The sequence below is a fragment of the Desulforhopalus singaporensis genome (genome assembly GCF_900104445.1).
Lineage (GTDB): Bacteria > Desulfobacterota > Desulfobulbia > Desulfobulbales > Desulfocapsaceae > Desulforhopalus_A > Desulforhopalus_A singaporensis.
In genome coordinates this window covers 1-57,671 of sequence record NZ_FNJI01000009.1, presented here as the reverse complement: position 1 = coordinate 57,671, position 57,671 = coordinate 1, and the positions used below count along the sequence as shown (strand labels likewise).

Annotated in this window: 57 protein-coding genes, 1 tRNA gene and 1 pseudogene (1 of these 59 running past the window's edge); 34 read left to right on the top strand and 25 right to left on the bottom strand. The window is 50.3% G+C overall.

Annotated features, from left to right (window positions below):
• Both glgB and BLQ17_RS22165 read left to right on the top strand, forming a co-directional pair.
• Positions 1-2,010, top strand: the 3' portion of a protein-coding gene (gene glgB, locus BLQ17_RS08040; protein WP_092221648.1) for a 1,4-alpha-glucan branching protein GlgB. Its footprint begins 222 nt before the window's first position; only the last 2,010 of its 2,232 coding nucleotides appear in the window; its start codon lies beyond the left edge, outside the window; its stop codon occupies positions 2,008-2,010.
• A gap of 6 nt (positions 2,011-2,016) precedes the next feature.
• Positions 2,017-2,211 carry a hypothetical protein gene (locus BLQ17_RS22165; protein WP_143005463.1) on the top strand — a complete coding sequence of 65 codons (195 nt, stop codon included), beginning with the start codon at positions 2,017-2,019 and terminating at the stop codon, positions 2,209-2,211.
• Between the two features lie 105 nt (positions 2,212-2,316).
• Here the strand turns inward: BLQ17_RS22165 and BLQ17_RS23155 are convergent, their stop codons facing one another.
• The 8 genes from BLQ17_RS23155 to BLQ17_RS08000 all read right to left on the bottom strand — a co-directional run bounded on the left by BLQ17_RS23155 (position 2,317) and on the right by BLQ17_RS08000 (position 13,231).
• On the bottom strand, positions 2,317-4,626 hold the full coding sequence (locus tag BLQ17_RS23155; RefSeq protein WP_092221646.1) for a glycosyltransferase family 4 protein: 2,310 nt from the start codon (positions 4,624-4,626) through the stop codon (positions 2,317-2,319).
• Positions 4,602-5,546, bottom strand: a complete 945-nt coding sequence (locus BLQ17_RS08030) for an ELM1/GtrOC1 family putative glycosyltransferase (RefSeq protein ID WP_143005462.1) — start codon at positions 5,544-5,546, stop codon at positions 4,602-4,604. Before BLQ17_RS08030 ends, BLQ17_RS23155 begins: the two co-directional genes overlap by 25 nt.
• Positions 5,547-5,605: 59 nt before the next feature.
• Positions 5,606-7,831 (bottom strand): type IV-A pilus assembly ATPase PilB, encoded by a 2,226-nt coding sequence (pilB, locus tag BLQ17_RS08025; protein ID WP_092221642.1) that lies wholly within the window; start codon positions 7,829-7,831, stop codon positions 5,606-5,608.
• A 330-nt stretch (positions 7,832-8,161) separates the two neighbouring features.
• Positions 8,162-9,094 (bottom strand): FAD-dependent thymidylate synthase, encoded by a 933-nt coding sequence (locus tag BLQ17_RS08020; RefSeq protein ID WP_092221640.1) that lies wholly within the window; start codon positions 9,092-9,094, stop codon positions 8,162-8,164.
• Positions 9,091-10,278, bottom strand: coding sequence for a cysteine desulfurase NifS (gene nifS, locus BLQ17_RS08015; RefSeq protein ID WP_092221638.1), 1,188 nt, complete (start codon positions 10,276-10,278; stop codon positions 9,091-9,093). The genes BLQ17_RS08020 and nifS overlap by 4 nt, the downstream gene beginning before the upstream one ends.
• 1 nt (position 10,279) lies before the next feature.
• Positions 10,280-11,116, bottom strand: a complete 837-nt coding sequence (gene nifU, locus BLQ17_RS08010; protein ID WP_092221636.1) for a Fe-S cluster assembly protein NifU — start codon at positions 11,114-11,116, stop codon at positions 10,280-10,282.
• A gap of 147 nt (positions 11,117-11,263) precedes the next feature.
• Positions 11,264-13,003: a phosphohexomutase domain-containing protein gene (locus BLQ17_RS08005; protein ID WP_092221634.1), complete on the bottom strand. Its 1,740-nt coding sequence runs from the start codon at positions 13,001-13,003 to the stop codon at positions 11,264-11,266.
• Positions 13,004-13,060: 57 nt separating this feature from the next.
• Entirely contained in the window at positions 13,061-13,231 is a 171-nt protein-coding gene (locus BLQ17_RS08000; protein ID WP_092221632.1) for a Trm112 family protein, read from the bottom strand.
• 142 nt (positions 13,232-13,373) lie between these two features.
• On the opposite strand from BLQ17_RS08000, the gene proC reads away from it, so the two are divergent.
• Together proC and BLQ17_RS07990 are read left to right on the top strand one after the other, a co-directional pair.
• The gene (gene proC, locus BLQ17_RS07995) at positions 13,374-14,189 is read left to right on the top strand and encodes a pyrroline-5-carboxylate reductase (RefSeq protein WP_092221630.1); all 816 of its coding nucleotides are present in this window, start codon (positions 13,374-13,376) and stop codon (positions 14,187-14,189) included.
• Positions 14,186-15,055 (top strand): NAD(+)/NADH kinase, encoded by an 870-nt coding sequence (locus BLQ17_RS07990; protein ID WP_092221628.1) that lies wholly within the window; start codon positions 14,186-14,188, stop codon positions 15,053-15,055. The genes proC and BLQ17_RS07990 overlap by 4 nt, the downstream gene beginning before the upstream one ends.
• A 53-nt stretch (positions 15,056-15,108) precedes the next feature.
• Here the strand turns inward: BLQ17_RS07990 and BLQ17_RS07985 are convergent, their stop codons facing one another.
• Together BLQ17_RS07985 and BLQ17_RS07980 are read right to left on the bottom strand one after the other, a co-directional pair.
• Positions 15,109-16,500 carry a sigma-54-dependent transcriptional regulator gene (locus BLQ17_RS07985; RefSeq protein WP_092221626.1) on the bottom strand — a complete coding sequence of 464 codons (1,392 nt, stop codon included), beginning with the start codon at positions 16,498-16,500 and terminating at the stop codon, positions 15,109-15,111.
• Positions 16,501-16,527: 27 nt separating this feature from the next.
• A complete protein-coding gene (locus BLQ17_RS07980; RefSeq protein ID WP_092221624.1) occupies positions 16,528-17,376 on the bottom strand; it encodes a PHP domain-containing protein in 849 nt (282 codons plus the stop codon).
• A gap of 313 nt (positions 17,377-17,689) precedes the next feature.
• Here BLQ17_RS07980 and BLQ17_RS07975 point away from each other — a divergent pair, with 313 nt between their 5' ends.
• On the top strand, positions 17,690-18,517 hold the full coding sequence (locus tag BLQ17_RS07975; protein WP_092221622.1) for an SDR family NAD(P)-dependent oxidoreductase: 828 nt from the start codon (positions 17,690-17,692) through the stop codon (positions 18,515-18,517).
• Between the two features lie 50 nt (positions 18,518-18,567).
• On the opposite strand, the gene BLQ17_RS07970 is transcribed toward BLQ17_RS07975, so the two are convergent.
• From BLQ17_RS07970 to BLQ17_RS07960, 3 genes are all read right to left on the bottom strand, one after another.
• Positions 18,568-19,275: a DVU0298 family protein gene (locus BLQ17_RS07970; RefSeq protein ID WP_092221620.1), complete on the bottom strand. Its 708-nt coding sequence runs from the start codon at positions 19,273-19,275 to the stop codon at positions 18,568-18,570.
• A gap of 137 nt (positions 19,276-19,412) precedes the next feature.
• A complete protein-coding gene (locus tag BLQ17_RS07965) occupies positions 19,413-20,489 on the bottom strand; it encodes a cyclic nucleotide-binding domain-containing protein (protein ID WP_092221618.1) in 1,077 nt (358 codons plus the stop codon).
• A 10-nt stretch (positions 20,490-20,499) separates the two neighbouring features.
• The gene (locus BLQ17_RS07960; protein ID WP_092221616.1) at positions 20,500-20,829 is read right to left on the bottom strand and encodes a hypothetical protein; all 330 of its coding nucleotides are present in this window, start codon (positions 20,827-20,829) and stop codon (positions 20,500-20,502) included.
• Positions 20,830-21,052: 223 nt separating this feature from the next.
• Between BLQ17_RS07960 and BLQ17_RS07955 the strand changes: the two genes are divergently transcribed.
• The 4 genes from BLQ17_RS07955 to BLQ17_RS07940 all read left to right on the top strand — a co-directional run bounded on the left by BLQ17_RS07955 (position 21,053) and on the right by BLQ17_RS07940 (position 24,130).
• Positions 21,053-22,222 (top strand): MFS transporter, encoded by a 1,170-nt coding sequence (locus BLQ17_RS07955; RefSeq protein WP_092221614.1) that lies wholly within the window; start codon positions 21,053-21,055, stop codon positions 22,220-22,222.
• Positions 22,223-22,307: 85 nt separating this feature from the next.
• Positions 22,308-22,814, top strand: a complete 507-nt coding sequence (locus tag BLQ17_RS07950; RefSeq protein WP_092221612.1) for a shikimate kinase — start codon at positions 22,308-22,310, stop codon at positions 22,812-22,814.
• 42 nt (positions 22,815-22,856) lie between these two features.
• Positions 22,857-23,237, top strand: coding sequence for a nitrous oxide-stimulated promoter family protein (locus tag BLQ17_RS07945; RefSeq protein ID WP_092221610.1), 381 nt, complete (start codon positions 22,857-22,859; stop codon positions 23,235-23,237).
• A 2-nt stretch (positions 23,238-23,239) separates the two neighbouring features.
• The gene (locus tag BLQ17_RS07940; RefSeq protein ID WP_218121737.1) at positions 23,240-24,130 is read left to right on the top strand and encodes a TIGR01777 family oxidoreductase; all 891 of its coding nucleotides are present in this window, start codon (positions 23,240-23,242) and stop codon (positions 24,128-24,130) included.
• Here the strand turns inward: BLQ17_RS07940 and BLQ17_RS07935 are convergent.
• From BLQ17_RS07935 to BLQ17_RS07890, 10 genes are all read right to left on the bottom strand, one after another.
• On the bottom strand, positions 24,109-25,902 hold the full coding sequence (locus BLQ17_RS07935) for a Na/Pi cotransporter family protein (RefSeq protein WP_092221608.1): 1,794 nt from the start codon (positions 25,900-25,902) through the stop codon (positions 24,109-24,111). The two genes, BLQ17_RS07940 and BLQ17_RS07935, sit on opposite strands and share 22 nt — an antisense overlap.
• A gap of 152 nt (positions 25,903-26,054) precedes the next feature.
• Positions 26,055-26,945 carry a phosphoribosylaminoimidazolesuccinocarboxamide synthase gene (locus tag BLQ17_RS07930; RefSeq protein ID WP_092221605.1) on the bottom strand — a complete coding sequence of 297 codons (891 nt, stop codon included), beginning with the start codon at positions 26,943-26,945 and terminating at the stop codon, positions 26,055-26,057.
• 1 nt (position 26,946) lies between these two features.
• Positions 26,947-27,798, bottom strand: a complete 852-nt coding sequence (locus BLQ17_RS07925) for a DUF3108 domain-containing protein (protein ID WP_176761139.1) — start codon at positions 27,796-27,798, stop codon at positions 26,947-26,949.
• 43 nt (positions 27,799-27,841) lie between these two features.
• Positions 27,842-28,732: a UbiA-like polyprenyltransferase gene (locus BLQ17_RS07920; RefSeq protein ID WP_245695044.1), complete on the bottom strand. Its 891-nt coding sequence runs from the start codon at positions 28,730-28,732 to the stop codon at positions 27,842-27,844.
• Positions 28,717-29,289, bottom strand: coding sequence for a UbiX family flavin prenyltransferase (locus tag BLQ17_RS07915; protein ID WP_092221601.1), 573 nt, complete (start codon positions 29,287-29,289; stop codon positions 28,717-28,719). Before BLQ17_RS07915 ends, BLQ17_RS07920 begins: the two co-directional genes overlap by 16 nt.
• Positions 29,290-29,302: 13 nt before the next feature.
• Positions 29,303-30,160, bottom strand: coding sequence for a menaquinone biosynthetic enzyme MqnA/MqnD family protein (locus BLQ17_RS07910; protein WP_092221599.1), 858 nt, complete (start codon positions 30,158-30,160; stop codon positions 29,303-29,305).
• Between the two features lie 65 nt (positions 30,161-30,225).
• Positions 30,226-31,503, bottom strand: a complete 1,278-nt coding sequence (locus BLQ17_RS07905) for an amidohydrolase family protein (protein ID WP_092221598.1) — start codon at positions 31,501-31,503, stop codon at positions 30,226-30,228.
• A gap of 17 nt (positions 31,504-31,520) precedes the next feature.
• A complete protein-coding gene (mqnC, locus tag BLQ17_RS07900; protein WP_092221596.1) occupies positions 31,521-32,582 on the bottom strand; it encodes a cyclic dehypoxanthinyl futalosine synthase in 1,062 nt (353 codons plus the stop codon).
• A 17-nt stretch (positions 32,583-32,599) separates the two neighbouring features.
• Positions 32,600-33,697 carry an aminofutalosine synthase MqnE gene (gene mqnE / locus BLQ17_RS07895; protein ID WP_092221594.1) on the bottom strand — a complete coding sequence of 366 codons (1,098 nt, stop codon included), beginning with the start codon at positions 33,695-33,697 and terminating at the stop codon, positions 32,600-32,602.
• A 54-nt stretch (positions 33,698-33,751) separates the two neighbouring features.
• Positions 33,752-35,080: a sigma-70 family RNA polymerase sigma factor gene (locus BLQ17_RS07890; protein ID WP_092221593.1), complete on the bottom strand. Its 1,329-nt coding sequence runs from the start codon at positions 35,078-35,080 to the stop codon at positions 33,752-33,754.
• Positions 35,081-35,420: 340 nt separating this feature from the next.
• On the opposite strand from BLQ17_RS07890, the gene malQ reads away from it, so the two are divergent.
• From malQ to BLQ17_RS07835, 11 genes are all read left to right on the top strand, one after another.
• Positions 35,421-36,947, top strand: a complete 1,527-nt coding sequence (malQ, locus tag BLQ17_RS07885) for a 4-alpha-glucanotransferase (protein ID WP_092221592.1) — start codon at positions 35,421-35,423, stop codon at positions 36,945-36,947.
• 92 nt (positions 36,948-37,039) lie between these two features.
• Positions 37,040-37,114 (top strand) — tRNA-Glu (locus tag BLQ17_RS07880).
• A 100-nt stretch (positions 37,115-37,214) separates the two neighbouring features.
• Positions 37,215-37,550 carry a TraK family protein gene (locus tag BLQ17_RS07875; protein ID WP_143005461.1) on the top strand — a complete coding sequence of 112 codons (336 nt, stop codon included), beginning with the start codon at positions 37,215-37,217 and terminating at the stop codon, positions 37,548-37,550.
• The gene (locus BLQ17_RS07870; RefSeq protein ID WP_092221590.1) at positions 37,550-38,287 is read left to right on the top strand and encodes a nucleotide-binding protein; all 738 of its coding nucleotides are present in this window, start codon (positions 37,550-37,552) and stop codon (positions 38,285-38,287) included. The genes BLQ17_RS07875 and BLQ17_RS07870 overlap by 1 nt, the downstream gene beginning before the upstream one ends.
• Positions 38,274-38,498: an HTH domain-containing protein gene (locus BLQ17_RS07865; protein WP_092221589.1), complete on the top strand. Its 225-nt coding sequence runs from the start codon at positions 38,274-38,276 to the stop codon at positions 38,496-38,498. Before BLQ17_RS07870 ends, BLQ17_RS07865 begins: the two co-directional genes overlap by 14 nt.
• A 170-nt stretch (positions 38,499-38,668) precedes the next feature.
• The gene (locus tag BLQ17_RS07860) at positions 38,669-39,583 is read left to right on the top strand and encodes a helix-turn-helix domain-containing protein (RefSeq protein WP_092221587.1); all 915 of its coding nucleotides are present in this window, start codon (positions 38,669-38,671) and stop codon (positions 39,581-39,583) included.
• The gene (locus tag BLQ17_RS07855) at positions 39,573-39,842 is read left to right on the top strand and encodes a hypothetical protein (protein ID WP_092221585.1); all 270 of its coding nucleotides are present in this window, start codon (positions 39,573-39,575) and stop codon (positions 39,840-39,842) included. The genes BLQ17_RS07860 and BLQ17_RS07855 overlap by 11 nt, the downstream gene beginning before the upstream one ends.
• Positions 39,843-39,847: 5 nt before the next feature.
• Positions 39,848-40,174 carry a TrbC/VirB2 family type IV secretion system protein gene (locus BLQ17_RS07850; RefSeq protein WP_092221583.1) on the top strand — a complete coding sequence of 109 codons (327 nt, stop codon included), beginning with the start codon at positions 39,848-39,850 and terminating at the stop codon, positions 40,172-40,174.
• Between the two features lies 1 nt (position 40,175).
• Entirely contained in the window at positions 40,176-42,908 is a 2,733-nt protein-coding gene (locus BLQ17_RS07845) for a VirB4 family type IV secretion/conjugal transfer ATPase (protein ID WP_092221581.1), read from the top strand.
• Entirely contained in the window at positions 42,905-43,837 is a 933-nt protein-coding gene (gene trbB / locus BLQ17_RS07840) for a P-type conjugative transfer ATPase TrbB (protein ID WP_092221579.1), read from the top strand. Before BLQ17_RS07845 ends, trbB begins: the two co-directional genes overlap by 4 nt.
• A 3-nt stretch (positions 43,838-43,840) precedes the next feature.
• Positions 43,841-44,671 carry a TrbJ/VirB5 family protein gene (locus BLQ17_RS07835; protein WP_092221577.1) on the top strand — a complete coding sequence of 277 codons (831 nt, stop codon included), beginning with the start codon at positions 43,841-43,843 and terminating at the stop codon, positions 44,669-44,671.
• Here the strand turns inward: BLQ17_RS07835 and BLQ17_RS22545 are convergent, their stop codons facing one another.
• Positions 44,672-44,908, bottom strand: a complete 237-nt coding sequence (locus tag BLQ17_RS22545) for a hypothetical protein (RefSeq protein WP_176761138.1) — start codon at positions 44,906-44,908, stop codon at positions 44,672-44,674.
• Between BLQ17_RS22545 and trbL the strand changes: the two genes are divergently transcribed.
• The 14 genes from trbL (at position 44,838) to BLQ17_RS07765 (ending at position 57,218) form a co-directional block, all read left to right on the top strand.
• Positions 44,838-45,926, top strand: a complete 1,089-nt coding sequence (trbL, locus tag BLQ17_RS07830) for a P-type conjugative transfer protein TrbL (protein WP_092221575.1) — start codon at positions 44,838-44,840, stop codon at positions 45,924-45,926. The genes BLQ17_RS22545 and trbL overlap by 71 nt on opposite strands.
• Positions 45,923-46,585 (top strand): VirB8 family type IV secretion system protein, encoded by a 663-nt coding sequence (locus BLQ17_RS07825; RefSeq protein WP_092221573.1) that lies wholly within the window; start codon positions 45,923-45,925, stop codon positions 46,583-46,585. Before trbL ends, BLQ17_RS07825 begins: the two co-directional genes overlap by 4 nt.
• A 2-nt stretch (positions 46,586-46,587) precedes the next feature.
• A complete protein-coding gene (trbG, locus tag BLQ17_RS07820) occupies positions 46,588-47,520 on the top strand; it encodes a P-type conjugative transfer protein TrbG (RefSeq protein WP_176761136.1) in 933 nt (310 codons plus the stop codon).
• Position 47,521: 1 nt separating this feature from the next.
• Positions 47,522-47,944 (top strand): hypothetical protein, encoded by a 423-nt coding sequence (locus BLQ17_RS07815; protein ID WP_092221569.1) that lies wholly within the window; start codon positions 47,522-47,524, stop codon positions 47,942-47,944.
• Positions 47,937-49,214, top strand: a complete 1,278-nt coding sequence (locus BLQ17_RS07810; RefSeq protein WP_092221567.1) for a TrbI/VirB10 family protein — start codon at positions 47,937-47,939, stop codon at positions 49,212-49,214. Before BLQ17_RS07815 ends, BLQ17_RS07810 begins: the two co-directional genes overlap by 8 nt.
• A 12-nt stretch (positions 49,215-49,226) precedes the next feature.
• Positions 49,227-49,439, top strand: a complete 213-nt coding sequence (locus tag BLQ17_RS07805) for a hypothetical protein (protein WP_092221565.1) — start codon at positions 49,227-49,229, stop codon at positions 49,437-49,439.
• A gap of 1 nt (position 49,440) precedes the next feature.
• Entirely contained in the window at positions 49,441-51,903 is a 2,463-nt protein-coding gene (locus BLQ17_RS07800; protein ID WP_176761135.1) for a DUF5710 domain-containing protein, read from the top strand.
• Entirely contained in the window at positions 51,900-53,717 is a 1,818-nt protein-coding gene (locus BLQ17_RS07795; protein WP_092221561.1) for a type IV secretory system conjugative DNA transfer family protein, read from the top strand. Before BLQ17_RS07800 ends, BLQ17_RS07795 begins: the two co-directional genes overlap by 4 nt.
• 12 nt (positions 53,718-53,729) lie before the next feature.
• Positions 53,730-54,173, top strand: a complete 444-nt coding sequence (locus BLQ17_RS07790) for a S26 family signal peptidase (RefSeq protein ID WP_092221559.1) — start codon at positions 53,730-53,732, stop codon at positions 54,171-54,173.
• A gap of 2 nt (positions 54,174-54,175) precedes the next feature.
• Complete coding sequence (locus tag BLQ17_RS07785) at positions 54,176-54,517, top strand: plasmid mobilization protein (RefSeq protein WP_092221557.1); 342 nt, start codon at positions 54,176-54,178, stop codon at positions 54,515-54,517.
• Positions 54,518-54,550: 33 nt separating this feature from the next.
• The gene (locus BLQ17_RS07780) at positions 54,551-54,805 is read left to right on the top strand and encodes a hypothetical protein (protein WP_092221555.1); all 255 of its coding nucleotides are present in this window, start codon (positions 54,551-54,553) and stop codon (positions 54,803-54,805) included.
• 58 nt (positions 54,806-54,863) lie between these two features.
• Entirely contained in the window at positions 54,864-56,081 is a 1,218-nt protein-coding gene (traI, locus tag BLQ17_RS07775) for a TraI/MobA(P) family conjugative relaxase (RefSeq protein WP_092221553.1), read from the top strand.
• 119 nt (positions 56,082-56,200) lie between these two features.
• Complete coding sequence (locus BLQ17_RS23655) at positions 56,201-56,338, top strand: transposase domain-containing protein (protein ID WP_092221551.1); 138 nt, start codon at positions 56,201-56,203, stop codon at positions 56,336-56,338.
• 259 nt (positions 56,339-56,597) lie between these two features.
• Positions 56,598-57,218, top strand: a complete 621-nt coding sequence (locus tag BLQ17_RS07765; RefSeq protein WP_092221549.1) for a hypothetical protein — start codon at positions 56,598-56,600, stop codon at positions 57,216-57,218.
• 228 nt (positions 57,219-57,446) lie between these two features.
• On the opposite strand, the pseudogene BLQ17_RS22850 reads toward BLQ17_RS07765, so the two are convergent.
• Positions 57,447-57,671: pseudogene (locus BLQ17_RS22850) on the bottom strand (IS4 family transposase); the annotation flags it as partial.

The following is a 57,671-nucleotide window of genomic DNA, read 5'->3' as shown; positions in this document are numbered from 1 at the left end:
CGCCGACTGCCCCCGTTTACCTACCAGTTCAAGGTTCATTTTCCCGGCCAGCCCATCAGCCTCACCAACGACCCCTACCGATTCGCGGTACAGCTTGGAGAGCTTGACCGACATCTCTTCAGCCAAGGGACCAATTACCGGATCTACGAACATCTCGGAGCCCACTGCACCGAGGTCGAACATGTATCGGGCGTGATCTTCAGGGTGTGGGCCCCGAACGCCAAGGGTGTCTCAGTTATTGGCAACTTCAACTCATGGGACCATAGAATCCACCAGATGCGGGTCATAGGATCATCGGGGATATGGGAAATCTTTATTCCTCATCTGGGGCGGGATGAAATCTATAAATTCTCTGTTTTGACAAAACAGGGGGAGAGGATCGACAAGAGCGATCCTTTTCAGTTCTACGGTGAACTACGACCGGCGACCGGATCGATCATACATTCAACGAACAACTTCAACTGGACAGACAATCTCTGGCAGCAACAGAAGACCAGGACGTCGCCATACCCTAGTCCGATGATCGTTTATGAGGTCCACCCCGGTTCGTGGCAGAGGGATCCCGCCGCACCGGACAGATTTTTCACCTTTCTGGAACTGGCCGATAAGCTGATCCCCTACGTTAAGCACATGGGCTTTACCCATATCGAACTCCTGCCGGTAATGGAACACCCTCTTGACGAGTCCTGGGGATACCAGGTAGCTGCCCCCTTTTCCCTGACGAGCCGCTACGGCACCCCGGAAGAATTCCAGGAATTTGTTAATCGAGCTCACGCCAGCAATATAGGCGTGATCCTGGACTGGGTCCCGGCACATTTCCCCAAAGATGCGCACAGTCTCGGCAATTTCGACGGCACCGCTCTGTACGAACACGCCGACCACAGGCGCGGCTCCCATCCGCAATGGGGAACTTACATCTACAACTACGGCCGTCGCGAAGTGAGCAACTACCTGATATCAAACGCTCTTTTCTGGATCGAAAAATACCACATCGACGGGCTGCGGGTCGACGCGGTGGCCTCGATGCTCTACCTCGACTACGCCAGAGACGACGGAGACTGGCTGCCCAACAGGTACGGCGGAAAAGAGAACCTGGAAGCCATCGAGTTTCTCAGGCACCTCAACTCCATAGTGTATGAAAAGCATCCCAATTGTCTCATGATCGCCGAGGAATCGACCAGTTTCTACGGTGTTTCCCGGCCCGCAGACCATGGCGGCCTCGGTTTTGGCTTTAAATGGAACATGGGCTGGATGAATGATATTCTCGACTACTTTTCCCGAGATCCCGTCCACAGAAAATATCATCACAACAACCTCACCTTTTCGTTGATGTACGCCTTTTCGGAAAACTTCATCCTTCCGCTCTCCCACGACGAGGTAGTACATGGTAAAAGATCCATGCTGAACAAAATGTTCGGAGACAGATGGCAGAAGTTCGCCAACCAGCGCCTTCTCTTTCTGTTTATGTGGATGCATCCGGGGAAAAAACTCATTTTTATGGGCATGGAATTCGGCCAGTGGAACGAGTGGTATTGCAAACGGAGCCTAGACTGGCATCTGCTCGATGACGCCTGCCACCGGCAGCTGCAGACGTACGTACAGGAATTAAACGGTTTTTACCTTGAAAACAGCGGAATATGGGAACGCGACTTTGATCATGAAGGATTTTCCTGGCTCGATTTCCATGACCGTGACAACTCGGTGATCTCCTTTGCCAGGTTTGGCCGGGATCGTGACAATCATCTCATCTGCATCCTGAATTTTACGCCGAACAGACTCGACAACTATCAACTAGGACTTGTCAGCAACCAAAAATACAGGATCATCTTTAGTTCAGATCAGGAAAAATACGGAGGGACAGGGCGCTGCGACTGCGAGACGCTGATCTCTCCGATACCTGCTCCCGGCGGCGGCGCAGATTATCATGCCAGCCTGACCATTCCCCCGCTGGGGGGACTTGTTTTGAAGCCGGAGGGACAGCAATCAATCAACATTCAGCATACACAGTAGGGATAAATGACACCTTCCACGATGCACCCTCCCGGGGAGAAAATGAAAAAGGCGATCAAGGAGTTCTGCGAACAACTTGAGAAAAAAGGGGAATCTCAGAGAAAACGTATCCTGCAGAACGTGGCGATCAAGTATGACCTTTCCCCCAAGGAATTTGATTTTCTCGAACGCCACTGTCTTGACGACAAAACAAAACAATAGCAGCAGTCCCCTGCACTCAAGGTGCCTGCAGGGAACTTTGGCGGGGTCACATACGACCACTGGACAGTAAAATGTATAAAACCTTTACCCTGAAGCCTGGATGACTCAGCAGGTAAGCTCGATATTTTTCTTTGCCAGCAGCAGTTCTGCGTAAAAATCCAGGGTCTGCTCGCACATGGCATGTGCCGTAAAATTGGATTTTACCCTTGCCCGGTTTTTCTCGCCTATTAATTTCAGTTTGTTGCGATCGGTCGCCAGAGCCTCTCCAATGGCCCTTGCCAGCTCGTCCGGATCGGAGGGTTTTACCAGCCAGCCGTTTTCTCCTGGAATGACGGTTTCCAGGGAACCCCCGTGTGCGGTAGCGATAACGGGACACCCCATCGCCATCGCTTCGACGGTCGTCCTCCCGAACGCTTCCGGCTCAAGTGACGAAGCCGATATAACAATATCCGACAGGTAAAACGCCGCCGGCATATCCCCACAGTGGCCGACCAGCTTCACCTTACCTGCCAGGTTGTTTTTGTCGATGAACTGCCTGAGTTCCTCCACGTATCCCGGATTACTCTCTACATCTCCCACGATAAGTGCCTGGTAATCGAAGCTATTCACCTGGCACAGGCTTTTTAAAAAGACTTCCTGTCCTTTCAGGCGGGTAAGACGGCCGGGGAGGGTTATTACAGGTTTTTCCGGCTCTACCCCCCAACTCCGGCGGAGCCTGGCGACCCTTTGCAGATCGATATTGTCCGGGTCAAAAGACGACATCTCCACTCCGCGGAATATCCGCTTGACCCGGTCGGTCCTGCCGTACTGCTCTTCAATATGTTTTTTTATCGAATCAGAGACCGCGATAACCCCGTCTCCTTTAGTCATTATCGCGCTGTAGCTGTTCACCGAGTAGAAACCGTGAAAAGTCGTAACCAGCACAGGTCTTTTGCCTGGTGGAATCGACAACCACGCAAGGTAGCCGACCCAGGCGGGTACTCTCGACCTCATGTGCAGGATGTCTACGTTTTTCAGAATCTTCTGCCTGAGCGGCAGAATCTGCATGAGGGAGATGGGACTCTTGGACCCTATCTTCATCGTATGGTGAATGCTCCCTTCCTTGGTCAGTTGCTCAACAAGCCTTCCGCCGCCGGATACCACCTGGGACTCATGATTGTTCAGGGCGAGAAAACGCCCCATTTCAAGGGTACCCCTTTCCACCCCGCCGCTGTTCAGCATGGGCAGCAGCTGCATTACGTTGACCTTGTCTTTCTTTATCGGCCTGGTCCTCTCATCATAACTGGTCTGATAAAGTTCGACGGTCTTCTCACACATCTGCCTGGCGGTAAATTTTTCAAGCACCCTCTGCCGCCCTTTTCTACCGAACTCTTCGCGTTTTTTTCGATCGGACAACGCGTCGATAATTGCATCCGCCATTGCCACAGCGTTCATCGGCGGTATCAGCCAGCCTGTCTGGCCGTCTATAACAGTTTCAAGGCTCCCGCCATGGGCGGTGGCGATAACCGCCCTGCCCATGGCCATTGCTTCGATCGCCACTTTACCGAAAGCCTCCGGCTGGGTGGAAGATGCCGACACCACCACATCGGCAAGCATAAGAGCGGCCGGCATATCGTCGCAGTGGCCGACAAAATATACCTGTTCCGTCAACCCGTGGGACTTCACCTTGTCCCCCAGTTTCTTGGCATAGCCCGTTTTCTCTTCAATATTGCCAATCAGCAGGCATATAAAATCAGGTCTCTTCTGTTTTACCAGCGTAAGGCTCTCGATCAGTATATCCTGCCCTTTCCACAGCGTGAACCGACCGGGTAGCATGATCACCGCCTTGTCGGCTGTCGGTAAATTCCACTGTTTTCGCAACGCGTCGGTTCTCGACTGTTCTATTTTCTCCGGCGCAAATTCACTTTCCTCAAAACCTCCGTGGATCAGTTCGATTTTCTCCCGGTCCACCTTGTAATGGCTCAGGATATGCTTTTTGATCGTCTCGGAAACCGCCACCACCCTTTCTCCCCTGGTCATAATGGAGGAATAACAGTTGACCGAATAAAAACCGTGAAATGTTGTGACCAGCGAGGGCCGTAAATGTTTTGGCAGACCTTTCCAGGCAAGATAGCCGATCCAGGCCGGCAGCCGTGACCTCAGGTGAAGGACGTCGATATCTTTTTCAACGAGGAATTTCTTGAGTTTTTTAATATACCTGAGACACCTGAAACTCTTTTCACCGATATATTTCCACTCCATGTGGTGACATCCGCCCTGCTCAAGCAGGGGTACGAGCCGACCTCCACCTGAAATTACTATGGATTCATGGCCTTGCTTAGCGAGATAGAGCGCCAGGTCGACAGTTTCGCCCTCTACGCCCCCCTCCTCCAGTTCCGGCAGCAGCTGGACTATTTTGAGTTTTCTGGAAACCATCTCTTCAGTATGTAATCAGCTATCCGCTGCGCTTCGTTTAATTTTTCAACACCGCCAGAAGCTGTGTCGGTCCTATCGTATTCAGGAAAAACATTCACTCTTTTCTGTTGTGAAAGAATTTCCTCGTTTCTCTTGAACTTCTTCTCCTTACTGCTCCACTCCATGGGAAAAATATTGACCCTGCAGCCGGCGGTCATCGCTTCATAAATCATGGAGATCGAATCGGAGGTTACCCACACTGTCTCGGCCCTGTCGTACTGCGTCTCAATCCACCCCGGCCAGGTGTCCTTGAAATCGACGAAATCAACATTGGCCATGTTTTGGTCAAACATTTTCAAGCTTTCTGCGGTATGCGCAGGTGTTCTTGGCGAGGAGGCGATGACCCAGTGGGTTCTGGTGTCTCGGGAGATCACTGCTTGCACCATCGACACCACTTTCTCCTCGATCCAGTAATGCTCTCCCTCAGAAACTCCGCCGACCAGGACCAGCCCCTGGCCCGGCATGTGTTTGCCTTTGTCGTAACACATATTTGGGGCCCCTGCGGTCGTTACAATATTGTCTCCTTTTTTTCCATCATGTCCGGGGACAAAACAGCAATCGAAGAAAGAGCGAAGAATGGAGCCTGGATGCATGCAGCAGAATGCTGGAATACCGAGCTTTTTTTTCAGCGTAAGCGCGATAAAATGAGTCGAAGAGCCGGTGCAGAGCACCAAGTCCGCTCCCTGCAGTTCTTTTTTTTGCGGATACAAAAACGGCACTGCAACAGTGAGGCCGTTGACAATTCTTCTATAGGGGGAAGGACGGGATGTTCTGACCACAGAAACGTGAACCCCGGTTCGCGCCTTGAGGCCTGCTATTATCCCCAGGGTCTGTTTTTCATGACCGGGGCGGCCATCCATTACGGCAATGATATGCAACAACACACTACTCCCTGTTCTGACAAAGGATCACGGGTGAAAAATCTTTCCCCCGCCTCACCTCAATTCTTCAGCATGCGTCTTTGCGTACCGATTCCGGGGCCAGGTCCTTTTACAGGACGTCTCTCTTCGGCAAGTTTTACAATGATCTGATTTGTCCTGTGCAGACGGTTGGTCATTGAACCGAAAATATGTCTTGAGATTTCCGGATATTTCTCAATTATTTCTTCCAGCTTATCCCCCGGATACCTCTTTACCGAGGCCCGACCGTCGGCAATGACGGTTGCGTTCCTTTTTTCGCCGGTAATTGCCGCCATTTCTCCAAAGAAATCTCCGGGTTCCGTCAGTTCGGCAATTTTCTTCCCCTTCTTGACGACCGTCAGCGATCCGCGTATGAGCTTGAAGAAATCAATATCGCTGTTGCCCTCGGAGATTATCTTATCGCCGTCTTCATAAACCTCTTCGTCCGGGTTGACCATATACGCCGGCAGACTCTCCTTATGCGCCACGGTACGCCTCAGGACTTCCTCAAGGCTGGTGACACCGTTTCTCACCTTTTCAAGCGCCGCTTCGCGCAGCGGCGTCATCCCTTCCTTGATGGCAATTTTTCTCAGTTGATCCTCGGGGACTTCAGCATTAATAGCCTTGGCCACTTCATCGGTGACCTCCATCAACTCAAAAAAACCCACTCTGCCCTTGTATCCGAGATTGTTGCATTCGGAGCAACCGGCAGGGCCGTACAGGGTAAGTTGATCGAGCTCATCTTCATGGAACCCGGCCTTGAGCAGTTCTTCCGGATCATGGGTAACTTCTTTCTTGCATTTCTGGCACAGTCGTCTTCCCAGGCGCTGGGAAAGTACCATTGTCACCGACGAAGCGAGCATGTACGGGGGAATTCCGATATCCACCAGACGACCAATGGTCGCCGGCGAATCGTTGGTATGCAGGGTCGAGAACACCAGGTGGCCGGTCATGGCCGCCTTGATGGCGATCTCCGCAGTTTCAATATCTCGTATCTCGCCCACCATGATAATGTCCGGGTCCTGCCGCAAAAAGGCCTTGAGCGCGGCGGCGAAGGTCATACCCACTTCCTGGTGGACATTAACCTGATTGATGCCCTTGAAACTGAACTCCACCGGATCTTCGGCGGTGAGAATCTTGATGTCTTCGTTGTTGAGCGAGTTCAACGCCGAATAGAGGGTAACGGTTTTTCCCGATCCGGTGGGACCGGTAACCAGCAAAAGTCCCTGGGGTTGATTGAGGCAGCGCTTGAGCATTTCAAAGGTTTTCTGCTCAAACCCGAGATGGGTGAGATCGACATTAAGAGACGACTTGTCCAGAATACGCAGAACCACCGACTCACCAAAAAGTGTAGGCAGCGAAGAGACGCGAAAATCAACGGAACGATTGCGTCCCATTCTCATCTTGATACGTCCGTCCTGCGGCACACGGCGTTCGGTAATGTCAAGCCCGGACAAGATCTTGAGTCTTGCCACCAGCGCATTTTTAATGGTCAACGGCAAGTTCATGGTCTTGAACAGCGAACCGTCCTTACGATACCTGACCTGCATGGTCTTCTCATAGGGTTCAACGTGGATGTCGGAAATCCCGTCCTGAACCGCCTTGACAAGTATACCGTTCACCAGCTTGATGATCGGGGCGTCTGAGGCGGCAAACTGGTCGTTGCCTTCCTCGCCGTCATCATCTTCTATCTCGAAGTCATCGGCCGCTTCGGCGACTATCGACCCGAAGTCATCGACCTGGGTGATATCCAGCTCCTCTTCCACCTCCTTGTCCTGAACCCCGAAACAGGACATCGCTTCTTCTTCGCCTACGCCATAGTATTTTTGATAGGCATAGACAATATCCCTTTCCGTGGAAACACAAACCGAGAGTTCTTTGTTGACGAGATTCTGTATTTCCTCCACAGCGCCGGCATCTGATGGCTCGGCCATGGTGATCTGGAGGGTGTTGCCGGCCATCCGCAACGGAAATGCCATAAATTTCTTGGCATATTCATAGGGAAATATTTTCAGGGCATCTCCAGCCGGGTGTTCGCTTTTTAAAGATACCCCGGGATAATTGTGCTGCCTGCTGAGGAAGTTGTAGACAGTATCTTCATCTATAAATTCCAGCTGCCTGAGAATTCCGCCCAGCCTGCCGCCATGCTGTTTCAGATGTTTTTTGGCCGTTTCCAGCTGTGAAGGAGTTATGTAGCCTGCCTTACTGAGCAGTTCACCGATCTTGATTTTTCCGGCTCCGGACTGGTCCTTTACGGTCCTCTTCATCGACGACTTGCGCTGGGGTACAGAACTTCGTGTTACCATTTTACGAGACCATTATTGAAATCTTGATGTTAGAAGGAGAAGCAGCAAGCGTACGCTTGCTGCTATCTTTCACTATACACTATCAAGCCCGGTCAGGCACTTTCTAAGTATTTTCCCGCTGGATATCCGTCGGGGTTCATGATGGCTGCCGTTGAATTGCAACGACCACCATTTAACGTAAGGTATCCAAATATACGTAAGTTTACTGGAAACAGGCTCTATATAACACAAAAAAAATATCCCGGTATAAATAAAAATACCGGGATATTTTTTTTAAAAAGCCCAGGAGAACTACACAAAAATGGCAGGGTATCTCTTCTTGAATTCCTCCGCAAGGGGATTCATGACCTCACGCATCGACGGCTCAGCCGCCTTGGTGGTGCGCAAGCTGAAAATATGCGTCCACTCCTCAAGGTTGCAATATACTATAATTTCCGTTTTGCAGGAGTTCGGCAATACTGTCCTTGCCGCCTGAGGGGTGGAGGATTCAAGCAGTTTGAGGTATCTTTTCTCCGTCATCTCCATAGCTTCCTGCCACAGCTTGTATTCCTCGCTTCCCTCGGCAAAAAACATTGGTTTGATAAACGTCACCTGATTATCGAACTTGTCCTGGTTGTACCGGCAGTAGCGCTGGCTTTCCTGAAGAAAGGAACATGGGCGGTGACGGACGATTTCATGGGTTACCGCACGGTTGACGACGAACAGCACCCCGACATAGCGGTGGCGTGCTTTCAACTCTGCGGGCAGAGCCTCCACTTGTTCCAGACTCATTTTCCTGATGGTAAGGCCCGGGTCGACTTCCAGGGCTTCATGGCTGTCAAAGACCGACTTGAAAAGGTGCGGTTCTTTTTGCGCCAGCCCCGTCACCAGATCGTTTACCAGCTGATTATAGGGATGTTTCTTGTAAAGCTCTCTGAAGGTGCGAATGGAACCGGTAACGATCATACCCGTATCGGTTCTATCCACTTCGAGATATTTAGGCTGACAGGACAATAGCTCAAGCACATGATCGGCATGGCAGGTTACCTCAAACGAGACCACTGCCATCTCCAGAACCGAATTGTGGCCGTGGGCGGCAATCTTCGTTACAAACGGCAGAGCGGAGTCTTCAGTTATCGAATCCTCGCTTTTATAGCAGATCCGGCCGCACTTCTCCAACCTTACGGTTACCGAGCTGTTGTCCAGGTCATCCTGAATCTCAAACGAAGGCTCTACTATTTTCATCCCTTTTTCTCCCAAAATGGTGACATTTCTCTTAGCGAAGCGATAATCGCCGGCATTTTCTCCAGTACGAAATCCACCTCCTCCTCGGTGTTGTAAACACTCAGGGAAAATCTGATCGATCCGTGGGCGGCGGTAAAAGGAACCCCCATTGCCCGCAACACGTGGGAAGGTTCAAGGGAACCCGAGGTACATGCCGAACCTGAAGAGGCGCAGATATTGTAGCGGTTCATGTGCAGCAGTATCGCTTCCCCTTCAACAAACTCAAAACTGATATTTGCCGTATTGGGCAGCCTGTTGGTCTCGTGACCGTTACGCATCGAGCTGGGTATCGATTTCAGCAATCCTTGCTCAAGTTTATCACGTAACGCCTTGACCCGCACGTTTTCCTCTTCCATTTTTTCGGCGGCCAGCTCACAGGCCCTGCCAAGACCAATGATCGAGCTGACATTCTCTGTCCCGCCTCTTCTGCCGTGCTCCTGATGGCCCCCGGTGAGAAAAGGCACAAAAAAGGTACCCTTTCTTGTATACAGCACCCCCACTCCTTTGGGCGCATGCAGCTTATGTCCCGACAGCGAGAGAAAGTCGATATCGAGTTCACCGAGATTGATCGGCACCTTGCCGACGGCCTGCACCGCATCCGTATGGAAGAGGATATCTCTCTTTTTTGCCATTCTCGCCATCTCTTCAACGGGATAAACGACTCCCGTCTCGTTATTGGCCCACATTACACTTACGATGGCGGTATCTTCGGAGAGTGCGGCCCGGTATTCCTCAAGATCCAGCAGACCTTCGGAGTCAACCTTGAGCCTGGTCACCCGGTACTTGTTGCCGGTCACCATCTCCAGATTTTCGCACAGGCTTTTTACCGCAGGGTGTTCGACTCTGGTGGTAATTATGTGGCGCTTGTCGGGATAGGTGCGCAACGCCGACAGTATTGCCGTCGAGTCGCTCTCGGTGCCGCAGCTGGTAAAGGTAATCTCTTCAGGTTCAGTGCCAAGCAGGTTGGCCACCTGGCGGCGCGCTTTCTTTATCGATTCACTGACAGCTCCGCCAAAAGTGTGCATTGAGGAAGGGTTGCCATACAGTTCTGTAAAGTATGGCTTCATTGCTTCAAACACTTCTGGAGCCACTTTGGTCGTGGCATTGTTGTCCATATAGACTACTCTTTCATTGGCTGCACCCATGTCAGTTCTCTTCCTCCACAATCAGGCTTTCAAGCACCAGTTCCCGAAGCTTTTTCTCGACATAATCCTTGATGGTCGTCTGTGATTTCTGACAACTCTTGCAGGCACCAAGCAGTGAAACGGTGACGAAATCTCCGTCGACATCCACAAGCTCGATATCCCCGCCGTCCTTTCTCAGCGCCGGGCGGATTTCCAGATCGAGTACTTCCTCAATTTTCTTGATTTTCTGCAGTACCGTCATACGCTTGGGTTGCGCTTTGACCATAGGGATATCGAGTATCTGGTTCGAGCCCTGCTTCAGCAGTTCCCGCAGGCGATCTTCGCATTTACCACACCCCCCTCCGGCTTTGGTGAAATTGGTGATTTCCTCCACCGACCGGAGGTTTGACTCCTTGACCGCACGCAGTATTTCCAGGTCAGTGACCCCGAAACACTCACAGACCAGCTCCCCCTCGGCCATGGGTGGCACCAGACCGCGATAATCGGCGATGGCAGCTTCCAACGCTTCGCGTCCCATTACCGAACAGTGCATTTTCTCCTTGGGCAGGCCGCCCAGGGCTTCGGCTATATCCTCGTTGGTCACCTTTGCCGCCTCGTCCACTGACATGCCCTTGATTATTTCGGTCAAGACCGACGAGGATGCAATCGCGCTGGCACAGCCGAAGGTCTTGAACTTGGCGTCGACAATAATGTCGTTTTCATCTATTTTAAGCGTCAGCTTTAGGGCGTCGCCGCAAGCAAGGGAGCCGACATCGCCGGTTCCACTGGGATTCTCTATTTCACCTACATTTTTTGGTTCAAGGAAATGTTGTTGAACCTTATCCGTATACTCCCACATAAACCACTCCTGAATTAGTTACATGATAATCGGTATTTTTAACGTACAGCTGACAATAATACCTTGCATGGAAAAAGCAACGTGCAAAGCTCCGCCGTACGGTTCTGATCGGTTGTTATATCTTTTTTGCTTGCTACGAACAATTCTTTACTTGAGAATTCCGATTTCCCGCAGCATATTTTTCGCCGTTTCAACCAGCTCTGCAGCACCGTCTGCGCTCCTCGACTCCACGTAAAAACGGACTTTTGGTTCGGTTCCCGAAGGGCGGATCATCAACCACGAGCCGTCCGCCAGAATCATTTTGTAGCCATCAACATCAATCACTTCTGCAATGGCAAGAGATTGTTCCCCCACCCTCACTTTCTTTCCCGGCCTGTATTGATCAAGTTTACTGAGCGTCTGTTCCAGCTGCCTGCCCTGGATTTCCACCTTGACCCCGTCCCGGTGGGGATAGTACCCGCCGAACCGGGCTTCTATTTTACCAAGATATTCACCCAGGCTCATCCCGGTCGACACCATGATCTCAATTGCCAGCAACAACCCTATATAGGCATCTTTTTCCGGAGTATGTCCGATAATGGAGATGCCGTCCGACTCCTCGAAGATCACAAGCGCCTTGCCGATTACCGGCTTGAAATACTTAAACCCCACCGGCGGCTCAAATACCGATTCGCCGAATCCCATGGCGATGCTGTTGACAAGGTTCGAGGTCGCGACGGTTTTCCCCGCCATCCCCCGTTTTCCTTTTTTTTCATGGAGAAAATGGTAGGCAATGGCACCAAACCTGTTCATGTCTATTTCACTATGGCCGTCATAGAACCTGATCCGGTCGCCGTCGGGATCGATTATCGCTCCCAGCTTAAGAGGTTCTTTTCTTTGCTCAAGCGTTGCAGCTACACCCTTGAGATTTTCCCCCGACGGTTCGGGGGACACGCCGCCAAAAGTTGTATCCCTGGTGTTTCTCAGCAGGACGAGCCTGGATTTGTCACACCCCTGAAAGAACCTGTCCATATGAACCCGGCTGGCTCCGTGGATACAGTCGACGGCTATGGCCATCCTGCCGGCCTTACTCACTTCTGCCAGGGTCTTCTGCAGATTGAGACCATGCTCCGGCTCCCCCTGTTTTACCAGTTCCATCCAGCACTGGAGCGAGTCGAAGAACTCGACCGACGGGTGAACCTCAAGATCGCTCAAGCTCCACAGTTCAGGCGGTGCATCAAGAGCTTCCCGCTCCACTATGGCCTGCGCGTTTTCGGTTATGATCGAAGTGACTTCACCAGGTGCCGGTCCCCCGTCGCCGCCGTTGAATTTATACCCGCCGTATTCCATCGGGTTGTGGGAGGGGGTAAGGTTTATGGAAAAGGCGCAGTTACGGCGTATCAGCGATGCCGACAACACCCCGGTGGTAGATTCTCCTGCGTAATGAACCTTAAAACCTGCCTGGACCAGAACTTTTGCCGCCTGAATGGCCAGGATCTCCCCGCCGAACCGGTTGTCAAACCCGAGTACACACCCCCTTTTTTGCGCGTCTTTGAGGTCTTTGACCTCCAATATCCGGCAGAGCTCGGAACCGCCTTCAAGCCCCCTGTACATGGAGACTATCGCCCTGGTAACCTGGGTAACCGACTTTACGAAAATCTCCTTTCCCAGTACCCCCCGCCAGCCGGAAGTACCAAAAGAGACCGGTTTTTCAGGCGTTCCGGAGTTTTCGATAATTTCGCTGTAGAGCATCTGATACGCCTTGTCGATTCCCTGCTGCCGCAGGTCCTGGCCGCCATAGCCTTTTTTAATCAGTTCACGTATCAGCCCCAGATAATCGCTTTTTCGGTGATCTCCGTTTACAACAAACCGATCAAAAAGATCCCGCAACTGGTTGCGTTCCGCCATAATAAGGTCCTCAGGTCAAAATGGATATAAGAGCTTTTTGCGATACAAGGACGAAAATTATTCTTCGGCTATTTTTTTCGCTTCCTCTATAAGCATTATCGGAATATCGTCCCTTATTTCATAGAGCAGCATGCATTTTTCACAAACCAGCCCCTTATCGTTTTTAAGTTTCACCGGCCCCTTGCATTTGGGGCAGGCGAGTATCTCCAACAGGTCCTTGCTGATCATATCTTCTCTTTATTTTAAGGTTAGCGCGGTTGATACACTTTTTCTTGTGTTGTATTAATGTCACGAATTTGATATTTACCTGAAACCGATTATGATTGCATAGTAAAAGTGGTTTTTATTCATTCAAAGAGTCAGGAACAACATGAGTCAGAAAATTGGTTTTATCGGCGGGGGCCAGATGGCCGAAGCCCTCATCAAGGGAATTATAGCATCGGGTCTCTACAAGGAAGAAAATATTCTGGTCGCCGAACCAAACAGCTTCAGAAGAGATCATCTTGAGAGTAACTACGCTGTAAAAGCCTATTACAGCAATCTCCCGATCTTTGAGAACTGCAAAAATATCATTCTCGCCGTGAAACCGCAAACCATGAAGACCCTGCTTGAAGAGTGCAGAGAGCGGGTCCAGATTCAGCACATTCTGATAAGCATAGCCGCCGGTCTGCCCATATCTTTCTATATCGACACCCTCGGCAAGCCCGAAACCAAAGTGGTCCGAGTCATGCCGAACACCCCGGCCCTTGTTCTCGAAGGCGCTTCAGCCCTGTCGCGGAACAGGAATGTAAGTGACAGCGAGCTGCACGAAGCCGAAGAAATATTCATGGCGGTTGGCGAAGTGGTAATTCTCGACGAGACCCACCTGGACGCTGTCACCGGCCTGAGCGGATCCGGCCCCGCCTACGTCTTTTCTTTTGTCGAAGCGCTGATTGATGCCGGCGTTAAATCAGGACTGACAAGAGCCGTCTCGGAAAAACTTGCCCTGCAGACCGTTTCCGGATCGGTAAAACTCCTGCGGGAAAGCGGAGAACACCCGGCAGCCCTGAGAGGTATGGTAACCTCACCGGGAGGGACCGCGATAACAGCTCTGCACGTTCTGGAAAAAGTAGGTTTTCACGGCATTATCATGGACATAGTAGAGTCCGCGGTAAACCGATCCAAGCAACTGGGCGAAGCTCAATGAGTTCCACAGTTCAATCTTTCAGGGTAAAAAAGCTTCTTTCGTTGAAGAGGGTGGCGATCATCACCAAACTCGACGACGAAAGATCAGACAAACACGCAGCACGCGTTTCCCAATGGCTTAAGCAGCGAAACATTTCCTCAGACCTGAACCATATCGAAGCAGGGCAGGATATGATCATCGTGCTTGGCGGGGACGGCACCCTGTTGCACATTGCGGAAAAAGCCGCAAGATACGCCATACCAGTGCTGGGGATCAACCTTGGCAACCTCGGTTTCCTTACCGAACTAAGAGAAGATGAGACCTTTGCCGCTCTTCAGAAAATTCTCAACACCAGTGTCACCATCGAAAACCGGCTGATGCTCAAGTGCAGCCTGCTCTCCCAGGGCAACCGGTCCTCCTCCAGGTATGCCCTCAACGACATTGTCATCTCCAAACACGTGCTCGACCGGATTCTCCATCTCTCCACCAGGATAGACGAGGAATACATAACCACCTATAAAGCCGACGGGCTTATTTTTTCCTCGCCCACCGGCTCAACCGCCTACAATCTCTCCGCAGGCGGTCCTCTCGTCTACCCGGGCCTTGCCACCATCACCGTCACCCCCATCTGCCCCTTCATGCTGAGCAGCAGACCGATACTGTTGCCGGCCGACAGACAGATAGTGACCCGCTTCGATTCCGACAATTACACCGAACATGGCCAGGTCATAATCGACGGCCAGGCGCTGTGGGAGATGAAAGACGGGGACGAACTGGAGATCGTTACTGCAACCCATGGACTGCAACTGGTGGTATCCTCCGCCAGGGATTACTTTACAATCCTCAGAAACAAACTGCACTGGGGCGTATCCGCACCAAAACAGTAAGGTCTGGAAAAAAGGGATTTCCGAGAACTGAATAATCACCTCTGGGTGGCCAGCTACTGTTTTTTCTTCTTGATGCGGTATTTTTTCATCTTGTATTGCAGCAAGCTCTTCGTGATGCCAAGCTTTTCCGCGGCTCTGGCCTGCACATAGTCGGTATCGTCAAGGGCCTGCAGCAACATTTTTCTCTCAACGGCGTAGAGCACGTCGTTAAGGCCAGTACCCTCGGGTATTACACCCATCAGGTCCAGGCTCTGGTCAAGAAACGAGTTCTGATCGCTGTGCAGGTCGTCCGGCTGCACATCTTCCGCCTCTATTACATTGTTGGAACAGAGTATCGCCGCTCGCTCGATCGTGTTCTCCAATTCCCTGATATTCCCCTCCCAGGGCAGTTTCATGAGCAGTTTCAAAGCGTCCTGGGAAATAGTGAGATCAGGTTTTCCCAGCTCCCCTTGGTATTTTGCGACAAAAAAATCAGCCAAGAGGTGCATGTCATCCATCCTCTCGCGCAGCGCCGGCAGGATAACGGGAATGACATTGAGACGATAGAACAGGTCTTCGCGGAACCGTCCGGAGGCGACTTCTTCACGCAAGTCCTTGTTCGAGGCGCTGATTATGCGTACATCGACTTCGATGGTCTTACCGCCGCCGACGCGCTCAAAGGTTTTCTCCTGCAGGACCCTGAGTAGTTTCGACTGCAGCGACAATGGAATCTCGCCGACTTCATCGAGAAAGATGGTGCCCCTGTCCGCCAGTTCAAACCGCCCTTTACGCATCGCCACTGCACCGGTAAACGCGCCCTTCTCATGTCCGAAAAGTTCACTTTCAAGGAGATTTTCCGACAAAGCGGCACAATTCACAGCAATAAAAGACTCAGATTCCCGGGGGCTGTTCATGTGTATGGCCTTGGCGACCAGCTCTTTTCCGGTACCGCTCTCCCCGGTGATCAGCACCGACGCATGGGTCGGTGAAACCTTCTCTATGAGTTGGTAAACCTCGAGCATTTTTGGGTTTTTGCCGACCATTCCGCTAAAGCCGGTTTTGCCTTTTATCTCGCTTCGCAACCGGGTGTTTTCCCGGATGAGAGAATAGTGGTTAGCCGCCTTGTTAAGAGTTATGATCAGCTCATCGTTGGAAAAAGGTTTGGCCAGATAATTGTATGCGCCCGCCTTCATCGCCTCCACCGCTTTGTCCACTTCGGCAAAAGCGGTGATGACAATTACCGGCAGGTCGGCGAACTTGCCTTTAGCCCTCTTCAGGAACTGGACACCATCCATTTCCGGCATCTGCATATCCGTTATAACAACATCGAGGTCAACGTCGTCCATGATCTTCAGACCCTCTATGCCGCCGGGCGCCGTAAAAACCTCAAACCCCTCGTCCTTCAATAGCTCCGATAAAACGACCAGGTAATTCGGCTCATCATCAACTACGAGAATTGAATACATTTTCTCCCCTTGCGTTAAGCAACTACATTAGACGTTCATTCCATCTAGCTGATTTTTCATCGCTTCCAAGACACTGTCCGGAACAGTGATATTTCTTCCGCCGGCCAGGCCGGTCCCGGGACGAATATCGCCGTGATAGTCGCTGCCTCCCGTTACAAAGAGCGATCTCTGTGCGGCGATCTTGCGTAATTCCTTTTTAAATTTTCGCGGATGACTGGGATAGTATACCTCGATTCCGTCCAGACCCAGGTCGGCAAGTTCCTGCAACAATCGGTTTACTTCAACATGTTGCTGAACCAGATTGTAGGGATGGGCGAGCACGGTCAGCCCACCGGCGTTTTTTATAAATCCGGAGGCTTCGGGAAACTGGTAGATGAAACGGGACACATAGGCGCGTCCGTGTTGGCCGAGCAACTCGGTAAAAGCCTGCTCCATAGTTGCCACATAACCTTTCTGGATCAGATGGCGGGCAATATGCGGACGTCCCATCTGCCCGTTTCCCGCAGTCGATATGAGTTCTTCCAGATCGACGCTGATGCCGAGATCGTTTAATTTTTTCACTATTTTTTTGTTTCTCTCGACTCTTCCCTGCTGCAGCCGGGTCAAGGCTTCAAGGAACACCTGGTCGGTATGGTCGAAAAAATAGCCGAGAAGATGAATATTCTGCTGCTTGTATTTCACGCTGAGCTCTATACCAGAGATCACCTCGACACCACATTTTTCTCCCGTGTTCATTGCCTCTTCCACCCCGTCGGCCGTATCGTGATCGGTAAGTGCGATCGCCTTAAGGCCCCTGCTGGCGGCGAGCCGAACTATCTCGGTTGGAGTCATCGTTCCATCCGACATGGTAGAATGAATATGCAGGTCAATTGACATGTTATTTTTTCTCCGCAGCTTTCGCAGCCTAATGCTGAATGTTTGTTAAATTCGAACTGCTCTTTTGACTGCCTTTAAAAATGAAAAAGCTCCGGTTCCATCACCACCGTCCGTACCAGTATCTTACCATGTTGCCTGCAGAAAAACTTCCCGGACAAAACCGTATCTCAACATTTTGCAGACCGTTGACGGTTTTGCCCGAATTCACTTGGCAATACCGGTCTGTTCCAATAAGATTGAACCATTGGTGCATTACTCTATCGTCTCAACCTTACAATAGAACCTATTCCGCATCTTATTGGTATTCTTTATCATGGAACTCGAAGGAAAAACAGCACTTATCCCCGGAGCTTCACGTCCCGTCGGCCGTGCCATCGCCAAATGTTTCGCCCGACAGGGCGCACACCTTTTTCTTCCTGTTTTCGACTGGCCTGAATCAGTTACCGAACTTCGGGAGGAATTTACTGAGAACCGCTTTTCGTTTGAACTGGTCCAGACCGATCTCAGAAAGACATCCGAGGTGAAAAAACTGGTGCAGACGGTGGCCGCCAGGTCGGGCAAGCTCCACTACCTGATCAATAACATCGAGCGCGGAGGCATGCCGATTGTCCACGGAGGCTATGACCTTGCACACAACAGGGACCAGTGGGATCTCGAGTTTGCCACCAGCCTGAAAGCTAAGTGGTTGCTTTTTCATCACTGTTTAGATCTGATGCAGAAATGTCATGGCTGTTCAGTGGTCAACATTTCGTCAGTTGCCGGGGTGACCGGCCGTTCCGGCCCAGGAGCCCTTTTGTTCAACGACGGATACAGTGCCGCCAACAGGGCAATCAGTAGCCTGACCGAGACGTGGGCCCGCGAAACGGCTCCGCTGGTCCGGGTAAACGAACTTTGTCTCGGCCTGATCAGGGGGCGACATGGAGAAGGCACCAGGGGGTGGTCGTTGCTGAGCGATGACGATAAAAAAGAGCTGACCGGCCAAATTCTCCTGGCCAGGACCGGACGCCCCGAAGAAGTTGCCGATGCCGTTTATTTTCTCGCTGTTCGCGCCTCCTACCTTACCGGGGCGGTGATCAGGATGGATGGCGGATTCTCATTGGGTGCAACCAGGGTACCGCCAATGCCGGACGGGGTATTGTAACTCCATCCTTAAAGTCATCTCCACGGGGCAGCCCGGGTTATGCTCTGCTCTTATGGCTCTGCGCCAATGGTCAGGAGCTGCCGTGCCAGCCCGCTTACGGTGACAGTGGTAAAGGTACCGTCATCGTAGACGGACAGCTCAACGGGAGAGCAGAGGAATTTTTTCAGTCTCCCAGGTCCTAGCTTGGCGCCAAGGCGCACCAGGGCCAAAAGGGCAAGCCCTGAAACGGTATGATCCCTGGAGTCGAGATAATTGGCAAGATCGCGTTCAACACCGCGGTCAACCATTTGTTGCCGATAGCTGCTGCACAACCTGGCGATTCCCCACAACAATCCGCACTGAAGCATTGGCAATTCCAGATAATTACCATCCTGGAAAAGCTCATCACCATCTTCTCTCATATAGGAGATAAGCATGTGGACATACTCCTCCATAATCCCCTTATGGCAGCACATGATCTCCGCCATCGCCTCGGTACATCCCCAGCCGATCCCCCCGGACTCATCATTGAGACTCCAGAGAAAACGCCGCATGACGACCCTTGCCTGTTCCATGTCTTCTGCAGCAATGGCACAGACTGTTCTTCCCAGGCAACTGACTGCATGGTAGCGTATCTTTTCCCCCGGGTGACACAAGGCGCTAAAGAGAGGGTTCAGTAATGATTTTGGCGGATAATCAGCTATTTTTCGCAGGACTATGTCAAGATCATCTTCCTGCAGCAACCGCAGCACTTCTTTTTTGTACTTTATTCTGCTCATAGACGTTTTCGACAATTGTTGCCCGTAATTAGCTAAACTCAGTAATCACTTTGACTTCTCCGTCAATCAGCAAAATCAAAACAAAGCAACAAACCGGTCCGCTCCCCCGGAGCCGACCGGTGTCAACCCGGCCGGAGCTATTCATACTCTCCATCGTCAATTCTCTTCATGCCTTCCATGATCATTCCCATGAATCCGCCCAGGATATCGAGATTTTTTTCCTGATCGTTCAATCCCTGGACATACCTGAATCGGCCTCTATCAATGGCAATGAGACGATAAAAAGCCTCGACTCCTGTCAATCCTCCGATTTCGGCATGGACAACTTCCCCTTCGTTAAACAGCAGGCGGCCGATCTGGTGGTTATGATTGATCAGGATTTTTCCGGTTTTCTGGTTGACGTTTATCATCTGGCAGAGCTCAACCGTCGAGATATCGGACAACTGTCCCACGAGATCGGAAGAGATTTCCTCCGCCCGCAACTTGTTGATCTTTTCGATCCTGCCGATCAGGAGTTTGTAGAGAAACACCTGGAGGGTGGAAAATCTGCGCAGGATATGCCTGAAATTTTTCTGGCTCATAACAGCTATCCGGCATTTTTCAAGAGCAACGACGGTCGAGCTGACCCGCTCCCCGGACAGCAGACTCATCTCGCCGAACACATCACCCTGGTGGAGTTCTGCAAGGGATACACCTTTTTCGTCTACCACTTCGGCTTTGCCCGAAAGGACGACAAAGAGCCTGTTGCCCGGTTCCCCCTTGCGCACGATTTCGACGTTCTGCTGAAATTCCTTGAAATCGAGCAGTATCGCCAGGTCGATAAGCTCTTCATCGGAAAGGGTGGCAAACATGCTCACTTTTCGCAGCATCGTACTGTACGGGCTGGCTTCGACGGTTTTCTGGTGTCTGTCAGCCGCCGCCAGCAGTTTCATCTGCAGCGTGGCGTATCTTCGCTCCTTTTTCAGCTCAAACCTGATAAGCCCCCTGCAGCCGCCGCACTCGAATTTGGTTTTATCACTCCCAGGCCTGGAAGGTGTCCCGGTGTCATCTTCCTGAGTGAGGATCTCCAGCACGTCTCTGGTCAAGACAAGACAGGTGGGTTTGCCAACCGGCAGATTCAAAGCCCCCTCTTTGACTTCAAACTCTTCCCCAGCGTGATACAGAGGACACTGATTTTCTTCAGTTATTACAAATCCACCATTTTTAATAATCATTAATTCCCGCTCAATCCGAACGACCAAAAAGAAGGTATATAATAAGCCCCAGAACTGCGGCGCCGCCAAACACTACCGGAAGGATCTTATCAATCTGGATCTCTCCGTTTCTGATCAGGCTGTTCATGTAGGGCGTGCCGGAAACGTACCATACTCCGATACAGAGCCCTATTATGATCATGTCTTTCCAGCGCTGTTTATACAGCATGTAAATAACAAGCGTGACAAATGGCACCATAAACCAGGGATTAGTGAACAGCCCGGTAAAATCGACCTCCATAATCTGCTCATGGATGTGCGTCGCAATAAACCAATCTGCAATTTTTGAAAAAATTTCCATAGTACTACCTCTTGTTTTTAAAAAAAAGTTTCCTTTCCCATTAACCTCAGGAAATGTTACAGCTTTGGTATAAAGATTTCGAGGGATTATTTCCCCATCTGGTCGGTTCATATTGACATCGGTGTATAATACGGAGCACTGGCACGACTATTCTCTTGTTTCATACCTGGCTCAATCCAGCAAAAAAACACTCATTACCACGCAACTTCTTACCTTTACGCCAATGACTTCAAGTATCACATCCAGGCCGATATATCTTTACCTGCTGGTCCTTTCACTCTGCGCGACGGGTGGGCTGCATGCGTGGCGGACTCTGTTTGATAATTTCGGTGTACATGTCGCAAACCTTGACGGTTATCATATCGGTATTATCCAGTCCGTCCGTGAGCTGCCCGGCCTGCTTGCACTTTTGTTCGTCTATTTCCTGCTGTTCATCAGGGAACACAAGTTCGCCCTGCTGTCGGTGATGATCATGGGAATCGGTATAGGTATAACCGGATTTTTCCCAAACTTTGGCGGACTGCTGTTCACCACTCTGCTAATGAGCACCGGTTTTCACTATTTTGAGACCGCCAACCAGTCCCTCACCCTGCAGTATTTCTCCGCAGCACAGGCTCCGCTGGTTTTCGGTCGCCTGCGAAGTCGGACTTCCGCCTTAAACGTAGGGATCGGGTTATTCTTCATCGCGGGTGGTCCATATTTAAGCTACGACTTTTTGTATATCTTTTTTGGATCGTTGATGGTGTTGGCGGTGTTACTGGTATCTTTTATCGACCCAAGCTCTACGCAGATCCCCGTCCAGAAAAAGAAAATGATTGTGAAAAAGAAATACTGGCTCTTTTACCTGCTCACTTTTCTCGCCGGGGCAAGGAGACAGATTTTCGTCGCTTTTGCGGTTTTCCTTATGGTGAAGAAATTTGACTTTTCCATCCAGGAAATCGCGCTCCTTTTTCTGCTGAACAACGTCATCAACTACTTTCTTGCACCCCGGATAGGACGCTGGGTAAACAGTTTTGGCGAACAGAAGATTTTAAGTGTGGAATATGCGGGGTTGCTGCTTGTGTTCTGCGGTTACGCCTTCGTCACCCATCCGCTGGCGGCGGCGGTGTTATATATCATCGATCACCTATTGTTTAATTTTTCCATTGCAATTAAAACATTTTTTCAGAAAATTGCGGAACCGGAAGATATCGCTCCATCCATGGCCGTAGGGTTTACCATCAACCATGTCGCAGCTGTATTTCTCCCGGCCCTAGGTGGGTTGCTGTGGCTTTTGGACTACAGACTGGTATTTCTTTCAGCATCACTGCTGAGCCTGATATCCCTGGTTGCGGTGCAGTATATCAGCGGGCAAATTGCCCAAAGATGTGATCGGCAAACAGTAAATTCCTGATCGTCTGGCGATTGATCATTGCCACGGGTTTCTTTTTGTTTATCTTTTATCAAGAAAAACCGATCACCATATCAACTATCAGCCAATGAAAAAATCGAACATAATTCTTATAGGAATGCCCGGCTCCGGGAAAAGTACGGTGGGCGTAACGCTTGCAAAACTTCTGGCAAAGCGTTTTCTCGACACCGATATCCTCATCCAGAATCGGGAGAAAAAGACGCTCCAGGAGATAATAGATGACCGGGGACATCTGGCGCTCAGGCAGATCGAGGAGGAAGTGCTGCTGTCGGTTTCATGCAAGGGGCATGTCATAGCAACCGGAGGCAGCGCTGCCTACAGCGACCCGGCGATGGTGCACCTGAAAAAAGACGGAATCACCGTATACCTCCAGGCGAGCCTTGAAGCCCTCAGATCGCGTATAACCAACTACGAGACCCGCGGGGTGGCCAGACGGCCCGGGCAATCTTTTCAGGAGCTTTTTGAGGAGCGGGAGAAACTGTACAACCACTATGCCGATATCGCCGTGGAATCATCAAACCTGACCCAGGACGAGGTCTCCGATATCATCGCCAGCCGATTGTCGGTCATGTGAGATAATTAATTTTCCCAAAAAGCATTCACCAGGGTGCCCAATATGGCAAATAAACCCTCGCCCAGGCTCAAGCGCGAGCTCAAGACAATTGACAGCATGCTGAAGATCTATTGCCGCAATCACCACAAAACCGGCGAAGAACCGCTGTGCAGAGAGTGTCAAGACCTTCTCGAATATGCTGAAAAACGCCTTGCTCGTTGCCCGTTTGGCCGCAACAAACCAACCTGCGGCAACTGCACCATCCATTGCTACCAGCCTGAAAAAAGAAAAAAAGTCAAAGAGGTGATGCGCTACTCAGGCCCCAGGATGATTACCAGACATCCCATACTTGCGCTGATGCACCTGGCCGACGGGTACAAAACGGTTGCCAAACCACCGGTTACAAGTGGTGCTTCAGCAAAAAAGAATTGTGGAGAATTATAGATATGAAGACATTGATAACCGGCTGTTCCGGTCTTGTCGGCAGCGCTGTTGTGGAAGAGCTCTTTGCCAAAGGCTATTCACTCCACTGTCTGAAAAGAAGTTCGGACTCCCGGGCTGAACAGTTCTGGGATACCGCCAAACTTCCCGTTGCCGGGGAAAACATGTGCGATTCGGTGGTTCACCTTGCCGGAGAAAACGTCGCATCCGGCCGCTGGAGCAGTCAAAAAAAGAAAAGAATTCTCGACAGCCGCGTTGAGGGTACCCGAGCCCTGGTCGATTACATTGCAACCCTTGAACAAAAACCCAAAGTCTTTCTGTGTGCATCGGCAGTCGGTATCTACGGCAATCGCGGCGAAGAACGGATGGACGAAAAGAGTAGTCCCGGCGAAGGTTTTCTGGCGGATGTGTGCTGCCAGTGGGAACAGCAGACCGCACGTCTTTCCCGGATGGGAGTGCGTACGGTGAATCTTCGGTTCGGCATGATCCTCAGTCCCCAGGGAGGCGCGCTGCACAAGATGATCCCCCCATTTAAATTGGGGCTTGGCGGGGTGATCGGCACCGGCAGGCAGATCGTCCCGTGGATTTCAATACGCGATGTCGTTGAAATCATAGACTTTATCGTTACTCAAGAGAATTTGTCCGGCCCTGTCAACGTGGTATCGCCCAACCACACCACCAACCGCGAACTGACCAAGCTTCTGGGCAAATCCCTTGGCGTCCCGACCTTGCTCAAGATGCCGGCATTTGCGGCAAGAGCTGTGTTCGGCCAGATGGCCGACGAAATGCTCTTGAGCAGCTGCCGTGCCGTTCCTTCTCGTCTGACCGAAGCCGGATATCAGTTCAGGGATCCGGTTCTGGAACCGCTTCTCGATTACTGCGTCAACGGGGTGTGATGGGGCGGTTGCAGCTTTAATGGGGAATGATGCTGGTCCAGGGCGAGCCGCCCCTCCCCCCGGAGTATATCCGCTGCCCGGATAAGGTTCATGGCTATGCGCGAGGCATAAGCGCCGTCGTTCATGAGTGACGAGGCCATGTTGTCATCTATTTTGCCTTCACGCAGCAGAGCACTGAGCCTTCTGGCCGAGACCATATCAAGGCGTGCGTTGCGTTCACGGGCTGCCTCAAGGGTTGCCACCCCGCCCTGGCCGTCTCCGTTTTTCTGAAAATTTGTTATGGTCCGGATAAGCTCAGCCAGGTTGCGCCGCAGGAAATTGTACTCGTTCTTGATATATTTATTGTTCCTGCCCATGTAATAGACAATATTTTTCTGCAGTTCCCTGATATCCTTAATCGCTTCGATCAGCTCCCGTGACGCAAGCTTGATCCTGTAAACTTTTTCCCGCAGCGGCTTCTCCATATTGCTTTCCGCCATGGCGCAATACCGCAGAATATCGCTGTACAGAAATTTTATATCCTGCCGGTACAGAAGATCGACATCAACACCTTCACCCCTGATCGTTTTCACGACCTCATCCATCCGCAAAACGGAAAAGACCTGGTGCCGGTGCAGACGAAGTGCCTGCACGATAACCTCTAGGACGCTTTCAAGCAGGGACTCCGTCTCCCTGTAAAGAGCTGCAATGGCAGGTCCCGCGGTTTTGACGACCTCGTCATCTAGGTATCTTGTTTTTTTCCGCCGCTCTTTTTCGGCCACGAAAAGAGTCTTGAGAAAAGTAACCAGCCTGCCGATAAACGGTGTAACTAGCACAACCCCGGCGATATTGAAAATAGAATGAAACAGCGACAGCTTGATTGCCGCGTCCTGATCGCCAATACCGGTTTTGACACTGATGAAATCAACCAGAAAAGCGAGCTGGTTGATGAAGACAACGGCGAACAGTGCGGTTGCCACATTGAATATTACATGGGCCACTGCCAGCCTTTTTCCATTGGCGTTGGAGGTAACGGCGCCGATGATTGCGGTTACCGTAGTCCCGAGGTTTGCACCGATGGCAAGCGACAGAGAGTTGATATAGTTGATCTGCCCCGTTGCCACCGCCGTAATGATAAGCGCCATGGTGGCGCTTGACGATTGAATAATTACGGTGGCAACAATACCCAGCAGGATATAAACCGCAATTCCAAGGTAACCTTCAACAACAAACCGGGAAAGATCCAAATAGCTCTGCAGGGTCTCAAACCCTTCCTTCATAAATGAGATCCCGAGGAATATGAACCCCAGGCCGAGCAGGATATTACCAACTCCCTTGTACGTTTTTGCCGAAAAAAAACTGAACAGTACCCCGAAAATTATCATCGGCAGGGCAAATTCCGCGATTTTTATCTTCATGCCAAACGCCGCGACAATCCAGGCAGTCGCCGTGGTCCCGATATTGGCCCCGAAAATTATGCCCACCGCATGGGAGAGAGCTATAAGTTCAGCGGAAAGAAAAGATATTGTAATGACGGTTACAAGCGATGAACTCTGGACAAAAGCGGTAGCAGTAAAGCCGCTCACAATTGCCTTGAACACGGTGTCGGTGGTTTTTCGCAAAATTTTTGACAGCACCCCGCCGGTAAACAACCTGAAGCCGTCTTCCATGGAAAACATCCCGACCAAAAATATCGCAATACCCGAGGCGATGGTGGCGAACTCTCTGCTTGCAAGTACGCCAGCCGCAAAGACAAGCAGGATTACCACCAGCAACATTTTTTTCAACGCCATAACCGGCAACTCCATTTCAGTAAAAGGACCAGGCAACGACCCGGCCTGTAACTAAAAAAGCCATTATCGCCGATCACAACGACCAGAGAAAATGGCTTTTCAGGCAAAGCGCTGACTGCTTGGTTCTACACCACGCCCGCTATACGAATCGGTTACGAGCAGATCCGGTCGACTGCTTCCTCATATCTTTTCTTGGTTTTACTGATAATCTCTTCAGGAAGCTTGGGGGCCGGAGGGTTCTTGTCCCAGTCAAGGCTTGACAGGTAATCCCGCAAAAACTGCTTATCAAAACTGGACTGGGATCGCCCCGGCTTATATTCGTCTTCCGGCCAGAACCTTGACGAATCAGGGGTAAGCACTTCATCAATCAGGATAAGACGACCATCGAGTTCTCCCAGTTCAAACTTGGTATCGGCGATGATAATGCCCTTTTCCCTTGCATAATCGGCCGCTTTTTTATAGAGAGCGACACTTATTTCGCTGATCTGTCTTGCTTTTTCACTGCCGACGATTTCTTCCATTTTTTCAATTGAGATATTCTCGTCGTGATTCCCGAGCTCGGCCTTGGTGGACGGGGTGAAAATCGGTTCGGGGAACTTGTCGGACTCCTGCAGTCCTTGGGGAAGCTCAAACCCACAGACGACATTGCTCTTCTGGTAAGCGCTCCAGAAAGATCCGGAGATATAGCCCCTGACAATACATTCCACTGGCAGCGGCTTGGTTTTCTTGACAAGCATCGACCTTCCCTGCAGATCTTCTTTATACTGATGGCATATCTCGGGATATTCCGCAACATCGGCACTGATCAGGTGATTCTCGACAATCCCTTCGAGCAGCTTGAACCAGAACAGCGACAATTTTGTCAGGACAGCCCCCTTGCCGGGAATGGGAGTGTCCATCACCACGTCATAGGCCGAGATCCTGTCGGAAGCGACCATGAGCAGCTTGTCGTCATGGCCTGGAACTTCGTACATATCGCGCACTTTGCCGCGATGAACAAGTTTTAGTGCTGGAAACTCTGTGTAAGTAACCGGGGTAGTCATTCTATTTTCCTCCATCAATTACGTTGTTGCTGTCGTTTTGTATTAAATTGTTACCTACCCTGAAGTATCTGGTGCAGGCTCCGTTCTCATATGCGGATAGTCTTGCGGTCAGGGAGCCTATGGCAATTTTCGAACGTATCTGCACAGGCACCCGGCATTCGTCGTCGGTGTACCAGATAACAGTATCCCCTGTTTTATCATAAAGCCCCCGAAACGTCATGACCGGCAGTACCACCACGGTTTGTACCGGACCCAGGATAGTATCCTCCAGGATCTCCTGTTTAAGGGGATGCACCGCAACCTCGACCCTTTTCTTGTCGGCGAAAGTCGGCACGGTAAACGGCCGCCCCACCTTCAATCTCATAAGTCTGCTGTTAAAAAACGATGAAAATTCGTTATTCACCTCTCCTTTCAGCTCATACTCCCCTTCCAGCCTGCCGTTTTTGGTATAACAGATGCGATTATTTTCTTGATCGTATTCAAATATCCGGTGGGCTTGGTATCTGTATCCTTCCTTTTGCCAGACTTCATAATAAAATGGGAGTTTTTTTTCACCCCTTACCCTGGTGACGTGACGATCGCTTACCGGATAGATATAGTGGATCGCACCTCTTTCCGTAGTAATAAACGCCCTGATTTCATAACAGCCATCCTGTTTCAAGGCCACGGTCTCAACATGTATTTCGCCAAGTTTTATCCCTCCGCTCCACGACAAATCCCAAACAATCTTTTCTGCGCCTGAATAGCCCACGGCGGCAAGCGTTTCAATCAGTTCGCCCTCGGGATAGACAGAGGCAAAAGACTCGGTTATCCTCCGTGCTTTATCACCACATCCCCCGGGTTGAGGTAGCAAAACAGTGATTGCGACGGCAGCTAGCAGCAGGATGCGCATTGTTCTATAACGTGGCCAGCGACAGCCAGGTGGCAAAAAACAGCGTAATACTGATGAGGCCGTTCATCGAAAAAAAAGATGCGTGTATTCGCGACAGATCTTCGGGCCTGACCAGCATATGCTGATAAAAAAGAGCGCCGGCGGTCAATACGATACCGAGATAGTAATAGATATTGAGTCCTGCCTGGACCCCGGTATAGGTGAAAAACAAAAAAGCAAGGAGATGAAACCCGCCTGCCAGCCGAAACGCCCTCTTCTTTCCCAGCTTTGATGGCAAGGAATAAAGCCCTGCCCGTTTGTCGAAATCAGCATCAAGACATGCATAGATGGTGTCAAACCCGGCGACCCAAAAAATAACCCCCAGAGACAGCGGTACCGGATATCCGGCAAAGCTACCGGTAACCGCAACCCATCCCCCAAGCGGCGAAAAAGCAAGCGCTGCTCCCAGTACCAGATGGCACAAAGAGGTGAACCGTTTGGTCACAGAATAGACAAGGGTCAGGCCCAGGGCGAACGGAGACAGCATCAGGGCCAGCTGGTTGAGCTGGTAACATGCAAAAAAGAACAGTAGTCCGGCACCGACCACCATACCCCAGGCTTCACCCAGTTTAATATCTCCGGCAGGAATGGCTCTTGTTGCAGTCCGGGGATTGTCCTTGTCGAATTTCCAGTCGACGATCCGGTTAAACCCCATGGCGCAAGTCCTGGCGCCAACCATCGCCAGTACAACCCATAAGGCGGTAATTGCGTCCGGCACCGACCTGGCTCCGAGAAAAGCACCGGTAAAGGCGAACGGCAGGGCAAAAACGGTCAATTTAAACTGGATCATCTCCAGAAAGATCTGAATTTTTCTATACAACTTTTCCACAGACACCATGCTTACCCGTTTTCCCATCGTTTTCTCTCTTTAATCTCAATGCCCAGCTGATCGGCAAGGCGCCATGCATACGTCCTGGCGGCCTCCTCAAGACTCTTCGGTTTCAGGTAAAAGCTCGGCATCGGGGGACAAATCACCGCCCCCGCATCGTGCACCGTGAGCATATTCTGCAGGTGGGTGCGGTTCAGCGGCGTTTCGCGGACCGCTAGCACCAGGGTCCGGCGCTCTTTGAGCATCACATCCGCCGCTCGGTGTATCAGGTTTATCGTCAATCCCGAGGCGATTGCCGCAAGAGAGCCCATGGTACAGGGCAAAACAACCATCGACTTATAGTCGGCCGACCCGGAAGCGGGAGACGCCCCGACATCTCTAACGTCGAACCATTTGGAAAACACCGGCAGCTGCTGGTAACCGATGCCAAGTTCCATCTTCAGTACATCAGCCCCGGAGTCCGAACAGATCCCATGCACGGTCACGTCGATATCTTTTAAACACTCAAGAAATCCAGAGAGAAAGAGCATCCCCGTAGCACCTGTGACGCCTATGAGTATCTTTGGTCTTTTTGCTTTATCCATAGCAAGAACCCGCTCAGTCGCAATCGTTTAAGTCGACATATATTTTCAATGGCAGACTGTTTGGGCTGATGTCCCCCCTCTTGATGAGGATCTTGAAAAACGTTTCAAGCGCCCGCCTTTTGGGGCCGGAGAGATCATACTCAATACCTTCGAGATATTGGTGACACTTTTTCTTAGCCATCGGAATCCGCGAGGCACACAACGTGCAGATAGTATCCAGGTCGGCCTTGCCCTCGTCACGACACCGCAACAACTCCTTGTGAATTTTCGCAAGCGCTTCGGGATGCTCTTTACAGAACCCCTCCCTCACCGCACAAACAGCAAAGACGAACGGCAGCCCGGTTTCTTTTTTCCAGATATCGCCAAGATCAAACTCGTAGAGGTAGCTCGACGATTCCGCCATCTTCAGAGCCTCGTCGCCTATGGCCAGTACCGCCCGGTATTCGTTTTTATCGGCAGCCATTACGTCACCGCTTGAGTATACCGGTTTTACCTTGCTGAACTCCTCCAGGATGATCTTGACCAGGTGTACCGACGTTTCCGATTTTTCAGTCAGCAGCACGGGAGCCTTGTCCAGTTGTTCGATGGGTACGTGTGAAAACAGAAAAATAGAGCCCACGGGACCGTTTGCACTTATGGAGAGGTCGGCAAGAATTTTGTAGTCGTCGGGATGCTTTCCATATTCAAAACTTGACACAAATCCCATATCGACTTCGCCGGCGGCCAGTTTCCTGTTGAGATCAGCGGGGCAGGCTTCGACGAGCTGCCAGTTGTCGCAGGTTACGCTTGCCTTCCATTTTTCATGGATCGGTGCGGTATTCAGATAGCTTACCATCCCGATCTTAACGTTGAACGATTGTGAGTTTTCCATACAGGTCAACCTCTAGCACTATGAGGGTGCTCGTAATATAACTACATGGTAAAAAGCGGGCAATGTCACCTGACTGGTGTCACATGCCCGGTCCATTTATCTATTTCATCCGCCACATGCCTTATATACCCAGGCCTGCCTTTTCGCACCAGACCCGCAATCAACTCTTCCCTGGTCCGACACTTTTTGAGATGCTTGGAATTTACGTGGATAAAGTCCGCGCTCTTGCCGCGACCAAGAGCACCGTAATCATTGCCGCGCTGCAGGGCCCGTGCACCGCCGCGGGTAGCCATGGCAAGGATCGTATCGCACGACAGTCCGGAATTGTTGACAGCCAGCAGCTGCATCTCCCGCCACATATCAAGGCTGGTGTTGGATGCAAGGGAGTCCGTGCCCAGGGCCGGCAATATATCCATGTTCACCATTTTTTCAACCGGCGCTCTTCCAACCTTCAAGAACTCATTGCTGCCGGGACAAAGGCAGATGTTCGCCCCGCTGTCCGCGATGATTTCCAGCTCCCGGTCTGAAACGTGAATGCAATGGACGAGCAGGGTTTTCGTATCCAGTACCCCGAGTTTGTTCAGGTATTCTACAGTTCCGTCGCTATGTAAAGGACCAAAATCAAGTGTGCCGTCCCAACTATTTCTTTTTTCGAGAAAATTTCTAAAAGGCCCCAGATTTTTCCGGATGAACTCCACTTCATCACCGGATTCCGCAACATGGATGGAGAAAGGGTGTCCCAGCTCGCGGCTTCTTTTTTTCAGCGCCTGTATAATGTGAGGAGATGTCGAATAGGGAGCGTGTGCAGTGGCGACCACACCCTGCTGCAGAGTATCTATTGCCTGGGTGACCAGATCGCACGCCTGTCTGGTGGGAGCAAGAAATTCAAGCATCCGCACCACGGTTGGATACGCCCTGCAATCATCGGGTTGTTCACTGCCGTCATAGCGGGAGTTGGCGATATCGCCAAGGAGCACAACACCTGAAAGATATTGCTTGGCAAGCGCACTGTCACTGGCACTGGCAATCTCCTGTTCACTGTTTTCCTGGCCTCTTCGGGCAATCAAGGATTCGACCCAGTCGACAAACAACTCTCCCTCGTGGAGCTCACTGCCGCCTGCAAGATGTGAAAGTTCCAGGTGGGTATGCCCGTTTACAAGCCCTGGCATGAGAACACCTTCCAGTTCCACCCTGACGGCATTTGGGAAACGCTGGCGGATATATTCACTGCTGCCGACATCGACGATCACCCCCTGGCGGATGACCACAGCTCCATTGTCAATGACGGGCTGTTCTACAGGAACCACCCATGGTGCGAAAAGCGCATGCATCGCTTGGCTCATCTGAAGTTTTCCCGGTCTCAGGGATTGACAAGACTGTAGTCCATATACCGCTGGGCGGGAGTGAATCCAGCGTCTGATACCAACCGGCGAATCTCCTGTTCGGACAACCTGAAACTCACACCGGCTGCGGCGACCACATTCTCCTCGATCATGGTACTGCCGAAGTCATTAGCCCCGAAAAACAGCGAAAGCTGCGCAATTTTTGGGCCCTGAGTAACCCACGAGGCTTGAATATTGTCGAAATTATCAAGATATATACGAGAAAGTGACAGCACTTTCAAGTAATCGTGGCCCGATGTCTTCCTGACCGAGTCGAGCACCGTGTTGTCGGGCTGAAAGGGCCAGGGAATAAAGGCGGTAAAACCACCTGTCTGATCCTGCAGTTCTCTTAACCGTCGCAGATGTTCAAGCCGTTCATCTCCGGTCTCGATGTGACCGAACATCATGGTCGCAGTGGTACGCAACCCCTGATTGTGAGCCTCGCGCATCACCTCTATCCACTCACCGGCAGAACATTTCCGCGGGGCAATCTGCTGCCGCACCCTGTCCGACAATATCTCAGCGCCCCCGCCGGGTATCGAGTTGAGTCCGGCCTGAATAAGTCGACCGATTACAGTTTTTATATCCAACCCGGAAATAGTCGCAAAATGGCATATTTCAGGCGGGGAAAAACCGTGCACATTTATTTTTTTTGAACGGATGAAGCGAACCATCTCCTCGTAATAGTCCAGGGATTTGTCCGGATGTAATCCGCCCTGAAGCAGAATCTGCGTTCCTCCCAGTTCAATGGTCTCGTCTATTTTGCCGGCTAGCTCGTCAAAGCTCAGCAAATATCCGCCGCTCTCTTCCGGTGACTTGAAAAAAGCACAAAATTGACACGCAGAGATACAGACATCGGTGTAGTTGATGTTCCGGTCAATGACATAGGTCACAGTCTTTTCCGGGTGTTTTCTCACCCGCACTGCGTCTGCCAGAATTCCGAGCTGAAGCAGGTCCGCCTGTTTTTCAAGCTCAAGGTACTCCTTGTCGGTTATCCGCTCACCGGCCGCAACCTTGCCGTAAATTTTATCAAAATCCACCCGTATTCCCCTGACTGTCAGTTATATTTCCTCAATACATTGTAGAGCGTATCCCGCTCAACCGGAACGCGGCCCGCTTCCTTGATAAGCCGTACCAGAGTGGTACTGCCGATGGCCTGGTCGGTATCGGCTCCCGCCATATGGGTAATAACCTCTTCCTTGACCGTACCGTCCATATCATCCGCGCCAAAAGAGAGCGCCACCTGAGCCATCTTCGGCCCGATCATTACCCAATAGGCTTTGATATGCGGGAAATTATCGAGTATCAGACGGGAAACGGCAATATTTTTCAGATCGTTTATCCCGGTTGTCCGTGAAAGTTCTGACATCGCAGTGTTTTTGGGATGAAATGCCAGCGGAATAAAACTTAAAAACCCGCCGGTTTCGTCCTGGGCTCTGCGCAGGGCGACCAGATGTTCCATCCGCTCCTCCACGGTCTCGATATGACCGTAGAGCATCGTTGCGTTGGTATTGAACCCCTGGCGGTGAGCTATTTTAGCGACCTCAAGCCACTCTTTTCCCGGAAGTTTGTCTCTACAGGTCAGCTCGCGTATTCGCGGGCTGAACACCTCAGCCCCTCCCCCCGGCATTGATCCAAGCCCTGCTTCACCGAGAATACCAAGGGTATCCTCAATAGATTTTCCCGAGAGGTTGGCGAAATGGGCGATTTCGACACATGTAAACGCCTGGATGTGGATTTCTGGCCTTATCTCCTTGATACCGCGAAGAAGTTCTACATAATATTCAAACGGCAACTCCGGATGGATACCGCCGACCATATGTACCTCGGTTATGGGTTCATCCAGCCGCTGGCGAACCTTTTCCTTTACTTCCTCAACACTCATTTCATAGGCAAGGTCCGCCCCCTGCTCTTTACCGAACGCGCAGAATTTACAAAGATTGGTACAAATATTAGAGTAGTTGATGTGCTGGTTGTAGATAAAAAAAGTATTATCGCCGTTCTTGCGGTTTCTGACGATATTGGCAAGATAACCCAGGGCGATAATATTGTCGCTGTTGTAGAGTCTAACGCCGTCGTCATAACTCAAACGCTCATCGCCTGCTACTTTTTCAAGAATATCGCCTAATCCGCTTGCTTTTATTATTTTTTCCACAGTAAAAAAAAGGCCGGGTTGTTAACCCGGCCCTATCCCGTATCCTCGCAAATTTTAATCAATAAAAAATTTCAGTTTTTCCCTTCGACTAGAATGGCGCAGACGATTCAATGCTTTTTTTTCTATCTGCCTGATCCGTTCTCTTGACACATTGAACAACTTGCCTATTTCCTCAAGAGTATATTCCGCTTTTTCACCGATACCAAATCTGAGCCGGATAATTTTTTCCTCTCTTTCACTCAGCGTTTCAAGAATATCATTTACCCGCCCCGACAACTCCCTTGTCTGCACCGCATCGTAGGGTGATTGGGATTCCTGGTTCTCAAGGAAATCCCCCAGGGTGGAATCGTCGTCACCGACTGGAGTCTCAAGTGATATGGGTTCCCTGGATGCCTCCAGGATAGAGAGAATTTTATCCATCGGAAGAGCCGTGGCCTTGGAAATTTCCAGCGGGGTCGGCTCTCTTCCCAACTCTTTAAAAAGAGCATAAAAAGCTTTAAAAAACTGACTCCTGAGCTCAAGGAAATGTACCGGGAGCCTGATTGTCCTGGTCTTGTCGAGTATAGCCCTGGTAATTGCCTGTCTTATCCACCAGGACGCGTAAGTGGAGAATTTATTGCCCTTGGTGTAATCGAAACGAAAAACCGCCCGCATCAACCCGAGGTTGCCTTCCTGGATAAGATCAGCCAGGGTCAACCCCTGATGCATATATCTTTTGGCTATCGACACCACCAGCCTGAGGTTGGCCCTGATCATCGTATCCTTGGCAACTTCGATCGAGCGGCTGTACGCTTCAAGTTTTGCCTGAAGCTCAAAAAGCTCACGAACGTCAGGATACTTCTTGGCGGTGCTGATTACATTGTATCGCATGAAGTTGAGCTGCTGCTTCTTTGGCTTCAGGGTCGGGTCTCTTTTTTCCCAGAGATCTATCCGCTCCCTGAGCAGTACAATCTCCCTGACGCCGGAAGTGTCTTCACGAATCGCGCTGATTATAGCTTCAAACCCCTGGCGGATGGTCTTGCTGTATTTTGCCTCCTCTTCCGGAGTCAGCAGATCAAACCTTCCCATTTCCCTGAGGTAGGTGGTGGTGGTTTCTTCCGCTTCATGGGTCTCGTCTTCCCCCACTGCGGATTCCTTTGCAGAAGAAATATCATCTTGCGAAGAATCGTTTTTTTCCCAAACCTCCCCAGAGAGCGTTCTTTTTTCGCCGTCTTTTTCAACAGTAACGATCTCGATAGAGTGGGCGCCCAAAAAATTAAAGATCGATTCAATCTCGTTAGGGTCCTTAATCTCTTCAGGTAACAGTTCATTGAGATCGTCAAAGCTAATACAGCCTTCTTCCTTTCCAGCTTTTAACAGATTTTCTTTCAGTTCAGGCAGCACCAGACACCTACTCCATATTGAATTTTACGGACTCTCTGCTGTGCAATAGCCCATCAGGCCTGCTCACCACAGATAGCTTGAAGAAACACAGGGATAAAATTAAATTTTTGACAAAAAAAAAGCTGACGAGAAAGTTCTCGTAAGCACGTAGTAATTGCAGAAGCTCGTACTATTAAAACATTTCGAACAAAATTGCAAATTTTTATCGATTCGTTCAACCATTCTCGGCCTTTTCCTTGTCCTCTGCACTGTAACCACTATAATATAGCAACAATAAGCTGACTTTCAAGGCGACCATAACAATTTGTTTGCCATTTCCCCAGGACCATTTAAATATTCTATGATTTCAAAACGTTCAAGCGGTATTCTTGCCCATATATCAAGCCTCCCCTCACCGTATGGGATCGGCGATATCGGATACTCCAGCTACGATTTTCTCTCTTTTTTGAAGGAATCGGAACAATCCTTCTGGCAATTTCTACCAATCGTGGCCACTGATGCGGTCTTTGACCATTCCCCTTACATGAGCTGTTCCGCCTTCGCCGGAAATCCGCTTTTCATCTCATTGGAATTACTTTTTGAAAGCGGGCTGATAGACAGGGACAGTCTGCAACCACCCTCTTCTTTTTCTCCGTACCTCGTGGATTTCCAGGCGGTTAAAGCCTTCAAAGACAAACTGCTTGAAGAAGCGACGACAAGGCTTGCTCTCGCAGAACCCGACGATTTTCAACCGTTTCGCGAAAGTAATCCGTGGCTGGATGATTACGCCCTCTACATGGTAGCCAAGGAGCAGTTTGCCGGCAGCAGCTGGAGCCAGTGGCCCGGTGAGATAAGAAACCGCGACCGAACCGCCCTTGACAACCTGCGCGATCGTAACAGAATACGGTTCAATCACTATCTTTTTGAGCAATATCTGTTTGCCAAACAGTGGCAGGCCCTGAAGAAGCGTGCCGCCGACCTGTCTATCCACCTCTTCGGCGATCTCCCTTTTTATGTCAGCTACGACAGCGCCGATGTCTGGGCCAACCAGGTGCTTTTTCTGTTAAACGCAACTTCGAAGATCCCAACCGAAGTTGCCGGGGTCCCGCCCGACTATTTTTCAAAAACCGGCCAGCGGTGGGGCAATCCTCTTTACAACTGGACATCAAAGAAAAAAAACATTCGTGAAAGCCTCCTTGAATGGTGGAGCAAAAGGCTGCGCCACACGTTCTCGCAGATGGACCTCGTTCGCATAGACCATTTCAGGGCGTTTGAATCTTACTGGTCCATCCCGGAGTACGAAAAAACCGCGATCAACGGCAAATGGGTCAAGGGACCGGGTGCATTTTTTTTCAAAGAAATGGAAAAACGCGCCGGCAAGCTCAATATAGTCGCCGAAGACCTGGGAATAGTCACCGAGGAAGTCACCAGGCTCAGGGATGATCTGCAATTTCCCGGCATGAAAGTTCTCCAGTTTGCTTTTGACGGCAACCGGGACAACCCTTTTCTGCCGCACAACTTCACCTCCGATAATTGTGTGGTATATACAGGAACCCATGACAACGATACCACCCTGGGGTGGTTTTTAAGCGACGCTGTAAACGATGAACAGAGAACCCTCATTAAAAATCTCGTCAACAGCGGTCTCAACGACCAGAAACCGATCCACCACGACATGATCTACCTTGCGCAATCATCTATTGCCGGACTTTGCATCCTTCCGCTCCAGGATATTCTGGGATTTGGCAACGACTGCAGGATGAACAGGCCGGGAATAGCCGAAGGAAACTGGCGCTGGCGCTGCGCACCGCAATTTCTTACCGAAGAGGTAAAAAACTATCTCAAACGGGGCACCACCCTTTTCAACCGCTCCAGGAACAGACTATGACTCGTTGCTGCCGCACATTTTTCAGCAAATCCCGATCCGGCTTTTATTTTCTGTTGACAAGGCACCGGAGGTCAAGTATAAACGTGCCCACTGGCCCCATCGTCTAGCGGTCAGGACGTCGGCCTCTCACGCCGAAAACAGGGGTTCGATTCCCCTTGGGGTCACCATAAGGTGCTGATTTAAGGGTGTTATTTTTCTTTGTATCCAGGAAAATAACACCCTTTTTTTGTGATGTTTTCCTGTAGGACAAACCTGAAGGAAAACATTATGGAAATCAAACCATCCTGCAAGAGCCAGTTCCTCGCCATCAAAGAAGAAGCTATAGAGCTTCTTGAAAAAGGCTACAGCAAAAAAGCCGTCTACCGGTATTTTCGTGATAAAAAGAAGATCGCAATGAGCTACACCTCGTGGCGAATCATTGTCGACACCCACAAAAAAAGTTCTCCGTTTGCTGCGTTCCACAAAGCCAACAGACAAAAACAAAACTCCACAACTGCTCAAACACCAACAAAAACTTCAACTGCTTCTCGAAGTTTTAAGCATGACCCAACCCCCCTACCGGTTGATTTCAATTTCAACCAAAAGAAGAAGGAGGGTAAGTGATGGCGACTATACATCTGATCCTGCAGGGCAAGGGCGGTGTCGGCAAAAGCTTTGTCAGTTCGCTGCTGGCGCAATATCTGATAGACCGGGAAGAGAAAGTTGCCTGCTTTGACACCGATCCCGTAAACGCTACCTTCAGCGCCTATAAATCACTGCAAGTCCATAAACTGGATATTCTCGAAGACGATAATATTAACAGCAGGCTTTTTGACAGCCTCATAGAACAGCTTTTGCAGTTACCCGAAGACAGCAGCGCAGTGATCGATAACGGTGCAGCATCTTTTATTCCTCTGGCGTCATACATCAGCGAAAACATGGTCCCGGACCTTCTCAAGGAATCCGGCCATGATCTTATTATCCATACCGTGATCACCGGCGGCCAGTCTGCGGGCGATACCCTTAAAGGTCTCCAATCACTGCTGGGTGGTTTTAACACTCCACTAGTTGTTTGGGTAAATCCATTTTTCGGCTCCAGCGATTACTTCACCGATCACAATCTACGACAAGAGGTTGTCCAAGGCGGCGGTAAATGTATCGCTCTGCCCACCTACAAGAAAGACACCTTCGGCTTCGACATCGAAACGATGCTGAGCCGCAAGCTGACGTTTGACGAGGCGATCCAGACACCGGAAATTAACCTTATGGCACGCCAGCGTCTCAAGATCGTTCAGCAAAAGATATATCAGCTTCTCGATGAAGCGCAGATAGTGAAGGAGAAAGACGATGCTACTGAATAAAAATTCCCTTGATAAGAACATAGGAATAGTAAGCCAGGTAATCCTAGATCATCTGGTCACGAGCAATTCCCAGACCCAGGCACAACTTGCCAAGGAATTGGGAGTAAGCAGCAGGACTGTGGCCAACCATATAACCAAGTTAAAAAAGCTTGGGCTTTTAAAAGTCATACGACGAGGGAGGGGGAAGACCGCAATTTATAAGACAGTGTAAATGAAAAGGGCTTTTTTCAGTTGCAGCTGAAAAAAGCCCGTAATCATAGGGCGCTAAGCGCCGGATACTACAAGAGTTAGTAGTATCAAAGTACTTGATTTTAAAAATAGAGTCAAGTGCTAACAGGTGTTTTGTGCCCATTAGACGAGTTTTCCTAGGAGACTGTTTTTATGGGAACTTTTGGATACAGCAATGTATTTCTGAGCATCGACGACCCTAAATTCCGACAACACGTTAAAGCGTCAGGACTCAAATCATCCGTCCAGCATACTTTTTCGCTGCTTTACTGGCTGAGCAAAAAAGAGGGATACGCGTTCGCGCGCCAGACAACTCTTGCATCTATGCTCGGGATCAGCAACCGAACGGTGAGCAGCCATATTTCAAAGTTGAAGAAACTGGGGCTTATCAGCGTTGTAAGGCGTGGAGCCGGACAAACCGCAAAGTATTTTGTGAAGAGCATTAAGAAACTGAAACAACTTATTTTTTCTTTGGCGCTATCCAAAAAACGAAGAACTGCCTTACCTATAAAATCCGCAGAAACTGCGTATCAAAAAACGTTCACTAACTATAAAGGAAAGAACAAGGTTACTCCCCCCCTCCCCCCCTCCGGGGGGCAAGACCAGTTTGCACTTTTGTGTGAACACTACCCCAACCGTGAAAACCTCCACAAAGCCAGGAGGACTTTTTTCAGGCTATTGCGCAAAGGCCGCCTCCCGGATCTGGAAAGTCTTATCAAAACCATTGGCGTATTCAGAAGAACCGACAGCTGGCAGCGGGGATACATCCCGCAATTGTGGCGATTTCTGCGGTACGAGCGATACAGCGAAGCCCTTGAGGCTGTGCAAACAGCAGAAGCTGCAAAACGTGAAGCAAAAGTCCGGCTCCAGAAAGAAAAAGAGAAAGAGGCCAGGCTGCAGCAGGAAGAGGAAATGAAAGACCGATCATTTGCCAACTGGCTTGAATCCCAATCTTCTTTTTTTCTGGAGTCTTTAAAACCGATCAAAAAATCAGGCGATACAGCCTGGAAACTGATGTCGTTTGATTTATGGCTCAGGTTTATCTACTGGCCGAACTATGCGCTTTAACAAACTGAAAGAAGAGATAGCTAAAAAGCACCAGGTCGCGATTACCGACGACGATCCGGTGATGCTTGTGGCGACGATCTGCCAGCTCTTTCTTGATGAAAGCAAAAGGCTCCTTGAGCGGATGGAAGAAGAACAACGCGAACGATTTGAACAAGAACTCCGGAAACGGGAAATAAAAAATTCCCGGTATCTGGCAACAATAGCCGCCCTCGCAGGTATTGCGGCGGGCATATTTTTAACCCTGATCATATCGAGGTAACGCATATGAAATTCAGAAGCATCATATCTTTATCAATGGCAATTGCAGCTCTCACCCTAGCCCTCTGCGGTCCGGACCTGGCTCTTGCCGACACAATAACCGAGTTTGAGGGTCCCATGGAAAAAGTGATGAACACACTCACCGGTCCCTGGGCCAAGGCAGTAGCCATCATCATGTTTGTCACGGCTGCTTTCATTCTGTGGTTTCGCAAGGAAGAGCTTGACGGCTTTGCCAAGGGACTCTGCGTGATCGTGATGATCATTTCTACCCTTGCTTTTGCGCAAAGCATAATTGGCGCCATGTTCTCTTTTGGCAGCGGAGCCCTGATCTGAGATGGCCCGCAGACGAATATCAATCTTCAGGAGCCTGCACCGGGCCAACCTTATCGTTGGGGTTGAACGCGACCTGCTTTTTCCCATAGCTATTGGTGGAGGACTGGTGATCATCACGTCAAATGGCAACTGGCTCAAACTGCTGTTTGCCACCGTGGCGATCATCGGGGCACTCACCCTGGCCCGTATGTCAGGCAAGGCGGACCCGATTATGACAAAGGTCTGGAAATTTCATATGAAACATAAAGAGTTCTATCCGGCCAAGGACAGTCCGTTTAGCGCTCCGTCAGGTGCCGCATATAGAAGTCACCGGACAAAAGAGCCCGGTCTGCAATCGCTGCTGCAGTATGCGGTGATGATCGATAACGGCCTGATACTCTGCAAGGACGGCTCGTTTTTTGTCGGTTACCAGCTTACAACAAGGGATACGGCAAGTTCCACGGAATCGGAGCTTGCTTCTTTTTCCTCATCCATTTCCACCTCGACAAAAGAGCTTGGCGACGGCTGGTCACTGCATTTTAACTGCATCCGCAGCCCCGAAGAGTATTACCCGGGTTCAAGTGAAAGCTTTTTCCCAGATCCGGTGACCAGGGCGATAGATGACGAGCGAAGAGAGCTTTTTCGCAAAGAGGGAAAACATTTCAGGACCAGCCACTATCTTTTTCTTTCCTGGCGTCCCAACCTTGCAAGCGAAAAGATAAACAGCTTCTTCTATACCGAGACAGGAGGTGAGACGCGGAATCGCAAAATCAGGGCAGATGAAGGTGAAAAAGCCCTGGCCCGCTTTAAGGAGGAACTGATCGAGATCGAGGACCGGCTAAAGATCTCTTTTACCCTGCATCGTTTAAAAGACATACAAACCCAGAGCGCAACCTGCTCGGAACTGCTTGAGATAATAAGCTACTGCATCACAGGAGAGCGCCACCCGGTCTTGCTGCCGCAAGTACCGATGTATCTTGACGTACTTCTCAGCCGAGCGGACATAACGGGCGGCGTGGTTCCAAGAGTCGGCGAGAAGCATATCGCCGCACTTGCGATCGACGGTTTTCCCCACGAATCCTTTCCCATGATGCTGGACACCCTTGACTCGCTCAGTATCCCCTACCGTTTTTCCAGCCGCTTTATCTGCATGGACCCGTATACGGCTTCCCGGCAGATCGAGGATTATTCAAAAGCCTGGTCACAGAAAATGGTGGGGTTGATTGACAAGCTGTTCAACAAACGCGATCCGCGTGTCAACCGGGATGCGGCGATGATGCATGAAGACGCGGAAGAAGCCAGGTTCGCCAACCAGCTGGGCGATGTCGGTTTTGGCTACTATTCCGGCAACGTGATTCTTTTAAACGAAGACAGGGATACGCTTGCCGGAAATATCAGGGATATACGCAAGACCCTTCTCACCCAGGGGTTCGGCTGCAGACTGGAGACTATCAACAGCCTGGAAGCCTGGCTTGGGACACATCCCGGCAACAACTACGCCAATATGAGGCGGGTAATCCTGCATACGCTTAACCTTGCGGACATCCTGCCCTTATCAACGGTCTACGCCGGACACAAACATTGTCCATGTCCCTTCTACCCGGAAAACAGCCCTCCCCTATTATATGCGGCAACTCAAGGGTCTACGCCCTTCCGTCTCAACCTTCATTTCGGTGATCTGGGCCATACCCTGATCTTCGGTCCGACCGGCTCAGGCAAGTCGGTCCTGCTTGCCACGATCGCCGCACAGTTCAGACGGTATCGGGACGCGTCAATCTATTGCTTTGACAAAGGCGGATCGATGTATCCGCTGGCAGCGGCTGCAGGAGGCACCCATTACGAGATCGCGGGTGACGACAGTAAACTGGCGTTCTGCCCCCTGCAGCAAGTTGACACCGACAGTGAACAAGCCTGGGCCGAAGACTGGATCACCACCCTCTGTGCCATCCAGAAAGTCGACATCAAACCGCACCATCGGGCAGCGATCCACGACGCCATGACACAGATCAGGCATAACCTGCCCAGCCACCGCACCATGAGCAACCTGTACCACTTCCTGCAGAACCAGGAGCTCAAGGAAGCGATCAAACACTATACGGTAGAGGGAGCAATGGGGCGGCTGCTCGATGCGGAAAAAGACAACCTCGATATATCCGGAAATAACTTTTCCGTCTTTGAGATTGAGGAGCTGATGAACCTTGGTGAAGAAAATCTTATCCCGGTGCTGCTCTATCTTTTTCACCGGATAGAGAAAAGTTTTACCGGCCAGCCTTCCCTGCTCATCCTTGACGAGGCGTGGATCATGCTCGGCCATCCTGTATTCAGGGCCAAGATCCGGGAATGGCTCAAGGTGCTGAGAAAAGCAAACTGCGCGGTAGTCCTGGCTACCCAGAGTCTTTCCGACGCAAAGGATTCAGGCATACTCGACGTACTCTACGAATCATGTCCTACAAAAATCTTTCTTCCCAATATGGCAGCCGACAAAGACACACAAAGAGATCTTTACAGGGCGCTTGGTCTTAACTCAACTCAAATTGGTCTTGTCTCCAAAGGGGTAGCCAAAAGGGAATATTACGTCACCAACCCTGAAGGGTGCCGGATGATAAATCTCTCTCTTTCTCCCTTGGCGCTCTCCTTTGTCGGGGCCTCGGGCAAAGACGATATTGGGGCAATCAAGGATCTGCAGCGGGAACATGGTTCGTCATGGCCTGAGATCTGGCTTCAAAAACGAAACGTTGCAAGGAGGCTCTCATGAAAAAACAAAGCCATGTCGTCCTCGACAGCCTCAGACATAACCTTGGACCGGTTGTCACCGAAGCGCTTGGCAATCCCGATATCATTGAGGTGATGCTCAACGATGACGGTCGCTTGTGGCTCGATTCTTTTTCAAGAGGACTGGTGGAAGCCGGTCGAATCGATCACAACCAGGCCTCCTCGATCCTCAGAGTGATCGCCTCGATGCTCGGAAATGTAGTTACCCAGGAAAACCCTATCGTGGAGGGTGAGCTGCCGCTTGACGGTTCCCGTTTTGAAGGCATTTTCCCTCCGGTTGCCGCAAGTCCCAGTTTTACGATAAGGAAAAAAGCGCTGCGGATCTTCAGCCTTGCCGACTATGTGGAGTCCGGGATCATGGAACCCGTCCACAAGGAAGTGATCCGTGAGGCTGTCAAAAACAAGAAAAACCTGCTTGTAGTCGGCGGCACCGGGTCCGGCAAGACCACCCTTGCCAACGCGATCCTGGCCGAGCTCTCCGCGAGCTGCCCAGGGGATCGGCTGGTCATTATCGAGGATACCTGTGAGCTGCAGTGCACAAGTGAAAACAAGCTGCTGCTCAGGACCAACCGCACCACAACCATGCGCCAACTCTTAAAGGCAACCATGAGGTTGCGACCGGACCGGATCATAGTCGGCGAGGTACGCGACGGCGCGGCGCTCGATCTTTTAAAGGCATGGAACACCGGTCACCCCGGCGGGATCTGCACGGTACACGCAAACAGTTGCGCAGGCGGACTCCTGCGGCTTGCCCAGTTGATTTCAGAAGTCTCAAGCTCACCGATGGAAGAGCTGATCCGGGAGGCGGTCGACCTGGTGATCTTTATCGCAAAGACTCCGGACGGAAGGCAAGTAAAGGAACTGGCAATGGTTAACAACAATCGACTCGAAACAATAAGCAAAGAGGAATGAAAAATGAAAAAGATCATTATCACCACAACCCTTGCAGTCTCAATTATGTTCGGTCCCCAAAACTCCTCGGCGTTATTCTGCTCAAACTGCTCGACAGTTTTTACTCAGTTGTTCCAATATGTCGAAGACATTGAATCCGTGGTCCAGCTCACCAAGCAATACTATTTACAGCAACAGCAATATGAACAATCCCTCAACGACTATATCGAGTTTATCAAACAGACTACGGAGATGATTGAGCAGACCAAACAACTGACCAACCAGACCGACAACATGATCCAGAACACAATCAACCTGCCAGGACATCTCAAGGACAGGGTGATCATTGAATCCAAATATCTGCTTAAGGCTCTCGGAAAACTCAAGAGCTTTAAAGCGGACCAGGAAGTCTTGCAGGAAATCTATACGGAAACGTTTCCGGGACTTGAAGAAATTAAAATTGAAGGCCTTCCGGTTGAAGAGAGGATAGCTATTTACGATGAGCAGTACAAGAACGCGACTCTAAAAATTGACGACGTACTGAAATCCTCATTCGGACTCTCCGGCGAGCAGTTGGAGCAGCTTGAGCAAACAGGCGAATTTGACGCCTATCTCCGGGATCTGCTTTCTGAAAAAGAAGGCAACCTGGATGCTATTGAAGCGGGTAACCAGGTGATGGGATTGATAGCGCAAGAGCTGCGCGACCAGCGAGCTCTCACAGCCACCTATTACCAGGCCCAAAGCGCTTGGAACGCCCAGGAACGCCAGGGAAAAAAGAACCAGCAGAAAGAACTGGAGAATTGGTTCATTGAAGAAGTGGAAATATCAGACATTCTTATGCAGCCGGGCTCATGATCACTTGTTGTCATTAGTCGGTGTCTTATCACCAGGTTGTATCAATATGTCTTGGATATCAACAGGTTCATCCATCCAAGATTCGTCATATTTATGTTTTGACTCAAATAAAAAATAAGTGCCTCCGACCATTCCACCGGCAAGGCAAAAACTAAGGATAACCAAGATGATCATTTTCGCAGACACAACAAACACTCCTGAAAAAAATATTATTACAAGACAAATAGTTACAGTCATAACCACCCTACTCACCCTAACAACATCAATGATTTTTTGCAATGAAACTTTTGCGGCAACACCAGACCTCAACATTACACAAAATCTGGTTAATTTATATAAAACCTTGGGTACAAAGTGGGGTAGTAACGTCAAACCCCATGCCATCTGGCTGCTTAACTGCCTGCTCGTAATCGAGGTCGTTTTTCTTGCAATCAGGCTAGGTCTTCAGAAAGCTGATATCACGGATGTGATCGCCGAGCTTGTCAGGGTCGCGATCTTTGGAGCCACTTTCTACTGCCTCATAATCTATGGCCAGGATCTCACAGCAAAGATCGTTGACGGCTTTATTGGTTTAGCCGAAGACATTCATAAGCCTTCAGAAAGGGTATCACTGTTTTTCAGAGACAGCATTACCACTGTCAAAGCTATGGAGAAGATCGCCACGATCTTTCAACCTGGCGTTGCCGTTATGATCGCCCTCTGTGCCGTAGTAAGCTTAGTCTGTGCTGCTCTTACCTATGGGATGTACCTCATTATCCTTTGTGAAGCTTGGATCGTGATGAACGTCGGCATTCTGATACTTGGTTTTGGCGGCAATCGACATACCAGAGGATGGGCCACCAACTTTATGCGTTATTCGCTCGCAGTAGGTTTGAAGCTCTTTATAATCCAACTCCTCATAAATGTTATCTATACCCTCGTTCACACAATAGTTGCATGGGAGTTCAGAACCCCTACGGATGTCTTTGTCGTCACCGCCAATTTTGTAATTTGCGCATTTCTTGTCAAAGCCCTGCCCGACTCTTTAGCAAGTTTTGTTTCAAACTATTCCGGATCTTCCGGAGGGATGATGGCAGGTGCCATGGCCGCAGGCGTTGGAACAGCTGTCGGAGCTGCCTCCATGGGTACCGGCGCTGCCATCGGCGCTTCCGGAGGCGGTGGACTTGCCGGTGGTATCAGTGGTGCCCAGAAAGGAGCGCTTATGAGCCTTTCCGAAGCGGCACAGGCTCATTTGAAGAAAGAGGAAGAACAATGACAAAAGAAGAAAAAAACAATCACTATCTCGCCGGGAAAAGAGCCTGGGCGGAAGTATACGGCTCTTTTATCGAAGAACGTAACAGGTGGCGTATGATCGCCCTGGTTGCTGTGACCGTTACCTTGCTGCTGGGAGTTGCCAATATCTGGCAGCTCACCCAGGCAAAGATAATTCCCTATGTCGTCGAGGTGGACCGAGCCGGACGGGTCTCGGGGGCTTCCGCAGCTACAGCGATCGACAGCCGGGAAGAGGTAATCCAGTACAGCCTCGCAAGTTTCATCAACGCCTGGAGAACAGTTACCGCCGACATATCACTCCAGGAAAAATACGTCAAACAGGCAAGTTTTGTCTCCGTCGGGGCTGCCAAGGGAACGCTCGGCCAATGGTACACCCAAAACAACCCGTACAACAGTTCACAAAAAAAGCTGGTAGAGGTGCGGATCACCAGGCTTCCACTCTATGTCTCAGGTGACACCTGGTCGGCAGAGTGGGAAGAGATCACCCGAAATCATCAGGGTGAGATCCAGGTCAGAAAAACCTATACCGCAAATCTCGTAATCAAGAGGAAAACACCGGAGACACAAACGGAGATCCTCCGCAATGCGGCAGGGATCTATGTCTCGGAGGTTTCCGTCTCGGAAAAAACAGGAGGATTATGAAAATGAAAAAAACATTTGTACTTATCACGCTTGTGCTGTTTGCAAACCCGGCTGCAGCCGCAGAAAACGCACCGCTGACCGTCACCATCGACGAACCCGGCCAGGTCACGACACTTGAAGTCGGCAACCTCGGCGGAGACCCGCTCGATTTATCATTTATGGATGCATCCTACGTATCGCCCGCCCCTGCGATCCTGAGCGACCGGGAGAAAATGCCGCTTGAGCTGGCACAGGAATGGAAAGAAAACGCTCTTAAACCTGCACTTGGAGGAAAAGGCAAAGTCAGCTTTGTCTATGGCCACACCATCCCGACCATTATTGTCGCACCGTATCAGGTCGCAGACCTTGAAATGCAGCCTGGCGAGAAGATCAGCTCAATCGTCCTTGGCGATACCGCCAGGTGGCATGTTGAGGTGGTCAACTCAGGCACCGGCAGCTACAGCACAAGCCATATAGCGTTCAAGACTATTGATTCCGGCATTTCAACAACTGCGCTGATCACAACCGACAGAAGAGCCTACCACATCAAGCTCAAATCCGACCGAAAGGAGCATATGGCGTATACGGGATTCTTATATCCACACGATACACAGACAGTTTTTTCGTCAGCCGTTAACCAGGAGGAACCAAAGGACAAGGACACCAAAAAACGTGGGTTTGATCCCGTCGACCTTGACTTTCAGTACACCATTAAGGGCAAGGCACTGTGGCGACCTGTACAGGTCTATAACGATGGGAAAAAGACCTATATCCGCATGCCGGAAATTCAGGAGATGCCGGTACTGCTCGTTAAAACTGCAGCGGGCCAGGGTCTTGTCAATTACCGGGTGAAAGACAGCACCTTTGTGGTCGACCAGGTCTTTGAGGAAGGCTATCTGATCGTCGGATTAGGCAAAACCCAAGAGAAAATAACCATCAGACATAAGGAGGCATAGCATGAGATATCTTCCCTTACTTTTCCTGGCGTTTCTTACTTCCTGCGCTGCATCCGTGCCTGACAGATCTTATGTGGCACTTACTCCTGCGGCAGATCCCAAAACGATAACAGAGTTTATCCTGGATCGGCTGGTAGCAGAGTATCCAAGCTCCAGTGAGCAGAGCATTTATTTTAAACCGTCAGCTAACAGAAATTTTAATGAAGCTCTTGAAAGCGCAGCCCGCGAGGCCGGATTTCAGGTCGCCGCCACCCCATCCCCCGAAGCGGTTACGGTGCGGTACGTTATCGATTCCGTCCAAGGGACAAACGCCAGCTATATCTCCCTGAAGACAGACAAAGGACTCATCATTTCAAGGACGTTTGATTCCAATACATACGCCCTCAATACTACATTTTTACGACAGGATACACAAAATGAGTGACAAGGCACCGCAAGGACTCTCCCGACCTTCAGTCGTGGTAACGACCTTGAGCAGAAAACCGGTAGTTATCATCGGACTGCTTGTACTTATCATCATCGGCCTGGTCGTCTCCGCCATCTTCACCAAACCGGATTTCACACAAGAGGAACAGCAGGAGGACCTGGTTGTAAGACCCTCGGAAGATTTCAATACTTCCGTCGGGGCCGGACTTAACCTGCCCAAGGCACCCGATGTCAAAGGCGTCACCGAAAACAAGGAGGTGGAAAAAGATCCAAGACAACTCCTGCCACGGCCAATAACCGTAACACGTCCCCAGGTCGACCCGATATTGCAGATGCGGCAGCAGGAGCTGCTGGAACTCAGGCGCTATAAACGTGACCTGCAGAGGTCGGCACTTCACTCAAAACCTCTTGCCTACACGCGACCGAGCGTTAACCGGGACAACGGTGAGAGCACGCCTCCGGATTCAAGCCTTGCTTCTACCGGTACAGCAGCTGCAGATTCTCTGCCATCACCAATTTCCTCCAAGGAGCGTGACCTGGAATACGCAAAAGCAATGGCTGCTGCTGCAGCCAGGGGTGAAGATCCATCCACCGTACCTTACCCAGCTGCTCAAGGGGAGCAGACAATAGGTGCCGTAACAGATGACTGGGACAACGGATTCAGTATGCAGGGTACCAACCCGCTTGCCCTCCGTACCGGCGCGGTTATCCCTACGGTGCTTATCACCGGGATAAACTCAGATCTTTCCGGCCAGATTATCGGTCAGGTCAGCCAGGATGTCTACGACACCGCCACCGGTGACAATATGCTCATTCCCCAGGGCACCCGTCTTGTCGGCCAATACAAAAACGGGGTTGCCCTCGGTGCCAAAAGACTTTTTGTCGCCTGGACACGTCTGGTTTTCCCGGACGGCAGGACCATGACGCTCAACAAGTTTCCAGGAGCGGACCAGCTCGGCCAGAGCGGATTGTCCGATAAGGTCAACAACCACTATTTCAGGATATACGGCCATGCGCTGCTCATGAGCCTGATTACCGGAGGAACAGCATATTCCATCGATACGCTGTCGGATAACGACAGTGACGTGCCAAGCTTCAGCCAGAGCATGGGAATGGCCCTTGCCACCCAGATGAGCCAGGCCAGCCTTACGCTGCTGCAGAAATTTGCAAACATCAGCCCCACCCTGACCGTGAGGCCCGGCTACAAGCTCAACGTCGTAGTCGTTAAGGACCTGCAATTTACCGAACAGTACGAGAACAAACTTTAAAGGAGAAACACCATGTGGACGAAAGAAAAGATGCAAGAATACGCGTTCAAAAGAGCAATGACAGTTGACGACTACCAGGTATGGCTCGACGAAAGGCTTTTCGGCGAAAGTGCAACAACCGACCGACAGCTCGAACCCGACGAGGCAGAGTATCTCGCCTATATGAGCGGAGCCATGATCTCCTCCGCCGAGGAAATGGACCCCGAAGAAGAGCATGGAGGTTGATATGTCATACCAGGATAAAATTCAGACTTTTATTGATAATACCATACAGGCCATCGAAAGCTCTTCCGCACCCTGGCAGGTGCCCTGGAAAGAGGGAGAGCTGTTCGAGCTTCCCAGAAGTTTTGTTACAGGCAACGATTACCGGGGAGTCAACCTGGTCGAATTGGCAAGAAAAGGATACAACGATCCCAGGTGGATGACCTATAACCAGGCAAGAGAACACGGCCTCCATGTCCGGAAGGGAGAAAAATCCACTCCGGCGCTCTACTACAGCCCGACACGACTTGTAAAAGAACAGGATGAAAACGGCAACACCCTTGTCGACAAATCGACCGGCAAGCCCCGGATGAAAGAGGTTGGCGCTCCTGTTTTCAAGACATTTTCTCTTTTCAACGGGACCCAGATCGAAGGACTGGGGCCCTATTTCACGCAAACTCCGGAATGGAAGCCCGACTGGATAGCGGACGATATTATCAACAGTTTCAAAAGAGACATATCGATAACCGAGAGTCAGCGGGAAAGAGCTTTTTATTCACCTGCAAAACATGCAATCGAGATCCCCGCGAAAGCGAGTTTTAAAAGTCAATCGGAATACTATTCCACCATCTTCCATGAACTGGCCCACGCGACCAAACACCCCGACCTGCTCGACCGGCAGACAGGCCCCGCCTCCGATAAAAAGGAGTACGCGAAAGAAGAGCTCAGAGCCGAGATCGCGGCATGGTTGATCTGTACCCAGATCGGCGTGGGATATACGCCTGAGTCGGAAAAAAACAACGAAGCCTATGTCGCCGGATGGTTGAAAAAGCTCCCGAAAAACCAGAGGCAGAAAGAGCTGCTGGCAGCGATCCGGGACGGAGAGAAAATCAGCGAATTCGTTCTCAGCCAGGACAAGGAGGTGATGCTATGGAAGGAAAAGCTTGCCCAACCACCAATTCAGGGAAAGGACACAGGCCATATTGTCCCTGATAAAGATTCCGGATCAGCAGAAAAAATTCTCCTGAATGTTCCTTTCGAGGAAAAAGACCGGGCCAAAGAGCTTGGCGCCAGGTGGGACCGCCGTCAGAAAGCATGGTTTATAGAGCCGGACCAGGACCCGGAGCCCTTTAAAAAATGGCTGCAGACAGCTACTCAGGAGGAACCTGCAGCCCAGAAAGTGAAGCTGGATGAATCGAGCTGGAATATCGGCTATCAGGATGGCCTGACCGGAACCAGGGAGCACGAGCGTGAAGTTATAGACGACCTTTCGTACAGCTCGGGTTGGATCGAAGGTGATGGGGCAAGGGAGTTGAGTGTTAAGAGGAACCACGACACAACACTCGCAGCTCCATCTCCAGATCCTGAAAGAACCTATCTTGATGTTTCCTTTGAGGAAAAAGACCAGGCCAAAGAACTTGGCGCGAAGTGGGACCGCCATCAGAAAGCATGGTTTATAGATCCGGATCAGGACCCGGAGCCTTTTAAGAAATGGCTGCAGGCAGAGAAAACAACTTCTTCCGTCCTCGATTTTGCGGAAATCGAAAAACAGTTTCGGGACCATGCTGCCGGGCTGGGCCTTAAAGTCGATACCCTGGTGATGGACGGCACGATGCAGCGGGTCCCTGTGGATACCGATAAGGCCGGGAAAAAATCAGGAGCCTATGTCATCTACCCCGACGGTCGGCCAGCTGGTTTTATGCAGAATCATAAGACCGGAGAGAAAATAAAGGTGAAGTATGAGGGAGAGCTACCCAGGGACGCGGTGAAGCAAACAGGTGAGATCTCAAGAGAGGAAGAGCTGCAGGCAAGATACGAAAAAGCCGCAAAGACCGCCTTTGGCATCTATGTTAACGCCGCCCCGGCCCCGAAGGATCACCCGTATCTGCTGGCAAAGAAAATAGAACCCGAGGATGGAATCAGGGTCGATAACAGCAACCGTCTTATCATCCCCTTAAAAAATCCAAAAACAGACAGGATAGAGAGTCTGCAGTTTATCTCCGAAAACGGCGACAAGTATCTCCTAAAAGACGGCAGGAAATCGGGCAACTGCTGTGTCCTTGGAAAACTTGACGCGAACAAGCCCATACTCCTGGCCGAAGGATACGCCACCGGGAAATCCCTCCAGGATATTGCCCACCTTCCGGCGGTGGTCTGTTTTGACGCAGGCAACATGGAAAACGTCGCACACTCGATCAAGGAGCTGATGCCGGATGCGGAAATATTTATCTGCGCAGACAACGATCACTCCAAAAAGAAGAATGTAGGGCTTGAAAAAGCAAGAAGAGTAGCCAAGGCCATTGGCGGCGAAGTCATCGTGCCCGAGTTCAGCGAACAGCAGAAAAAGCAGGGATTGACCGACTTCAACGACCTGGCAAATTCAAGGTATGGCAGGGCTCGGGTAAAAAAGGCTCTCGAAAGGAAAATTCCGTTTCTTGGAAAGGCAAAAGAACAGGATCACGGCCTGGGACTGGAGATGGGACGATGAAAAAACAAAACTACGGTCTCAGGTCGGGGAACCGGGAAAGAAAAATACGATGGTGGCTGCCGATAACAATTGCGCTCTGGGCGGTTGCGGCAATGACCTTCGCGACGCAGTTCTTTGCAATGGAAGTGGGTTTTCATCCGGCAATAGGGTCACCTGTTGTCGCTCACTGCTATTTCCCCTGGAGTATCATCCTGTGGAATCTTGACAGCATCATAGCCAGTCATCCAGGCCTTACAGAGGCAACGGAACTTGGCATGGCCGTATTCATGGTGCCGTTGTCGATAATCTTTATGGTGATCCTTACAAGACGCCCCAAGGGCAACCGGAACCTCCACGGAACAGCAACATGGGCCAAAAAGAAAGATCTTGGTCCAATGGGGCTTACCAATACCACAGGCGTATATGTCGGAGGTTTTGCCGAAAAAAACAGGATTCAATATCTTCTGCACAACGGGCCGGAACACGTCCTGGCATTTGCCCCCACCAGGTCAGGCAAGGGGGTTGGCCTTGTCATCCCTACCCTGCTTGCCTGGGAGGGCTCCACCATCGTACTCGATATCAAGGGAGAGAACTACGCCCTGTCATCGGGGTACCGCAGGAAGAAATTACATCACACCGTCTTCAGGTTCGATCCGGCAAGCCCTGACGGATCGGCCAGGTTCAACCCTCTTGCAGAAGTACGTCTTGGCACCAGTTACGCCATCTCCGATGTACAGAATATCGCCTCAATGATCTGCGATCCGGACGGCAAGGGGTTGAAAGACTATTTTTCCCAGGCAGGATATGCTTTTCTGACGGGTCTCATACTCCACGTCCTTGTGGTAAAGGATGACGCAAGTCTTGCCGACGTGGTGGATGAGATCACCAGGGATGAGTACGCCGATGATATCAAGGGCCTCTTTTATCATATGACGGACACGCCCCACGCCGAGCTGCTGCAGGCCCGGTATCCCTTAATGGAAACGGATCTTGCGGCCAACATAGAACGGGCAATCCACAGCTACGCAGGAGAGTGCGCGATTAAAGCCGACCGCGAACTGTCAGGGGTTATTTCAACGGCTGTAACCAACCTCTCACTCTACCGCGACCCGACCGTTGCAAGGAACACCAAAACGTCTGATTTCAGGATTGACGATATCATGAACTCTGAAAAGCCAATCGACCTGTACTTGGTGGTGAGTCCCGCAGATCTCGACCGGCTGCGCCCGTTGCTCCGGATATTTTTCAACCTGGCCCTGCGTAAGCTCACGGCGACGATGGAGTTTAAGGACGGCAGTTCCATTGCCAACTACAAACACCGCCTGCTTCTTATGCTCGATGAGTTTACAAGCCTTGGCAGGCTTGAGATTATGCAGCGGGCACTCGCCTTTATGGCAGGCTACGGGATCAAGGCGTATATCATCGTCCAGGACCTCACCCAGCTGCAGGAAGCCTATACCAGGGATGAGTCCATCACCTCAAACTGTCATGTGCGGATAGCCTACGCCCCGAACAAGATCGAAACGGCAAAGCTGCTTTCCGACATGACCGGCAAGACCACCGTTGTAGATAAGAAAACATCCATTTCCGGCAAGCGATTCGGCCATATGGGCAGCGCCTCCGTCTCAATTTCCGAGGTGGCAAGGCCCCTGCTCACACCTGACGAATGCATGCGCCTTAAAGGGCCGGTCAAGGACTCTTCCGGGGAGAAGATACTCGAACCGGGCGATATGCTCATATTCGTTGCCGGATTCCCGGCGATCTACGGGCGGCAGATGCTCTATTTTCTCGATCCGGTCCTGTCGGAGCGGTCAAGGATTTCAGCAGGTATCTAGCGGAGAATACAGATGAGACTTGTAAAATCCATCGTCTTTAGTTTTGTGGTACTCGGTCTATGCTCTTTCATGGCACAGTATTGCTATATAAACACCACCGCCAGCTTGCCCTATGGACTTTATTTAAGGACCAACCAGCCAATCGAACCTGGCGTCCTGGTCGCATTTTATCCACCAGCATCCAAGGCTGAATTTGTATCGAGATACACAGAGCCGGGTACCCCGCTTCTCAAGAAAGTAACCTTCATTGGTGGTGAGAAGTACCATCTCCCTCCAGCTGCTGAAAAAGACTCAAGGGGCCAGCTGATTCCTCCTTACACTCCAATAAGAGGAGTTGTGCCCCGAGAACACTTGATCGTAGAGGGAAAAACGATACACAGCCTGGACAGCCGTTATATCGGCCCGATACCGACAAGTCTTGTCATCACGACCATCAAACCTCTTTGGACCTGGTGACTATGAACAAGCCGAAAAGAGAAATATGCCTGAAGGCATACATCACCCAGGATGAGCATGACCGAATCAAACAGCTTGCCGAACAAACGGGTCTGTCGATATCGGAATACGTGCGCAGGGTTTTATCCGGCAGCCGCGTAGACTCAAGAATCGACCAGACCGCGTTTCTGGCTGCTTTAAAAGTCAACGCGGATCTCGGCCGCCTTGGCGGACTTTTTAAACTCTATCTCTCCCAGGACAGGACAATTGTCGATCCGGAAAAGATACGAAAAGTACTTTTTGAAATCGAGGACCGGCAGGACGAGCTCCGTCCGATCATACAGAAGATCAGGGAAGCTATCTGAAATCAATTCAATACAACCGCGAGGAAAACAACCATGAGCCATGAACGTATACTGAAAAACAGGGCAAATCTAAACAATCTAAAAGAGCCGGGGCAGGATGCCTGGTGTGAAAATTGTGATGAAAGATTGATATTCTCTTTACGGGATGACCACCATGAATTCTCCCTGGGAATGAGGACCATACTGGAATGTCTGAAATTTGCCGAGGAACAGGGGGAGATCCCAAAAATTCCAAGAAAATGGTGGAATAAAATCTCGGTCAGACATGGAATAATATCAAGGGAGTAGATATGAAAGTCTATAAACTGCGAGTAACGGATAGAGCAGACGCCAGGGAGCTCACCATTTGATCTCAAAAAGAATCCACTGCAAACCGAAAAATGACAACTACAGGCGGTTGGCTCTCTATATTGCCGATGCCTCCCACAAAGGGGAAAAATGCCTTCAGACCTGGACCGCAGGATGTTATGCCGGGCAGGATTACCATCTAGCGATCGATGAAATCAAGACCACCCAGAAACTCAACACCAGGAGTCAAAAAGAAAAGACCTATCACCTGATCATTTCTTTTCATCCGGAGGATATGCAAAAGCTCTCCGGGGACGATTTCCACCAAATAGAGAAAGAGTTCGCAAACGCCTTGGGATTCGAGAACCATCAGCGACTTTGCGGGGTGCATATAAACACTGATAATCCCCATATGCATGTCGCCTACAACATGATCGATAAGGAGAAGTTTACCAGGCACGATCCCTTCTACGATTACCACAAACGGGACAAACTCTGCCGTGAGCTGGAAAAAAAATATGGGCTGACTGCTGATCCAGGTGTAGAGCAACAGTTTACCGATTACCTGGAACAGAAAAAGTCCTATATAACTGAAGCACTGCAATCCGGTAGTTCATGGGATGAGCTCCACAGGCAGCTGGCAGGACATGGGCTTGTCATTCAGAAGCGAGGCAACGGTCTTGTGATCGGCGCTATCGGCCACAAGCAAAGCGCCGGTTTTCATGTCAGGATGAGCAGCCTGGGAAAAGACTTCTCCAGGAAAAAACTGGAAAACCGGCGGGGAACCTTTGTAAAAACCAGCGGCGACCATGCGATTATAGAATATTTCAGGAGGATACCGAAAAATTCGAAAGCTTCAGATTTTCAGGCAAAGAGCGGTATGAAATCCTTTGAGTCCTATATCAGGCAAAACCTGGAAAGTGTCAAGCAAGCTGCTGCTATTGCCACCACCTGGGAAGACTTCCACCGTGACCTCGCCGCTCTGGGAATGGAAATAAAGCCTAGAGGTGCAGGTTATGTTCTTCAGGACCTGGGCAGTAAGGTAAGAGTCCCCTTCTCAACCACCGGCCTACGGATCGCGCAGCTTAAAAAAAAGCTTGGGGAATTTGAGCTCTCGCGTGGAACCTATAAACCTGAAAAAAGGTACAAACCGACCAGGATACGCTCCGGCGTCTCAAGAAAAAGTTACTTACCGACCCGAAAGAAAAGGAAGAACACCATCAACAAAATATCAGGACATCTGGAAGATTTTTTTGCAGACGACTATGATTCGTAAATGATTCTGTTCACATTACTTTGGTTCCACTTTTTTCAACTTACCTCAATGGAGTTATAGTCAGTGCTTGAGAATGATTCTTCGAACATCAGACTCGACTATAACTCAAGGCCAACAGGCTGGAACCGTACAAGTATCTCCGCTACCTCTTTGAACAACTTCCATTTGCTGCAGCTGTGGATGATTACAGAAAACTGATGCCCAGTAATCTGACTCCGGAGATCTTGGAGGGAGCCCCTAACGTAAGTTCTGTCTGATTGCTACAGCAGCAGGCTTAGAAAGTGTGTCTTTATTGGTGTGCTTGGAGAAACGCTTACGTATCTACTGATTAACGTTCGGATCAATACGGGCTTACAGGCTCGGTGAGTTCAAGGGAGACCATGGCAAGCATGGATAACCTGGCTGAAAACTTGAATAACCACTTTACTGATGGTATTATTAAATATATAAGGCAGTTAGAGCAGTTGATTTTCTTCTCTTTCCATTGAGTTCGAATTATTTTTAAGAAGGGTAGCCATGGGTATTCTAAACAAATTGTTTGGTAGAAAGCCTCCTCCTTCGAAGCGGTATGAAGAGGGCTGTATTAAATGTGGAGAGCTTAGTTTTACATACGATGAGTACCATAAAGAATACTATTGCAATGATTGCGGTTGGGTGGTTAACGAAAAGCCTATAGGAAAGATAGAGATTACTGAAAAGTATTGTGAAGCAGAGGCAGAAGAGAGCGAAAATACAGACTCCTTAGTTCCATCTCTAGGGGAAATTCAAGAGATTGTCAAAGCATACGGTTATTGCATGGAACAAGAAATACCAAATCCAAGTTGTATAGCAGATTCTAGTCAGTTACCCTACCCCAAGGCGACGATAAAGGCGGCTTTGTTGGTAGCACTAAAACTAGAAGAAGATGAGCAGATGAAAAACGCCCTAAAGCTAGGATACATTTCGCTTGCAGATTGGCAAGATGGAGTGGGACCAACTCCGTATGGTGTTGATACAACAAAAATAAATCTCAATGGTGATATACAAGAAGCTGTAAAAACAATTACTGATCAAATGCAAGGTGATAAAGATTGGTTAACCATTGCGAAAGCGGAAAGTGAGCAATTGAGACAAGATCTTATAAATGCAGGTCTTTGATCTTGTTATTAAGACGAAACTTGATTACCAGACATAGATCCAAGAACCTTGATCACCAAGCTGTTGAATTTCGGTTCATTAGCGTTCAATATCTGTCGGGTAATCAACGTACTTCTTAATAATTCGTTCCATTGCTGTCCAAAACAGGACAGAGTTGAAAACTGTTCGTTGATTTTACGGGGATCACAGAGTGCAAAACCCGCATTTTCAAAACCAGGTTGCTCTTTTTCATTTTGCTATCCTTGTCGGCTGTCCAAATCCTGGCAGTCGAAGTTGCACCCCTGGAATATCTGGTGGATGGCCGAAAGGATCATGTAGCCAATAAACCAGGTCCCTATAAGTGAAGAGATTCAGGCGCAACATGGTTGCCAGGTTTGACATTGACCACCCGAATTTCGACAGATGATGGAGGTACTTCAGTAAAAGCAAGGCGATAAGGGCTGTCCAAATTTG

Coding starts and splice junctions, on each gene's coding strand:
- BLQ17_RS22165 (WP_143005463.1), top strand. CDS start 2,017: ATGACACCTTCCACGATGCACCCTCCCGGGGAGAAAATGAAAAAGGCG.
- BLQ17_RS23155 (WP_092221646.1), bottom strand. CDS start 4,626: ATGGTTTCCAGAAAACTCAAAATAGTCCAGCTGCTGCCGGAACTGGAG.
- pilB (WP_092221642.1), bottom strand. CDS start 7,831: ATGAAGAGGACCGTAAAGGACCAGTCCGGAGCCGGAAAAATCAAGATC.
- BLQ17_RS08020 (WP_092221640.1), bottom strand. CDS start 9,094: ATGAAAATAGTAGAGCCTTCGTTTGAGATTCAGGATGACCTGGACAAC.
- nifS (WP_092221638.1), bottom strand. CDS start 10,278: ATGGGTGCAGCCAATGAAAGAGTAGTCTATATGGACAACAATGCCACG.
- nifU (WP_092221636.1), bottom strand. CDS start 11,116: ATGTGGGAGTATACGGATAAGGTTCAACAACATTTCCTTGAACCAAAA.
- BLQ17_RS08005 (WP_092221634.1), bottom strand. CDS start 13,003: ATGGCGGAACGCAACCAGTTGCGGGATCTTTTTGATCGGTTTGTTGTA.
- BLQ17_RS08000 (WP_092221632.1), bottom strand. CDS start 13,231: ATGATCAGCAAGGACCTGTTGGAGATACTCGCCTGCCCCAAATGCAAG.
- proC (WP_092221630.1), top strand. CDS start 13,374: ATGAGTCAGAAAATTGGTTTTATCGGCGGGGGCCAGATGGCCGAAGCC.
- BLQ17_RS07990 (WP_092221628.1), top strand. CDS start 14,186: ATGAGTTCCACAGTTCAATCTTTCAGGGTAAAAAAGCTTCTTTCGTTG.
- BLQ17_RS07985 (WP_092221626.1), bottom strand. CDS start 16,500: ATGTATTCAATTCTCGTAGTTGATGATGAGCCGAATTACCTGGTCGTT.
- BLQ17_RS07980 (WP_092221624.1), bottom strand. CDS start 17,376: ATGTCAATTGACCTGCATATTCATTCTACCATGTCGGATGGAACGATG.
- BLQ17_RS07975 (WP_092221622.1), top strand. CDS start 17,690: ATGGAACTCGAAGGAAAAACAGCACTTATCCCCGGAGCTTCACGTCCC.
- BLQ17_RS07970 (WP_092221620.1), bottom strand. CDS start 19,275: ATGAGCAGAATAAAGTACAAAAAAGAAGTGCTGCGGTTGCTGCAGGAA.
- BLQ17_RS07965 (WP_092221618.1), bottom strand. CDS start 20,489: ATGATTATTAAAAATGGTGGATTTGTAATAACTGAAGAAAATCAGTGT.
- BLQ17_RS07960 (WP_092221616.1), bottom strand. CDS start 20,829: ATGGAAATTTTTTCAAAAATTGCAGATTGGTTTATTGCGACGCACATC.
- BLQ17_RS07955 (WP_092221614.1), top strand. CDS start 21,053: ATGACTTCAAGTATCACATCCAGGCCGATATATCTTTACCTGCTGGTC.
- BLQ17_RS07950 (WP_092221612.1), top strand. CDS start 22,308: ATGAAAAAATCGAACATAATTCTTATAGGAATGCCCGGCTCCGGGAAA.
- BLQ17_RS07945 (WP_092221610.1), top strand. CDS start 22,857: ATGGCAAATAAACCCTCGCCCAGGCTCAAGCGCGAGCTCAAGACAATT.
- BLQ17_RS07940 (WP_218121737.1), top strand. CDS start 23,240: ATGAAGACATTGATAACCGGCTGTTCCGGTCTTGTCGGCAGCGCTGTT.
- BLQ17_RS07935 (WP_092221608.1), bottom strand. CDS start 25,902: ATGGCGTTGAAAAAAATGTTGCTGGTGGTAATCCTGCTTGTCTTTGCG.
- BLQ17_RS07930 (WP_092221605.1), bottom strand. CDS start 26,945: ATGACTACCCCGGTTACTTACACAGAGTTTCCAGCACTAAAACTTGTT.
- BLQ17_RS07920 (WP_245695044.1), bottom strand. CDS start 28,732: ATGGGAAAACGGGTAAGCATGGTGTCTGTGGAAAAGTTGTATAGAAAA.
- BLQ17_RS07915 (WP_092221601.1), bottom strand. CDS start 29,289: ATGGATAAAGCAAAAAGACCAAAGATACTCATAGGCGTCACAGGTGCT.
- BLQ17_RS07910 (WP_092221599.1), bottom strand. CDS start 30,160: ATGGAAAACTCACAATCGTTCAACGTTAAGATCGGGATGGTAAGCTAT.
- BLQ17_RS07905 (WP_092221598.1), bottom strand. CDS start 31,503: ATGAGCCAAGCGATGCATGCGCTTTTCGCACCATGGGTGGTTCCTGTA.
- malQ (WP_092221592.1), top strand. CDS start 35,421: ATGATTTCAAAACGTTCAAGCGGTATTCTTGCCCATATATCAAGCCTC.
- BLQ17_RS07875 (WP_143005461.1), top strand. CDS start 37,215: ATGGAAATCAAACCATCCTGCAAGAGCCAGTTCCTCGCCATCAAAGAA.
- BLQ17_RS07870 (WP_092221590.1), top strand. CDS start 37,550: ATGGCGACTATACATCTGATCCTGCAGGGCAAGGGCGGTGTCGGCAAA.
- BLQ17_RS07865 (WP_092221589.1), top strand. CDS start 38,274: ATGCTACTGAATAAAAATTCCCTTGATAAGAACATAGGAATAGTAAGC.
- BLQ17_RS07860 (WP_092221587.1), top strand. CDS start 38,669: ATGGGAACTTTTGGATACAGCAATGTATTTCTGAGCATCGACGACCCT.
- BLQ17_RS07855 (WP_092221585.1), top strand. CDS start 39,573: ATGCGCTTTAACAAACTGAAAGAAGAGATAGCTAAAAAGCACCAGGTC.
- BLQ17_RS07850 (WP_092221583.1), top strand. CDS start 39,848: ATGAAATTCAGAAGCATCATATCTTTATCAATGGCAATTGCAGCTCTC.
- BLQ17_RS07845 (WP_092221581.1), top strand. CDS start 40,176: ATGGCCCGCAGACGAATATCAATCTTCAGGAGCCTGCACCGGGCCAAC.
- trbB (WP_092221579.1), top strand. CDS start 42,905: ATGAAAAAACAAAGCCATGTCGTCCTCGACAGCCTCAGACATAACCTT.
- BLQ17_RS07835 (WP_092221577.1), top strand. CDS start 43,841: ATGAAAAAGATCATTATCACCACAACCCTTGCAGTCTCAATTATGTTC.
- trbL (WP_092221575.1), top strand. CDS start 44,838: ATGATCATTTTCGCAGACACAACAAACACTCCTGAAAAAAATATTATT.
- BLQ17_RS22545 (WP_176761138.1), bottom strand. CDS start 44,908: ATGACTGTAACTATTTGTCTTGTAATAATATTTTTTTCAGGAGTGTTT.
- BLQ17_RS07825 (WP_092221573.1), top strand. CDS start 45,923: ATGACAAAAGAAGAAAAAAACAATCACTATCTCGCCGGGAAAAGAGCC.
- trbG (WP_176761136.1), top strand. CDS start 46,588: ATGAAAAAAACATTTGTACTTATCACGCTTGTGCTGTTTGCAAACCCG.
- BLQ17_RS07815 (WP_092221569.1), top strand. CDS start 47,522: ATGAGATATCTTCCCTTACTTTTCCTGGCGTTTCTTACTTCCTGCGCT.
- BLQ17_RS07810 (WP_092221567.1), top strand. CDS start 47,937: ATGAGTGACAAGGCACCGCAAGGACTCTCCCGACCTTCAGTCGTGGTA.
- BLQ17_RS07805 (WP_092221565.1), top strand. CDS start 49,227: ATGTGGACGAAAGAAAAGATGCAAGAATACGCGTTCAAAAGAGCAATG.
- BLQ17_RS07800 (WP_176761135.1), top strand. CDS start 49,441: ATGTCATACCAGGATAAAATTCAGACTTTTATTGATAATACCATACAG.
- BLQ17_RS07795 (WP_092221561.1), top strand. CDS start 51,900: ATGAAAAAACAAAACTACGGTCTCAGGTCGGGGAACCGGGAAAGAAAA.
- BLQ17_RS07790 (WP_092221559.1), top strand. CDS start 53,730: ATGAGACTTGTAAAATCCATCGTCTTTAGTTTTGTGGTACTCGGTCTA.
- BLQ17_RS07785 (WP_092221557.1), top strand. CDS start 54,176: ATGAACAAGCCGAAAAGAGAAATATGCCTGAAGGCATACATCACCCAG.
- BLQ17_RS07780 (WP_092221555.1), top strand. CDS start 54,551: ATGAGCCATGAACGTATACTGAAAAACAGGGCAAATCTAAACAATCTA.
- BLQ17_RS07765 (WP_092221549.1), top strand. CDS start 56,598: ATGGGTATTCTAAACAAATTGTTTGGTAGAAAGCCTCCTCCTTCGAAG.